The 40,546-nt window shown below is 42.6% G+C and carries 46 protein-coding genes and 1 tRNA gene; 31 read left to right on the plus strand and 16 right to left on the minus strand.

Annotated elements, in window-relative coordinates:
- The coding region (locus KDK67_RS06200) for a DUF6444 domain-containing protein (protein WP_250867943.1) at positions 1-359 on the minus strand (359 nt) is incomplete at its 3' end.
- Between the two features lie 184 nt (positions 360-543).
- Between KDK67_RS06200 and KDK67_RS06205 the strand changes: the two genes are divergently transcribed.
- The gene (locus tag KDK67_RS06205; RefSeq protein WP_250867944.1) at positions 544-831 is read left to right on the plus strand and encodes a hypothetical protein; all 288 of its coding nucleotides are present in this window, start codon (positions 544-546) and stop codon (positions 829-831) included.
- A 247-nt stretch (positions 832-1,078) separates the two neighbouring features.
- On the opposite strand, the gene KDK67_RS06210 is transcribed toward KDK67_RS06205, so the two are convergent.
- The 4 genes from KDK67_RS06210 to KDK67_RS06225 form a co-directional block, all read right to left on the minus strand.
- Positions 1,079-2,140: a DUF7544 domain-containing protein gene (locus tag KDK67_RS06210; protein WP_250867945.1), complete on the minus strand. Its 1,062-nt coding sequence runs from the start codon at positions 2,138-2,140 to the stop codon at positions 1,079-1,081.
- A 147-nt stretch (positions 2,141-2,287) separates the two neighbouring features.
- Positions 2,288-2,479 carry a hypothetical protein gene (locus KDK67_RS06215; RefSeq protein ID WP_250867946.1) on the minus strand — a complete coding sequence of 64 codons (192 nt, stop codon included), beginning with the start codon at positions 2,477-2,479 and terminating at the stop codon, positions 2,288-2,290.
- 338 nt (positions 2,480-2,817) lie between these two features.
- Positions 2,818-2,903 (minus strand) — tRNA-Ser (locus tag KDK67_RS06220).
- A gap of 89 nt (positions 2,904-2,992) precedes the next feature.
- Positions 2,993-3,715, minus strand: coding sequence for a peptidylprolyl isomerase (locus KDK67_RS06225; protein ID WP_250867947.1), 723 nt, complete (start codon positions 3,713-3,715; stop codon positions 2,993-2,995).
- A gap of 402 nt (positions 3,716-4,117) precedes the next feature.
- On the opposite strand from KDK67_RS06225, the gene KDK67_RS06230 reads away from it, so the two are divergent.
- Genes KDK67_RS06230 through KDK67_RS06240 form a run of 3 tightly spaced genes read left to right on the plus strand, consistent with a single transcriptional unit; the run spans position 4,118 to position 6,732 of the window.
- Complete coding sequence (locus KDK67_RS06230; RefSeq protein ID WP_250867948.1) at positions 4,118-5,620, plus strand: homocysteine biosynthesis protein; 1,503 nt, start codon at positions 4,118-4,120, stop codon at positions 5,618-5,620.
- Between the two features lie 2 nt (positions 5,621-5,622).
- A complete protein-coding gene (locus KDK67_RS06235; RefSeq protein WP_250867949.1) occupies positions 5,623-6,009 on the plus strand; it encodes a 4Fe-4S binding protein in 387 nt (128 codons plus the stop codon).
- Between the two features lie 9 nt (positions 6,010-6,018).
- Complete coding sequence (locus tag KDK67_RS06240) at positions 6,019-6,732, plus strand: UPF0280 family protein (protein ID WP_250867950.1); 714 nt, start codon at positions 6,019-6,021, stop codon at positions 6,730-6,732.
- Positions 6,733-6,799: 67 nt separating this feature from the next.
- On the opposite strand, the gene KDK67_RS06245 is transcribed toward KDK67_RS06240, so the two are convergent.
- Positions 6,800-7,495 (minus strand): AIM24 family protein, encoded by a 696-nt coding sequence (locus KDK67_RS06245; protein ID WP_250867951.1) that lies wholly within the window; start codon positions 7,493-7,495, stop codon positions 6,800-6,802.
- 535 nt (positions 7,496-8,030) lie between these two features.
- Between KDK67_RS06245 and ftsZ the strand changes: the two genes are divergently transcribed.
- The 7 genes from ftsZ to KDK67_RS06280 all read left to right on the plus strand — a co-directional run bounded on the left by ftsZ (position 8,031) and on the right by KDK67_RS06280 (position 14,049).
- The gene (ftsZ, locus tag KDK67_RS06250) at positions 8,031-9,215 is read left to right on the plus strand and encodes a cell division protein FtsZ (protein ID WP_250867952.1); all 1,185 of its coding nucleotides are present in this window, start codon (positions 8,031-8,033) and stop codon (positions 9,213-9,215) included.
- A 105-nt stretch (positions 9,216-9,320) separates the two neighbouring features.
- A complete protein-coding gene (locus KDK67_RS06255; protein WP_250867953.1) occupies positions 9,321-10,787 on the plus strand; it encodes a dihydropteroate synthase-like protein in 1,467 nt (488 codons plus the stop codon).
- A gap of 15 nt (positions 10,788-10,802) precedes the next feature.
- Positions 10,803-11,261 (plus strand): hypothetical protein, encoded by a 459-nt coding sequence (locus KDK67_RS06260; RefSeq protein WP_250867954.1) that lies wholly within the window; start codon positions 10,803-10,805, stop codon positions 11,259-11,261.
- Positions 11,262-11,472: 211 nt separating this feature from the next.
- Positions 11,473-11,667 carry a TRAM domain-containing RNA chaperone gene (locus KDK67_RS06265; RefSeq protein ID WP_048063138.1) on the plus strand — a complete coding sequence of 65 codons (195 nt, stop codon included), beginning with the start codon at positions 11,473-11,475 and terminating at the stop codon, positions 11,665-11,667.
- Positions 11,668-11,876: 209 nt separating this feature from the next.
- Complete coding sequence (locus tag KDK67_RS06270; RefSeq protein ID WP_250867955.1) at positions 11,877-13,067, plus strand: geranylgeranyl reductase family protein; 1,191 nt, start codon at positions 11,877-11,879, stop codon at positions 13,065-13,067.
- Complete coding sequence (locus tag KDK67_RS06275; RefSeq protein ID WP_250867956.1) at positions 13,064-13,432, plus strand: gamma-glutamylcyclotransferase family protein; 369 nt, start codon at positions 13,064-13,066, stop codon at positions 13,430-13,432. The genes KDK67_RS06270 and KDK67_RS06275 overlap by 4 nt, the downstream gene beginning before the upstream one ends.
- Positions 13,429-14,049: a TatD family nuclease-associated radical SAM protein gene (locus tag KDK67_RS06280; protein WP_250867957.1), complete on the plus strand. Its 621-nt coding sequence runs from the start codon at positions 13,429-13,431 to the stop codon at positions 14,047-14,049. Before KDK67_RS06275 ends, KDK67_RS06280 begins: the two co-directional genes overlap by 4 nt.
- A gap of 15 nt (positions 14,050-14,064) precedes the next feature.
- Here KDK67_RS06280 and engB read toward each other — a convergent pair whose 3' ends face one another.
- The 4 genes from engB to KDK67_RS06300 all read right to left on the minus strand — a co-directional run bounded on the left by engB (position 14,065) and on the right by KDK67_RS06300 (position 17,441).
- A complete protein-coding gene (gene engB, locus KDK67_RS06285; RefSeq protein WP_250867958.1) occupies positions 14,065-14,688 on the minus strand; it encodes a GTP-binding protein EngB in 624 nt (207 codons plus the stop codon).
- A gap of 68 nt (positions 14,689-14,756) precedes the next feature.
- The gene (locus KDK67_RS06290; RefSeq protein ID WP_250867959.1) at positions 14,757-15,011 is read right to left on the minus strand and encodes a hypothetical protein; all 255 of its coding nucleotides are present in this window, start codon (positions 15,009-15,011) and stop codon (positions 14,757-14,759) included.
- Between the two features lie 143 nt (positions 15,012-15,154).
- Entirely contained in the window at positions 15,155-16,789 is a 1,635-nt protein-coding gene (locus KDK67_RS06295) for a BatD family protein (protein WP_250867960.1), read from the minus strand.
- A gap of 292 nt (positions 16,790-17,081) precedes the next feature.
- Entirely contained in the window at positions 17,082-17,441 is a 360-nt protein-coding gene (locus KDK67_RS06300) for a hypothetical protein (protein ID WP_250867961.1), read from the minus strand.
- Between the two features lie 1,021 nt (positions 17,442-18,462).
- Here KDK67_RS06300 and KDK67_RS06305 point away from each other — a divergent pair.
- Together KDK67_RS06305 and KDK67_RS06310 are read left to right on the plus strand one after the other, a co-directional pair.
- Complete coding sequence (locus KDK67_RS06305; RefSeq protein ID WP_250867962.1) at positions 18,463-18,945, plus strand: hypothetical protein; 483 nt, start codon at positions 18,463-18,465, stop codon at positions 18,943-18,945.
- A 323-nt stretch (positions 18,946-19,268) separates the two neighbouring features.
- Positions 19,269-19,970, plus strand: a complete 702-nt coding sequence (locus tag KDK67_RS06310) for a GNAT family N-acetyltransferase (protein WP_338101237.1) — start codon at positions 19,269-19,271, stop codon at positions 19,968-19,970.
- Positions 19,971-19,985: 15 nt separating this feature from the next.
- On the opposite strand, the gene KDK67_RS06315 is transcribed toward KDK67_RS06310, so the two are convergent.
- Complete coding sequence (locus KDK67_RS06315) at positions 19,986-20,168, minus strand: hypothetical protein (RefSeq protein WP_250867963.1); 183 nt, start codon at positions 20,166-20,168, stop codon at positions 19,986-19,988.
- A gap of 102 nt (positions 20,169-20,270) precedes the next feature.
- On the opposite strand from KDK67_RS06315, the gene KDK67_RS06320 reads away from it, so the two are divergent.
- The 13 genes from KDK67_RS06320 (at position 20,271) to fdhD (ending at position 31,803) form a co-directional block, all read left to right on the plus strand.
- Positions 20,271-20,702: a DUF61 family protein gene (locus KDK67_RS06320; RefSeq protein WP_250867964.1), complete on the plus strand. Its 432-nt coding sequence runs from the start codon at positions 20,271-20,273 to the stop codon at positions 20,700-20,702.
- A gap of 298 nt (positions 20,703-21,000) precedes the next feature.
- Complete coding sequence (locus KDK67_RS06325; RefSeq protein WP_420846923.1) at positions 21,001-21,324, plus strand: transcriptional regulator; 324 nt, start codon at positions 21,001-21,003, stop codon at positions 21,322-21,324.
- Positions 21,325-21,627: 303 nt separating this feature from the next.
- On the plus strand, positions 21,628-22,419 hold the full coding sequence (locus KDK67_RS06330) for a sulfide-dependent adenosine diphosphate thiazole synthase (RefSeq protein ID WP_250867966.1): 792 nt from the start codon (positions 21,628-21,630) through the stop codon (positions 22,417-22,419).
- Between the two features lie 193 nt (positions 22,420-22,612).
- The gene (locus tag KDK67_RS06335; protein ID WP_250867967.1) at positions 22,613-23,782 is read left to right on the plus strand and encodes a cysteine desulfurase family protein; all 1,170 of its coding nucleotides are present in this window, start codon (positions 22,613-22,615) and stop codon (positions 23,780-23,782) included.
- A gap of 31 nt (positions 23,783-23,813) precedes the next feature.
- Complete coding sequence (locus KDK67_RS06340) at positions 23,814-24,449, plus strand: iron-sulfur cluster assembly scaffold protein (RefSeq protein ID WP_250867968.1); 636 nt, start codon at positions 23,814-23,816, stop codon at positions 24,447-24,449.
- 50 nt (positions 24,450-24,499) lie between these two features.
- The gene (locus KDK67_RS06345) at positions 24,500-24,787 is read left to right on the plus strand and encodes a hypothetical protein (RefSeq protein WP_250867969.1); all 288 of its coding nucleotides are present in this window, start codon (positions 24,500-24,502) and stop codon (positions 24,785-24,787) included.
- 259 nt (positions 24,788-25,046) lie between these two features.
- The gene (locus KDK67_RS06350; RefSeq protein ID WP_250867970.1) at positions 25,047-25,637 is read left to right on the plus strand and encodes an FmdE family protein; all 591 of its coding nucleotides are present in this window, start codon (positions 25,047-25,049) and stop codon (positions 25,635-25,637) included.
- 16 nt (positions 25,638-25,653) lie between these two features.
- Entirely contained in the window at positions 25,654-26,676 is a 1,023-nt protein-coding gene (locus tag KDK67_RS06355) for a 4Fe-4S binding protein (protein WP_250867986.1), read from the plus strand.
- Positions 26,676-28,430: a formylmethanofuran dehydrogenase subunit A gene (locus tag KDK67_RS06360; protein WP_250867971.1), complete on the plus strand. Its 1,755-nt coding sequence runs from the start codon at positions 26,676-26,678 to the stop codon at positions 28,428-28,430. The genes KDK67_RS06355 and KDK67_RS06360 overlap by 1 nt, the downstream gene beginning before the upstream one ends.
- 4 nt (positions 28,431-28,434) lie before the next feature.
- Positions 28,435-29,244, plus strand: coding sequence for a formylmethanofuran dehydrogenase subunit C (locus KDK67_RS06365; protein ID WP_250867972.1), 810 nt, complete (start codon positions 28,435-28,437; stop codon positions 29,242-29,244).
- 9 nt (positions 29,245-29,253) lie between these two features.
- Entirely contained in the window at positions 29,254-29,643 is a 390-nt protein-coding gene (locus tag KDK67_RS06370; protein ID WP_250867973.1) for a molybdopterin dinucleotide binding domain-containing protein, read from the plus strand.
- 1 nt (position 29,644) lies between these two features.
- Positions 29,645-30,952 (plus strand): formylmethanofuran dehydrogenase subunit B, encoded by a 1,308-nt coding sequence (locus KDK67_RS06375; RefSeq protein ID WP_250867974.1) that lies wholly within the window; start codon positions 29,645-29,647, stop codon positions 30,950-30,952.
- A gap of 2 nt (positions 30,953-30,954) precedes the next feature.
- Positions 30,955-31,803, plus strand: coding sequence for a formate dehydrogenase accessory sulfurtransferase FdhD (fdhD, locus tag KDK67_RS06380; protein ID WP_250867975.1), 849 nt, complete (start codon positions 30,955-30,957; stop codon positions 31,801-31,803).
- An 83-nt stretch (positions 31,804-31,886) separates the two neighbouring features.
- Here the strand turns inward: fdhD and KDK67_RS14440 are convergent, their stop codons facing one another.
- A complete protein-coding gene (locus KDK67_RS14440; protein ID WP_338101238.1) occupies positions 31,887-32,627 on the minus strand; it encodes a PDDEXK family nuclease in 741 nt (246 codons plus the stop codon).
- Between the two features lie 375 nt (positions 32,628-33,002).
- On the opposite strand from KDK67_RS14440, the gene KDK67_RS06395 reads away from it, so the two are divergent.
- The 3 genes from KDK67_RS06395 (at position 33,003) to KDK67_RS06405 (ending at position 34,799) form a co-directional block, all read left to right on the plus strand.
- Complete coding sequence (locus KDK67_RS06395) at positions 33,003-33,236, plus strand: thioredoxin family protein (protein WP_250867976.1); 234 nt, start codon at positions 33,003-33,005, stop codon at positions 33,234-33,236.
- Between the two features lie 78 nt (positions 33,237-33,314).
- Positions 33,315-33,683: a putative zinc-binding protein gene (locus KDK67_RS06400; RefSeq protein ID WP_250867977.1), complete on the plus strand. Its 369-nt coding sequence runs from the start codon at positions 33,315-33,317 to the stop codon at positions 33,681-33,683.
- A gap of 150 nt (positions 33,684-33,833) precedes the next feature.
- Positions 33,834-34,799, plus strand: a complete 966-nt coding sequence (locus tag KDK67_RS06405; protein WP_250867978.1) for a permease — start codon at positions 33,834-33,836, stop codon at positions 34,797-34,799.
- Positions 34,800-34,912: 113 nt separating this feature from the next.
- Here KDK67_RS06405 and KDK67_RS06410 read toward each other — a convergent pair whose 3' ends face one another.
- From KDK67_RS06410 to KDK67_RS06425, 4 genes are all read right to left on the minus strand, one after another.
- Complete coding sequence (locus KDK67_RS06410; RefSeq protein WP_250867979.1) at positions 34,913-35,512, minus strand: CBS domain-containing protein; 600 nt, start codon at positions 35,510-35,512, stop codon at positions 34,913-34,915.
- A gap of 419 nt (positions 35,513-35,931) precedes the next feature.
- Positions 35,932-37,503, minus strand: coding sequence for a GAF domain-containing protein (locus KDK67_RS06415; protein ID WP_250867980.1), 1,572 nt, complete (start codon positions 37,501-37,503; stop codon positions 35,932-35,934).
- 222 nt (positions 37,504-37,725) lie between these two features.
- Positions 37,726-38,088 carry a carboxymuconolactone decarboxylase family protein gene (locus tag KDK67_RS06420; RefSeq protein ID WP_250867981.1) on the minus strand — a complete coding sequence of 121 codons (363 nt, stop codon included), beginning with the start codon at positions 38,086-38,088 and terminating at the stop codon, positions 37,726-37,728.
- Between the two features lie 248 nt (positions 38,089-38,336).
- Positions 38,337-39,128: a beta/alpha barrel domain-containing protein gene (locus KDK67_RS06425; RefSeq protein WP_250867982.1), complete on the minus strand. Its 792-nt coding sequence runs from the start codon at positions 39,126-39,128 to the stop codon at positions 38,337-38,339.
- A gap of 365 nt (positions 39,129-39,493) precedes the next feature.
- Here KDK67_RS06425 and KDK67_RS06430 point away from each other — a divergent pair, with 365 nt between their 5' ends.
- Positions 39,494-40,234: a Nif3-like dinuclear metal center hexameric protein gene (locus KDK67_RS06430; RefSeq protein ID WP_250867983.1), complete on the plus strand. Its 741-nt coding sequence runs from the start codon at positions 39,494-39,496 to the stop codon at positions 40,232-40,234.
- Positions 40,234-40,479 (plus strand): hypothetical protein, encoded by a 246-nt coding sequence (locus KDK67_RS06435; RefSeq protein WP_250867984.1) that lies wholly within the window; start codon positions 40,234-40,236, stop codon positions 40,477-40,479. The genes KDK67_RS06430 and KDK67_RS06435 overlap by 1 nt, the downstream gene beginning before the upstream one ends.
- Positions 40,480-40,546: the final 67 nt, after the last annotated feature.

Genomic DNA, 40,546 nt, shown 5'->3' on the forward strand with positions numbered 1-40,546 from the left:
CTACATTTGTGCACTTCATGAAGTACAATTTCATCAGGATCATCTACCATTCTGAGCGTGGTTCCAGGATGGCCTTTCTGACCACCTTGTTTCTTTCCACTCTTTTTTCGTCTGCTTTGTGGGTTTGGTTTCTCATGAACAAAAACATCAGTCGAAGGTGGTTTACTACTATTACGACTGTTTTTCTTGAGTTGGTCTTCCAATTTTTTAACTCGTTCTTCGAGTTCTGTTATTCTAGCAGCCTGTAACTCGATGATCTTTTGTTGTTCAGCAATTATGTCGTATAACGTGGTGACAAGAGTAACAACTGCTTCTGGACCTTGTTCATAAACTGCCAGGATTTCTTTGCGTTTCGTAATCAATCACCTCGTGCCTGGTAAAACCAGGTTGAATTTCAGGGAGTGACTAAAATAGAGGCATAGTATATTGTTTTTTGGTAAAATCAATATCAAGCACTGATGGAATTGTGTTGAGTATTCTAAGTTTATATCAAAAACGTGAGGATGGCTGAATAGTTACATTTCTTTTACAACACTTAAAGTAATGATTGATGAAAACTGCCTAAGAATAAAATTTGGTTATGGGATATTTTGGAAGAGGTTTCCGCTTAATGAAATCGTTTCAGCAAGAACTGTAAAAAATCATTGGTATTATGGCTGGGGGATAAGGTTATGGCTATGGCCTAAAATGTTGATTTTCAATGTTTCTGGTCTTGATGCAGTTGAGATCAAGATGAAAAACGGTAAAATATACAGGATAGGTACTGATGAACCCAAACAACTGGAACGTGCAATCTTACAAGCAATTAAATTAAAAATAGTGGAATTCTGAACTCAAGCTTATACAAAATACAAATGCTGCTTATCCGGACAATGCATATCCAATTCAATTTTCATTCTTTGAATTAGGTCACAACAATAAACAGCAACTACACCAAAGTATTCCTTCAGCACCCGACACAGCCCGCATGTCGTGATGCCGTCGTAAATGCGTCCATGTAGTTCCTGTATTGCAGATAATGCTATCTCTTTTTCTGAGTTGTCTCATCCATGTCGATGTTCTCAATCAGATCATCAATTCAATAAAGTTCCTCATTGATCTGTTGCATGTCAAACACAGGAATTTCCACATCAGTATACCATTGTTGCAGGAATGTGAGCATGTGATATTTCATGAAAACACTTGCAGGCAGGGCGATAAATGCAAGCAAAAGAATGAAAAGGATCGTCTGGATCAAAATTAACGGTACAAGGATCATCCATATAATGGCATCTGATCCGGTTAGAAGTGCTGAAAGGGCGAGATAAAGAAGCATGTCTACGAACAAGATGAATAGACCCACTGCAACCATTACTATCAACAAAATAATAGCTACTGCAATTCCAACTACAAGACCAAGCAGGATCCTGCCAAACCAATAAACAACGATTTGCTTCCAGTCTTTCCTGAATTGTCTGAATACATTGGAAAATGCGCGGAAAATACCTGATTCTGTATAAATGGCGACAGGTATTGACAGGTTGATAAATGAACTAATGACCCCGCCAATTATTGCTGTTACCAGAATTATGCCAATTAAAAGAAATATTAAGGAAATAATATTACTCGCTATAACGTCTGCATAATTTTCACCTGAAGCGCCTATCAACGGTAGCACAAAGGGAAGGGCCATAATCGCAATGACGGCAAGCAAAAAAATACCTGTCAATATCCTGAATAAAAACAGTCCCAATCCTTTCCTCAGGTATCTGCGGGAGTATTCCCAGAACCTAACATCATTGCTTACGAGGGATTCAACAAATACAAATTCCATGACACTGGAAACGTAGGAGAAAAACAAGATCAGAATAAATATGAGAACTATTATCCCAATTATCAGTCCCATGCCCGGGTCAGTAGGGATCTGATCAATAAAACCTCTGAAGGTATCGGTGAAGCTGTCAGTTGCACCTGACTCAGGAAGGTTGTAACCATCGGATGAATAATTATTTCCGCCACCATTGAAATTGCTTCCAGCGCCGCCGATAAGCATAACGATGATGACAAGTTTCATCCATTTCCAGAAATCAAAAGGCTCAAAAAGGCATTTTTTTGTTCGTCCAAATGCCTTGTCTAGGGCGTCTACTACATACCATGTCATATAAATAAATAGAGACTGTTATAATAAATAATTTATGATGTATTATTCTACAAAATACAATTGCTATCTGTCGGAACAATACATACCCAGTTCAATTTTCATTTACTCTACATTGTTCTCTTCAAGAATCTGTTTCATTCGACTATGTCACTCATGGTAAAGGGTATGGTCACGAGCTACTGCAATAGGTTGATTCTGGACTAGTCGAACTTGCACGATCTCGTCAGATAATTCAACTTCCGAAGCTGTACCAGTGTCTGCACTGGATACTTCGTTTACTGGCGCATCGGCTGCAACGTCTGTGCATCCAATTGCAGTCATGGATGCTAATATTAGCAAAAGTGCAATTATTTTATAAATTATTTTCATGTTGTACCCCTTTTATTATGATCCGTAATTTGATATGTGGAATGATATACTATAAAATAGAATTGTAACTATATATAAAAATTCGGTTTTGAAATTGTAGTTTAATGATGGAAGATTAGAATGGATGATTTTCTATATTCAATAATCTGCTTCACAGACTGACTAAATACAAGTGTTCACAATCAGGACAGTAAATATCCAATTCTACTTTCATACTTTGGATAAGATTACACCATAGTACATGAAATAGTAAAAGAAATTATTATTTCAGAAAATGTAGTGAAAAAACAATTATAGAAAAGTGTGGACGCTGAGGAAGAGATTCGAACTCTTGCAGCGCGTTAGCACTACCGGTTTTCAAGACCGGCGCCGTAGTCCACTTGGCTACCTCAGCAAATGAATGGTTCCTAAATAGTCTTTTCAGCTATAAGGCTTTTGCTTTGAAATGAATAAAAAAGTTTTAAAGAAAGGATGTGAAGAGGATTACTCTTCACTTTCTGTAACTTCTTCTTCGGTTGCTGTCTCTACAACAGGTTCCGGCATCTGAACTGGGTATGATTCTACATAGCTTACTTTTTCAAGACCAAGGTGCTCTATAAGTTCGCTTGCTACTCTTCCCTTTGCCATTAACCAGCGCTGGTTGAATGAAAGCATTGCAGGGACCTCAATGGATACTTTGTTGTCCTCGATAGCAACCTCTAGGTCAGGAACGCCTGTATAGAGTGCAAGGAGTCCTTTTACTTTCTCTATGGGCTCTTCGATCTTCTCGTCAATGGAGTATTCGTAGTTGATATCCTTTCCTGCGAGAGGGTGGTTGAAATCGACGCGTACTCTGCGGCCGATGACTTTTACAACAGTACCTCTTTTGTTGTCGAGTTCAACGTTCATGCCAGGGTATGCCTTATGGTCCTTGAACTTTGTCAGGGAAATGTTCTCCACAAGTTTTGGGTCATGGTCGCCAAAACCTTTCTCAGGTGTAACAATAACTGTGCCTGAGTAGCCGACCTCTTTACCTGCAAAGTCTTCATCAAGACCTGCAATGGTGTGTCCTGCGCCTACGATAACAACATCTCCACCGTACATGCCGCGTGGGTTGTAGATCTCGTTTGTCTTTGCAAGCTCTTCGTCGGTCGTATCAAAGATCTGGTCTTCACCGAACTTTCCGGTGTATGATACTTTAATGATATCTCCTTTTTCTATTGCCAAGATGATCAACTCGATTGGATTTTATTAATTCAATTAATATCTATAGAGAATTCCTTCTCGGTATACTCTTTTGCCTTTAATAAGGTTTTGGGACAAATAGATCATTATTGGACACTCGGCGTTTTAGCTCGTTAGGCTCCCGTGTTCTCTGTATCAAATAAAAGAAAATCATCTATATATGTCATTAAATTAAACTTTTATTAACATTCAATTTTAATTATCTCTTCTATTTCCACTCTCCTTTCTTTACTCTTTTTTCACTTTCCTATTACTTTTCTTCCTTTCGTCTTTCCTTTTCTTTTTTTGTAAGCTATCATTTTAGCCTTTAATAAAGATCTGAAATAACCGGAAGTAATATATGCACAGTTGATTATTACTCGTTACCAGGCAGAGGTAGTAGATATGGTCAAAAAAACAATACATGAGATCAATGGCAGGATTCGCGACGGTAGTGTCAATGTAGTGACTGCCGAAGAAATGGTGGATATCGTTGGCGAGCTCGGTGCAGAAGGCGCTGCAAAGGAAGTCGATGTCGTAACTACCGGTACTTTCGGAGCCATGTGTTCTTCCGGCGTATGGCTGAATTTTGGTCACTCGGAACCTCCTATCCGAATAAACAAGCTCTGGCTCAACGATGTTGAGGCTTATTCAGGTGTTGCCGCGGTCGATGCATACATAGGGGCCACTCAGGCATCCCGTTCCAAAGGTCTGGAATACGGCGGTGCTCATGTCATAGAAGATCTAATTCGTGGCAGGTCTATCGATGTTCATGGGACTTCCTCTGGAACCGACTGTTACCCACGAAAGGTGATCGATACCACCATTAACATCTATGATCTGAATCAGGCCATCATGCTGAATCCTCGTAATGCATACCAGAAATACAACGCTGCTACTAACAGTACTAATCATACTCTGAACACCTATATGGGTACTCTACTACCGAATCATGGCAATGTGACCTACTCTGGTGCAGGTGTGCTCTCTCCAATGCACAATGATCCGAACTATGAGACCATAGGCACAGGCACGCGTATCTTCCTTGGTGGTGCCCAGGGCTATATCGTAGGCGAAGGCACACAACACTCTCCTGCAGCAGGTTTTGGAACACTCATGCTTAAAGGTGATCTAAAGGAGATGAGCTCGGAATACATTCGTGCTGCCAGTTTTGAAGGATATGGAACTTCCCTTTATGTTGGAATGGGTATTCCAATACCGGTGCTCAATGAGGATATTGCAAAAGCCACTGCTGTAACAGATGACGATATCGTTACAAACCTCCTTGATTATGGTATTCCCAGCAGCAAACGTCCTGCTATCAGGTCTGTCACTTATGGTGAATTGCGTTCCGGTTCGATAGATATCAATGGTAAGGAAGTAACGACCTCATCTCTCTCAAGTTTCAAGAAGTCCCGCCAGATCGCCAATGAACTTAAAGATTGGATAAAAGGCGGTGAGTTCTTTGTCAGCATGCCGGTGGAACGTCTTCCAAGGGTCACTGCATGCAACTCGATGAAACTATCCAGTGTAAATCCTCTTGTGGGGGATATCATGACTTCGGACGTTAGTATCATTCGGGCAGAAGCAAGCTTCAACGATGCTGCAAAAACCATCATGGATAGGCAGTTCAGCCATCTTCCTGTGGTCGATAAGGATAATTCCCTTGTGGGTATCGTGACTGCATGGGACATTTCCAAAGCTGTTGCAAAAGCGGAATATGATCTTGTTAAAGATATCATGACAAAAGATGTGGTGACCACAAGCCCTGATGAAGCAATAGACATTGCGGCTTTCAAACTTGACAGCAACAGTGTTTCTGCACTTCCTGTCATCGATGCAAAGAAACAAGTGGTTGGTATAATCACAAGTGATGATATCAGCAAACTGCTTGCAAGGAGGCAATAAAGATGAAGATAAAGATAAGCATTGAATCTGCCATTGTTACAAAACCGATATTAGCGGAGGCAATTATCGAAACAGGTGCTCTTCTGAACATTTCACAGGCACACTATGACACTACTCATGGTGAGGTTGTAGCTGATATTCCTTCTGAACAGTTCAGGCATATAAGGGATTCTCTTGTGGAGAAAGGTGCCGAAGTCGTAGTTCTTGACACTCCCATCAGCAGGGACGAGGAAGAATGTGTGGAATGCGGTGCATGTGTATCTGTTTGTCCTGTGGGGGTATTTTCCCTTGCTGACGACTGGAGTCTGGAGGTCGATCCTGACAAGTGCATCCAGTGTGGTACCTGTCTGACCATGTGTCCGCACAATGCTCTGGTTCTCGGGCAGTGATAGTTGAACATGAAAGAACATTTCCAGTTAAAGGAAACTATCGTAACGATAGTTGCAGATGATCAGTCCTATATCGAGGTGGCGAAGGATGCCATAGCCGTACACCGGCTGGAGCTTGAGGACTACATCCGCTCTGATCCTTATTTTAAAGTAACTCTTGAACCCTACGAATGTTCAAGTGATGCACCTGAAGTTGTCAAAAGACTCGTTGCTGCCGGCAATTCCGTGGGCATCGGTCCCATGTCCGCAGTTGCGGGTACGATAGCGGCACTTGCAGTTGTATCAATGGTCGATGCCGGTGCGACTTCTGCAATTGTCGATAATGGGGGGGATATTGCGGTTATCAACGACACACCTATAGTTATAGGGATATATGCCGGTCAGTCCTCTATAAGGAACATTGGGTTCACACTCGAGCCTTCTGACCACATTCGTGGTATATGCACATCATCCGGCACAGTTGGTCCCTCTATTAACTTCGGATGTGCAGATGCTGCCGTGGTCTTTTCAGATGATGTCTCTCTGGCGGATTCAGCAGCTACCGAACTGTCCAATGCAACAGGCATAGGGCATGATGGCGTGGAAAGGGCGTTCGATGCTATAAGTTCTATTCCTGGTATCGATGGTGCGGTTGTTATACAGGGTGATCACATGGGTATGTGGGGTACAATTCCGCAGATCACACGTGCTGATGTGCAGTATGAGTGTATCACAAAAGGCTGAATCTAAATAAGATTTTTGAAAAATGTTTGGCAGTACCTTTTGGCCTGCCATTTTAAAAATAATATGTTTAAGCTACTGGGTGCTGGAAAGGTATCTCTTCATAAGGCTGGATCACAACGAATCCTTCTCCTTTGAAAGCCATCTGTATACTTTCACCACTTGAACGTCCGATAAATGATTTTAGTGATATATCTGTTTTGAGGTCAGGGTTAAGGTTGCCAGACCATGCAACTGTGGCGTTAGGATCGGTAAATACCGGTGTGTCCTTTGTAACTCTGAGTGTGACAGGGTCGTAATGTGTGGTTATGGCAACCATTCCGGTACCTTCGAGCTTTACATTAAAAAGTCCGCCTGCCATTATGCCGGTTACCTTTTTCATAAGCTTGATGTCCCATCCTATGCCTTCCTCGAATGCCAGAAGATCGTTACCGTTAACGAATATTGCTTCATTATCAAGGTTAATTATGGATATCTTCTTTCCTGCATCTGCAAGATATACTTTACCTTGTCCTTCTGCTTTTGTGAGGCTGATGCCTTCTCCTGTAACAGCTTTCTTCAAAAGTTTGCCGACCCCGTGTTCCAGTACGCCTTCTCTTGTGAATTTCACATTACCAAGGTATGCTACCATTGAACCCCTTTTGGTCCAGACGCGGCCATTAAGGTTTAGTTCGAGCATCCTGTCGCGCTCAAGTTCGAATAAACCTTCTCCTTTGTCCTTCTGTCCGGTTTCACTTATGAATTCTTCTATTGAATATCTTGGCATTTTATCATGTCCTCTAAAATATAAATTTTAGTTAATTTCTAGTATTCTTCTCTATGTTTAATAAAGTTTCTTGGTACGTATTTACTGATTAATATTATTATATTTCAAGGGCTTATATATCGACAATCCCAGAACTTGAATATGGGGTAATTTGGAAAATCGATTGCAGTACTGTCCAAGTGCTTTGCGACAATTGTCGATAAGCTTATATATTACGATCTATGAATACTATATCTGAAGATAATCTAATGGGGGCAGTTCGGGCGGACGTAGGTCTGTCAGATCTATTTCTATATTGGATGAGATCTGAAAACAAGGGAAGGCGATGATCGATAGAATAATACCGGTTGATCCGGTAGTGTTTGAGGTGTTCGATTCAATTCCAGCCTGATCTAACCATCTGCTTACAACACGGATGGTGCCAGGGAAACCTGGCAAGAGAGTATAAAAATCAATTCATATTAATGTAATTAGGTCAATGCGTAGTAGAGCGCATAATTTGCACTAGAATGCAAATCCAAGAGAGGGGATGAACATGCAGTCTATAGTACAGGAAGCACTAAAACACACAGAGAAAGAGAGGGAGTACAGGCAGTCAGTTACAGAAGACGACAAATTCGAAGGCTTCGGTATGCCTAGGATCACCATCGTTGGTTGCGGTGGTGCAGGGAACAACACTATCAATCGCTTATACAATATCGGCATTGAAGGTGCAGAGACTATTGCTATCAATACTGACAAGCAACATCTGGACCATATTCGTGCTGACAAGAAGATCCTCGTCGGTAAGACTCTCACAAGGGGTCTTGGAGCAGGTGGCTATCCTGAGGTTGGCGCCAAGGCTGCAGAACTCGCACGTGGAACTCTTGAAGAGATATTCAAAGAGAGCGATCTTGTTTTCATCACTGCTGGAATGGGTGGAGGGACCGGTACTGGTGTTGCACCAGTTGTTGCAGAGATCGCAAAGGAGCAGGGAGCTATCGTTGTTGGTATGGTATCCAGTCCTTTCAGGGTAGAGCGTGCACGTACCGTCAAGGCTGAAGAAGGTCTCGATGCATTCCGCAGTGCAGCTGACACAGTGATCGTTCTTGATAATAACAGGCTTCTGGACTATGTTCCAAACCTTCCTATAGAGCAGGCATTCTCTGTAATGGACCAGCTTATCGCTGAGACCGTTAAGGGTATTACTGAAACTATCACTCAGCCATCCCTCATCAATCTTGATTACGCTGATATCAGGGCTATCATGGGCTGTGGCGGCGTTGCGGTCATGCTCGTTGGTGACAGCAAGAACCAGGACAAGAGCACTGATGTTGTTCGCACAGCACTTAACCACCCACTTCTCGATGTTGATTACAGAGGCGCTACAGGAAGTCTTGTGCACATCACAGGTGGTCCTGACCTCAGCCTGAAGGAAGCAGAAGAGATCGCAGCATCCCTTACATATGAACTTTCACCAGATGCAAACGTTATCTGGGGAGCACGTATAAGGGACGACTATGAAGGAAAGGTGCGTGTCATGGCTATTATGACAGGTGTTCAGTCCCCACAGGTGCTAGGTTCACAGTCCCAGGGCGGTATGGTCGAGAACGTTGTCATGAACACAAGTTCACACTCAAAGCCAAACTTTACTCGTGCAGAGCGAGGTCGCCGCACAGTTGTCGAGCCTATGGGTTCAAAGGCATCCTTTGGCGGTTCAATTATAGATATAATACAGTAATGTCATGCGTTGGTCGGAATAGATATTTCCGATCAACATGTACTTTTTTAATCTTCAGTCAAGTTCTATGGATATTCTTTTTTACGATGCCGGGAATCTAAATCCATGAAAGTTCTGATCGCGACGGGCAGACTTGCGGAAAGGACCGTAAGGCATTCAGTAGGTGATAATGCTGATGTTCTAGTACTCGATGTTGACGTTGCCGCATTTATAACTCCTCATAGATTGCTGCCTGCTATTAAAGAGCAAAATGGGATATATGATGTTATATTAGTCCCCGGGCTTGCATCCGGTGATTTTTCCATGGTGGCAAAAGAGCTTGGATGCAAGGTATTTCTTGGTCCCAAACATGCTTATGATCTTGGTAGTGTGCTCAAGCTCGCTGATGGTATGGATCTCTCACTTGAGGTGCCTGCATGTGAACTTCTTTCTGATATCTGGAGGGAACTTGCTCTTGAAACACTTGTGGAACTGGAAAACAATGCAGATATGCTTGCAATGATCGGTGACGTGAAGCTTGGTGGCGGCTCTCGAATGAAGGTCATGGCAGAGATTGTTGATGCAACTGGGCTCGAGGAAGATGCTTTATCTTTAAAAGTTATTGAATTTATCAGAAAGGGTGCGGATATCATTGACCTGGGAGCTTCGCTGACGTCATCTGTCGAAGATGTCAGGAAAGCAGTCCGTGTAGCCCGTAAGGTCTCAACGGTTCCTGTTAGCATTGATACTTTGGAATCCGGTCTACTAAAAGCTGCGATGGACGAGGGTGTCGACCTGGTGCTTAGTCTTAATTCCAGCAATATCGATATTGTAGGGAAGGATGTGGCGGAAGCAGGAGTCACTGCGGTGGTAATTCCTGATGCCGGAAACAGCTTTGAAAGCCTTGTGCATAACATCCAGGCAGCAAGGGATGCTGGCATTGAGAGTATAATTGCCGACCCCGTGCTTGATCCCATCGGACATGGGTTCGTCGATTCGATCGTCAGGTATGCACGTTTTCATGAGGAGTATCCGGAGATTCCTGTCTTCTTCGGTGCGGGCAATGTGACCGAACTCATAGATGCCGATTCTGTTGGTGTGAATGCCACTCTTTGCGGACTTGCAGCAGATGTTGGTTCCTGCATCTTGTTCACACCGGAGTTTAGTGAGAAGACGAGAGGTTCTATTGCTGAGCTTAATACGGGTGCCAGGATGATGGCACTTGCTTTGACGAGGAACAGTTCTCCGAAGGACCTTGGGCTTGACCTTTTGGTGCTTAAGGAGAAAAGGCGGCGGCCGGATGTTGCTATTCCTGAGGACTCTCTTCCTGCTAAAAGGTTTGCAGGTTGGGAACTTGATCCGCTCGGGCCGTTCCGTATTGGGACAGTTTCCGATGAGTGCGGCGGTATGATCGTTGCACAGCATGAGGATGCGTCCATCACGGGCAGAACTGCAAAGGAAGTCATCGAGACGATAATTAAAATGGGTCTTATATCAAAGCTCGACCATGCGGGTTATCTTGGATGTGAAATTCAAAAGGCTGAAATAGCCTTACGCCTTGGTAGGAGTTATTCACAGGACGATGATTTTTGATCTTTAGGTGTTATGATGAAATTGCAAAATTATGATAAGGAACTGATCGTTGAGATTATGGCTGCAAGCTATTTTGCTCAACAGGGCTGGAAATGGATCAACCTGAAACGCGATGCTGGCAAGCTATACAAGATATATGATGAGCTTGTTGACCAGTACAATGCATATCCCTATATGAGCAAAGACTGGTATGTGGAGAACTCAGCTTCAAAAAGTATCCACATGTGCAGTAAATGGGAGGAGCTTAAAACGCTTGTGGATTTCCTCAAAGCTCATTCCGATGATCTTGATTTCCTTGTGAACAACAATAGTAAAAAGATGTTCTGCATAAAAACCACAGATGGCGATATCACTGATTCTCAGAGACGTGCCATTGCAGAGGCAAGGGATCTGAGATGTAATGTCTTTGTCTTCAAAGCTGAGGTTCCTGATGAGATGGACTTTGAAATATTGCAGGTAGGTGGCGGTTACTGATCTCACCTCCTTCTCCTATTTTCATTGGTAACCAAAATGTTTATATTCGAGTTATGCCTATTTAGATTTGCTTCAAAGTATAACTTTCTACTTCAAACGTAAGGCATTAAATAGTATTTACTCATGTATTTGCTGATTTTTTCCATTATGTTCCGGTTTAGTTAGTTCTTTTTAGCATCAATAAAAGGACGTGAAAAGTTTGTTTAATAACATGGAATCCACTGCACCAGTAGAAGCTGGCGAGACTTACGAAGTGACAATTGAAGATATCGCAAGGGAAGGAGACGGCATCGCAAGAGTAAGCGGTTTTGTAGTCTTTGTACCTAACACCTCCGTCGGTGACGAAGTTACCATCAAGGTAACAAAAGTAATGCGCAAGTTCGCATTCGGCGAAGTCGCTGAGTAATTTCTCAGTGTTCATATCTGGTGTGAAAGAAAGAGTGATCTTTCTTCATACCATTTACTGACATTCTTTTGATTCTCTTGTAGTTTTGTTCTAATTTTCTTCTTATATCATCTTGTTTCGTTGATCTTACGCTTATCTATTCTAATTGTTCCCTTATATTTCCTGCTGAAACACATTTATAATATATCGCTACTATAGAACACATTCTCATGATGCCTGAAGAATTATATGATATTATTGTTGTCGGGGCAGGACCTGCAGGTTCAACTGCTGCAGCTTATGCTGCACAGGTAGGTGCATCCGTACTCCTCATTGAAAAGAAAAAGGACCTGGGCGTACCACTTCAATGTGGAGGCTTCCTACCACATCTTGATACTTTGCAGGAGCTTGTGCCAAATGCACAACTTCCCTATATGCTTGAGGAGATTCCTGCGGAGTGCATTCACACTACAAGCAGTGTACAGCGTTTCATCGCTCCGAATGGATATTCCAAGGAATTTGAAGTGGATGCTGATGCCATCGACAGACGCAGGTTCGACAAATATCTTGCAAAAGAGGCAGGACGCTGCGGTGTGGATATGATGGTAGGCACAAATATTCTTGAGGTCAATGGTACTTCCGTTAATGTGGATGGTGTTTTTGGAGCACACACAATTGGTGCTAAAGTGCTTATTGGGGCAGACGGTCCAAATTCCATTGTCGGCAGGGCAAAGGGTCTGGTAAGGGATCCCGATCCCATGGGTACCGGTACTGCTTTCGAGTATGAGATCAGTGGTGTGGATATTGACCGCGAAGCCGTTGAGATGTATTTTGGAAAGGATTACGTGCCCGGTGGTTATGCGTGGATAATCTCCCAGGGTGGGGATACTGCGAATATCGGTGTCGGTATAAGGGAAGTATTGTTCAGGAACGGGTTGTCTGCAAGGGATTATCTTGAAAGGTTCATGTATGAGCATCCTATAGCAAGTCCGAAACTTGCCGGTGCTTCCATTGTTTCAGTCGTATCCGGTCTTGTGCCGGTAGGTGGTGCACCCAAAGTAACTGCCACGAAGGATGCTCTTGTGGCCGGGGATGCAGCAGGTCACATAATAGCCACCAACGGTGGCGGTATCTCCACTGCAATGGTCGGGGGTAAGATCGCAGGACAGACTGCAGCTGAATTCCTCGATGGTAAATGTGCTTTACAGGATTATGATGAGCGCTGGAGGCGGGAGATGGGGCTTGAGATAAAAACGGCGGTCTATGTGCGAAAGCTTATGGATAATCTCATGCGCTCTGATTCCATGATGTCGACTGCCATCAGGATGATCGCCCCTGAGCAGATGAAGGCATTGCAGTGTGGGCAGTTGCCGGATGCTGTGCGTAAAGGCCTCATCAAGATGAACTTTGGGATAAAATGAATTTCCTTTTTGCCTATGGCACTTTGAAAAAAGGACATAAGAGCCATCATCTTCTTGATGGAGCATCATTTGTTTCGGAAAATTGTACTGAAGATAAATTTCAGATGCTCGATATGGGTGATTTCCCCGCAGTCGTGAAAGAGAATCCTGTGTCGAGTATCGTTGGTGAGTTGTTCAGTGTCGATGATCGTACATTGTCCGCTATAGATGGATTTGAGGGGAACTGGTTTTGCAGGGGGGAAGTCCTCCTTAAAGACAGTTCTGTTGCATGGATGTATTTTCTATCGGACGATGTGTCCTATGGAGGACGTTCATCTATCGTTTCGGGAATATGGCTAAAGGATGAAGGAGATATTTACGAATGATCGAAGAAGAATTCAATGGGGATATTGCAGGTGTCGGAACTTTCTGTTACGAGGGGCATGACAATCTTTATCTTAACATTACTAACAGATGCAGTGCAAACTGTATCTTTTGTATTCGTGATATCTCTGATGGCATTTATGGATATGACCTTCGCCTTAAGAAAGAACCATCCATTGATGCGATCCTGGATAAGCTAGGCTCCATTGACCTTGAAAAATACCGTGAGGTCGTTTTCACTGGCTTTGGTGAACCTACTATAAGGTTCGATGTTGTGCTTGAAGTGACTAGCTGGTTAAAAGAACGTGGGATGAAGGTGCGGATCGATACCAACGGACATGCTCAATTGCTTCATCCTGAAAGAAATGTTATCTCTGAGCTTAAGGAAGCTGGTCTTGATGAAGTTTCAGTAAGCCTTAATGCCGAATCGAAAGAAAGATATGACGAACTATGCCAGCCTGCTTTTGAAAATGCCTATGAGGCAATGCTCGAGTTCACAAAAGAAGCAGTAAATGCCGGAATAGAGGCTCGTATGACCGTGGTGGGTTTCAACGATGTCGATATTCTGAAATGTGAAAAGATAGCACATGATATAGGTGCTGCTTTTCACGTAAGATGATATCTTAGTCCAATTTCAGATATACTTGAAAAGGTCATCCCTTTTTTCTTCGTGGAGACGTTTTCTAAGAAGGCCTTTAAGGCTTTTTATATCTCCCTTTTTAGCACTGGTGGGTGCAACGATATAGTTCCACTGTTTCCATGGTGCTGACAAACCGAACTTTTCAACGATTGCATCAAGCCTTTCATCATGCTCCACATCCTTTATACGATCCATCTTATTGACGGCTATGATGGTGTCGAATCCAAGCTCATTGAAAAAGTCGAATATCTCAATGTCGATAGGTATTTCATTCCGGCTTTCCCAGCGTTCAACTACATCGACGAATGAAACGGGATCAGCAACAATTACTGCGATCTTTATCCTGTCAGCATTTTTCTCTATGTAGCGGACGATCTGGTCTTTAACAATGTCCTGCTTCCTGTCCTTTACGCCGCTCATGAACCCAAAACCGGGCAGGTCTGTTATCAGCATATCGGAAAGAAGGACCTGTGTCGGTTTTAGTGTAACTCCAGGGCGTTTTCCCACCTTTACTTGCTTGCCGGTGAGCTCTCTTATTATGGAAGATTTACCAACGTTCGATCTTCCTGAGATGATTATCTCAAATTTGACTTTATCTAGATTCTGATCATATTTCATGTCATGCTCCCGCTGTCCAAACTCCTGAAAGGGCTATATAGGTTTCGTTCAGTGAATTCCAATATCTATCAGAAAGAAAGGGCTTCGTCGATTACTACCCCGGTGGGGGGCGGTATGTCATTACCGGTTACCAATTCCGGAGGAGGTATGTTCAACCTTCCATCAATTATCTTGTTGCTATGTATATCATTATTATTCATAGGGAGCAGAACATTCCATTCCTCTGAACTTTCTGAAAGGACTGTGGGCATAACATGGTCTGTATCAATATCAAATGGTTTTGCTTTTGAAAAATCATGTGCTGCTATCAATGATCCATTCACATCGATACTGTCGCCTCAGTAGAGCATATGGCCGACTGTCCTTCCCAGTTCCTATTTTCGTCTGCAGCTATGGATGTATTCGCGAAGGCCAAAATGAAGGTGGATATTATTATGCAGATGTAGTTTCTCATTATATGACCCTTTTAATTTCTCCTTCTTAGCAGGTATACGCCTGCAATTGCGACAATTGCGAACAGGGATCCGAATCCCGGTTGGACCTTCTCTTCATTTTCGTCGGCGGTCTGGGCATTTTCATTATTATTTCCGGAAGTTATTCCTGGAGTCTCAAGGCCGGATTCTGCGTCTGAGGTATCCTCATTATCCCCAGTTTCGGGAGGTATCTCTACTGTTATAACAGGCATGTTGGATATTTTCTCACCTTTGAAATCTTCCATATCAATAAATGATGCAGCGGCAGGAGGAAGCTTAAAAGTACCGGGTTCATCCATCCTCGATATGTATGTATAACTACTGGATTGGCCTGCAGTAAGGACTTCATCGAGAGATGTATCCCCACTGATGAATGTTGCACCTTCCGGGAACTGGGTCGAAGTGACCCTTGTACTGGCATCCCTGTTACCTTTGTTCTTCGCTGTAACCGTGACTTTCACTTCTTCCCCGGGTCGTATGTTTGATCTGTCCAATGTCTGTGCCAGTACAATCTCAGGACCGTTGATCGTTAACGTCGGCTGATCTGATTCGAAGGTGTATTCTTTATCATTGGAAGCTATAAATGATGCTGTTGATTCAGGAGCAGTAAAAGTACCTGCCTGAATTGGCTTTAATGAATATGCAAACATTTCTTTTGTTTCGCCCGGTGCGAGTGAAATTGTTTTTTCAAGGGTTACACTGTCCCTTAATTCAACACCTTCAACAATAGAATTTCTGATAGTGACTGAATTTATATCGCATATTCCCGAATTGCGGACCGATACAAGAACGTGTGCAGTTTCATCCATGTAGATCTCTTTTGTCATGGATTTGGTTAGTATGAGTTCGACCTTTGGTTCAATTGTAATGCTCTTCGATTCGCTGTTCTCATACAGATCGTTGTTGATGTCTTTGGCTTTAACTATAGCTTTCAGGTCCATCGTTGTTTCTTCCCAGGGCTGAGGTACTTTGAACCTGACGGTCATGGGTTCGGAAACCTCGCCCGATTTAAGAGTGTTAGTCTCAGATTTGAGCTTCCCGTCTGCTAATTCCATCCCGCCCGACTCGATAACAAGTTCAATATCCTTACCTTCAGCATCTCCAGTATTCGTAATGGAATACGTTGCAGTTATCTCCTGTGGTGAACTCATGGTCTTCGGGTCGTATTCCTCCTTATCCGTTGTTATTGTGATATCAAATGCTGGATGGCCCCTTCCGTAGATTTGTATTCCTGCTGTAGGTTTTTCCATATTGCCGGTCCATTCATCGATGTTCAATGTTACTGTATTCACATAGACCTTTATGTCTTGTCCATATTCCTCATCCCTGAATTCAAAGCTCTGGCCTACCCGCAAGAAACTGAAATCTTTAATTTCGTTGTTTCTTGTTAGTGAAATATGTACATATCCATCTTTGGTGAAATCTTCTGCTTTTATTATGTAGTTATTACTATCTCCTCCATAAGTCATTGTATCTCCCCAGTTTAATGTAGAAGAGGTCGTTGATTTCCATTCAACATCGTCTATTGTGTATGCAGATGCAGTAAATGGGAGCAAGCAAAGGAATATCAATAGTGCAGAGAGCATTAGTAAAGATATTGATTGTAGAGATACAGCTTTCCAGAGCATAGGACACCTTCATTGAATTGTTGATATTGATCAGGGTTTATTTATGATCTGATCATATGACCTCTGATCAACTTTTAAAATGATCGAATATATTTATGTATTTATTGATTGGTAATATATATTATTATATTTTATTTAACTTTATAGTTTAAAGTTATTATAAAACCATAACTTTATAATATAATCATTTTTAGGATGTAGATGTTTTTCCTCATTCGATTAAAACATGTTTCGTTACACTATAAAGGTCATAAAAGCAATAAGAAACATTTATTTGATAATCAAAAAAAAATTAATAATCTTCAGGTAGCATGATTGTGTATTTACCAAGCTCATTTAATGATATGAATATCTGCTGTTTCTTCCCACTGGGCAACTCGACCTTACCTGAATAAAAAGATTCAGCTTTATCCTTGAACCCATTAGATGCATTCCGTACAATACTATTAGCCTGATTCAATAGGTCTAACAGATTAGGCACATTAATCCCATCATCCTGCAAATATCCTTGAGCCATTAAGTTAGTTGTAATGAACCTAAAGATTCCTTTCTCCCATTCAGGATTGACTTGTAAGATATCGAAAAGAATACCATCTTCAACAGCTTGTTCCGACGTGTAAGTATAGACAACTTCACCAAAAATATCATCCATGCTATCACATCTCTCTATGGATTGCTACAACAAAGGTTGATCTGTCAGGTGCAATAACAACAAAGCCAGTATCATTAGAAATCGTTCCTGCAATGACGCCTATACGATTAGCATCAGACAGCACTCCTGCTTCTTCAAGTGTCAGTACTTCATAGGATTGGATTTCCCCTTCCCAATCATTTTCATCTTCCCATGTTCTATATTAGATTGAGTGGTCATAGTTCATAACGAAAACAATTTAATCGGCACATTCCTCATGCCATCATTGAAAAATTGATTACGCTGTTTTAGAAAAGAGATGTATGTAATGATATTGGTAGATGGGAGCACGATTGGTGTGTGGGGGTATGAGGGTTTTGAATCTTACCCCTCGCAGAACAAACTGGGATATAGGTAAGTCGTAAATACGGAACTCTTATAAATAATTGATAAGACTGAAATGTTTAAAGTTATTTTCGTTACAATTTAAAGATTGAGTGCTATTCAAAAAAAAGTGTTTTTCATCTTCATACCATTAATGACTTTAGAAGATGGAACTATAAGTTAATGTAATGTTTACAGCGGGAAATTAAAATTATTTTTGTATTTTTTGTAGCAATTGTAACATGTCGGTTTTATCTATGAAGATTCAGTTGGTTTACCACAAATATGGCAATATTTTTCTTTGTATATTCCTCAATCTATAAACCCATCGGTTAACTTATATACTAACTGTTAAGGTATGTTGGACCGTACTAAACAAAAGGGTCGAATCTCTCCCCCGCATAGAAAGTTGCTTAAAGCTGGTCTGAATCGGGCTAAGAGAAGCGGGAAGGATTTTGAGAAAGAAGGAAGCGATCCTCTATTTTTTATTGGGATGAAGGATCTAGGGATGTATTGGGGACGGCTGATGGAAGAAAGTGGAGACAAGAAAGGTGGTAAGAACTAGATGTGGGAGTCTGCAACGAGGCATGGCTGAATGAACGTGAATGTGGTTGATGATTGTTAAAATGAATATATGAATTTTGGAAAGGTGAAAAAGATGTCTGTTGAGAACGAATTTCGAGAATATAAAGAAGATGTAATGAAACTTTTGGACTATTTTGAATGTCCAGAGGGATGTGAGAAGTGTAAAAATATGAGAGAGAAGAACGGTGTCACGGTGGGCATGTTCCCATTCTGGATTCAGAATAAAGAGTATTCTGATAAAATAGCAATTGCTCCTTGTGATAAGGGTGTGGAAATTGCGAAGGCTCTTGCAGAACAGAAGAAATCATTGTTTGCTCATATTGTTGATGTTGGACAAATGGATGAGCAAGAGGCTGTGGAATTGTATGCGTCTTTCCTTGGCAATGTTGAATTGTTGGAGGAACAAAGTAAGACATTTACTGGAACAGAAGAAGGCTGTGGCAATTTGATAGTTGATATAAAGGATGTCTTTCTGCTTTTGTCATATATGAGTTATGATGAGGACAATCCAGAAGAATCCCATAAATATTTTAATAAGGGTTTAGGCTTGAACTAAGCCTCGCATAGAAAGTTGGGGATATAGGTAACTAGAAAAAACGGAATTGTATGTTTAAATTTTGAATGTATTTGTCAAATTTTAGGGAAATCGTAATAAATTTATTATCAAAATTGACAGGAAACTATTTTGTTAATCAATTTGTACGAGCTCGTACAATGTTCCCTCTACTTTTTGATAATTAAAGGGTCTAGTAGTCTTTCCACTGTTAACATTATTGCCATAAATTTTCTCAGAACAACCATAATTTATTATTAGTGAAAAATTATCAATTTCTGACAAACTTTCATTAGGCATTAATTTATGGAGAAAAGATTAAATATTTGAAAAAACTTTACATCTCTGTAAAACTTAATCTGATTCTAATAAATGTGATCATTGAATCATCGTATCCTAGAAAAGAGGGGATAATAATGGATATTTCAATCCGTCCGGAAAATGAGAATGACTTTAAAATTGTGGAAAATATGATAAGAGAAGCATTCTGGGATCTGTATAAACCAGGATGTGTAGAACACCTTATTGTTCACAATATGAGGGAATCATCTGATTTTGTAAGGGGATTGGATTATGTTGCATGTGATGGGAACCTGATTGTAGGCAATATTATCTATTCAAAAGCAAAAGTGATCAATGATAAGAACGAAGAATTTGAAGTTCTGTGTATGGGTCCACTCGGGGTATTGCCTTCATATCAAAAAAAAGGGATTGGATCCTTATTAATGAACTATTCTATCGAAAAAGCAAGGCAATCAGGATATAAGGCAATAATTATTTTTGGTGATTCGGAATACTACAAAAGGTTCGGTTTCATAAATAACAGCGAATATGACATTCAGACTTCTTCCGGTGAAAACTTCGATGCTTTCATGGCATTAGAACTCTACAACGGGAGTCTAAGACAGGTATCTGGTAAATTTTTCGCATCAGATTCTTTTGAGACCACTGAAGAAGAACTTGAGATTTTCGAAAAGGAGTTCCCTCATAAAGAAAAACATGTTACGGAAACTCAATTTGTTAATTGATGAACATTTCTTTCTTCAAACACTGTCCCATATCTCCAACCGTTCCTTTACATGAGCATTAAGAGTGAATGGCTTATCACTCTTGGCATTCTGCTTCATGTAATGCAAAGTACCTTTGGAGAATCCCATCTTCTTCCATTCGGTGTGGGACATGGCAATGATCTTCGTCCTCCTGTCAACAATTTCTTGTAGTGGCAATCACTAAAATTAATCTAAAGAACAGCATGTACATCTGATAGTGTTAAAGACGGACATTTGTAGATAATAACCGTTCTCAATAATAATATCGAAGTGAGCGATATGTCAGGAAGACTACCGGATTCGGATGACTCAGGTCTTATGAGGTGGATGAGGTCGGAGGTCGGCAAAATCAATAAGGAGATTGTTGCTGAGAGGAAACCCCTTTCTCAGTTGCTTGGGGAGGATATGCCATTTTCTAAGACAAAAAGCGGTAATGAGCACTTATTCGATAAAGGGATACTAAATGTGTTTGAAGAGGGTCTTCCGGAAGAACTCCATGGAAGGATCAGGCTTCCAATTTTGTTCTTCCTTGATCACCGTGTGGAGGATAGTTGTTTTCTCAATGATGAAAATGCTGTTAAAGCTCTCCAGATAATGGGGGAGATCAGCAGATCCCGCAGCCTTAATGAAGGCAAATTATGGGTAGGAAAAAGTATTGCTTATTCCATCATGAGAAAATATCCGACTGCAATACAGATAGTGATGGGATGAATCGTTCTTTCTTCATTTCCCTTATTTTTCCTCGTCCATAGAGCGATAGGTACAAGTGATCTATATGAGGTGCAGGATAGTACCTTAAGGTCAATACTGCACGTAATTGGAATGGGGTAAAAACTACAAATTATGCATCCGATCTAAAGATCTTCTCCTTTGTATTTTACGTAGGTCCAGTTCTCGACTCATATCATGCAAAGCTTTCAACTTTCAAAAATTTCACGATAGTGAATAGCTATATAAGATACGACAAACTATAAGTCATTGTGAAGTGTCCGAAGGTATTATCATGAAAATGGAAACTCCTTGTCAGGCAGTAGTATGGGATGTCCTTCCTGCGATACGTGCAGCGCTTGCGGTTGAGCTTGTGAACAATGGAATTGCTCAAAAGGAAGTTGCAAGGCTCTTTGGTATGGCGCCTTCCGCTGTTTCTCAGTACCTGACCAAAAAAAGAGGTTATCGTATCGAATTCGATGATGATATACAAGAGGAGATATCCCGTCTGGCGGTTGAGATCCAGGAAGGTAAGATCGATAACGTTTCTGCAAAGATATGTGATATATGCAGAAATTTGAGGACCGGGGAAGATGCCTGTCCTGTGGGACCTACTGAATTATAAATATCTCGCATTTTATGATATATTGTTGATCCAAGGCCAGCTTTTGCTTTAATCATTTTGTCCTACTATTTTACTTGGATTATATTCCTTTTTTATTGATCTTTTTGCTATCAAGCGCAATGGCTAAATAAGATATCAAGAGTTCACTATCGTGAAGTCACGATTGTGTATTTAATAATTTGGTTGGATTGCATGGTTGCCATGTGTTCGACTGCAGCTCGATGCACATTCTGGCCTTCGATCTGATAAGAACAAGAAAATTCCCTGTAAAATTTGCAGTTCATCCCTTAAAAGGTGTATATTATGAATCAATTCGCACAAGCAACTGAAAAAGATATTACGCGTTCGATAGTTGAAGAATTCCTTGGAGATTTCCTCAATCACATCGAAAGTGATGTGATCATTGTTGGCGGAGGACCAAGTGGTCTTGTGGCAGCAAGGGATCTTGCATCCAAAGGCATAAAGACCGTTGTGCTTGAGAGCAACAATTACTTTGGTGGCGGTTTCTGGTTAGGTGGTTACCTGATGAACAAGGTCACAGTAAGAGCACCTGCACAGAGGATCTTTGACCAGCTTGGAGTTCCTTACAAGGAAGTACCTCACATAAAGGAAGGTCTCTATGTAGCAGATGCACCTTCTGCATGTTCAAAACTTATTTCCGCTGCCTGTGATGCAGGCGCTTTCATGTTGAACATGAACAAGTTCGATGATGTGGTTCTCAGGGATGGTCGTGTATCAGGTGCTGTTACCAACTGGACACCTGTTTCAGCATTACCGCGTGCGATCACATGTGTTGACCCGGTGGCCATCGAGGCAAAATGCCTTATCGATGCAACAGGGCATGATGCGGTTGTAGCCAACTCCCTAGCGAGCCGTGGCCTGGTAGACCTTAAAGGTTTCTCCGGAATGGATGTTGATAATTCCGAAGATGCTGTGGTCAATAACACTTCTGAGATATTCCCTGGTCTTGTGGTTACTGGAATGGCCGCAGCTACATGTTTTGGTCTTTCCAGAATGGGTCCGACCTTTGGTGGTATGTTGGAGTCCGGTATAAAAGCTGCAAAGATCGCTGAAGCTATCGTAAAGTCCGTATGATCTTTGTTAAAACAGGTAGTTTATCTGCCTGTTCTTCTTTTAAGTTTATGGCAGATAGTTAACGATTTATACAGTTGCCGATATAACTTTGTATATTCGCCGATATCTGCCTTAAATTGCCTTTATCATTACATTTATTTTGGCAGATCGGTTCAATATCTTATTCCATTTAATTTAAAGGGTGTATTGCCAGATGTTTAATGAGACAATTTATCTTGATAATGCTGCAAGTACAAGGCTTGATGAAGAAGTACTTGAAGCGATGAAACCGTATTTCTTTGATGCTTATGCAGTTGCTACGTCTGAATTCGGTTATTCCATGGGTATTGATGCCAAGGAAGGACTTGAAAGGTCTCGTAAGGTCATTGCATCAAGACTTGGTGCGCAAGCTGGCGAGATCGTATTCACTTCAGGAAGCACTGAATCGAGCAATATGGCAATAAAAGGAGTGCTTTCAGCTCTGAAAGGAAAGAAGGATGACCATCTGATCGTATCCCGTCTGGAAGATTTCCCTGTGCTGAACACGGCAAAGAAACTTGATAAGCAGGGCTATAAGGTAGACTTCATAAATGTCGATGGGGAAGGTGTCCTCGACCTCGATATGTTCAGCGATGCCATCACTTCGCAAACAGCACTGGTATCCATTCAGCAGGCAAATCAGGAGATCGGCACTTTGCAGGACCTTAAAGCTATATCTGATATCTGTCATGATAAGAACGTTTTGTTGCATACTGATGCAACTCATAGTTTTACGAGGGTTCCTCTGGATGTGAGCAAACTTCCTGTGGACCTTGTGACAATGTCAGCCCATACGATACATGGCCCCAGAGGTATCGGTGCACTGTATATACGTGAAGGAACTCCGATCGACAAATGGATGGATGGAGGATTCCAGGAGTCCGATAGGCGTGCCGGTGTGGAGAACATTCCGGCTGCGGTGGGATTTGCAAAGGCTGTGGAACTTGTAACCCCTGAGGAGAATGAACGCCTTGCAGCGATGAGGGACCGAGTTATCGAAAGGGCAATGGCTGATATTCCTCATGTGACCCTTAATGGAAGTGCTACCAGCAGGTTGCCACAGAATTCCAATATGACGTTCCATTATGTGGAGGGCGAATCCATTACATTGCATCTTGATATGATGGGATTTGCGGTGAGCACAGGTTCTGCATGTTTTAGCCGTTCTCTTGAAGCAAGTCATGTGATACTCGGTATCGGTGGCGATCATGAGAGGGCACACGGTTCACTGCGTTTCAGTTTCGGACGCTTTAATACCATTGAGGATTCGGATGCTATTATCGATGCATTGAAGGATGTTGTTACGAATCTGCGGGCCATCAGCCCTCTGGCAGAGGATAATTGAGCTTATATCGAGAAAAATAAGAGGTGTTTCTATGACTTTCCCATACACAAAAGAGGTACTTGAGCATTTCAGAAATCCGCGGAATGTCGGAAAGATGGAGGACCCTGATGGCAAGGGTCTTGAAGGCAGTGCTGCATGTGGCGATATGGTCGCTGTTTACTTGAAAGTGAATCCTGATACTCTGGTCATCGAGGATATCTCTTTCGAGTCCTATGGCTGTGCATCCAATATCGCAACAGCATCTGTTATTACTGAGCTTGCAAAGGGCAAGACACTTGAAGAGGCTAAGAAGATCACGTGGAAGGAAGCGGCCAATGCTCTTGGAGGACTGCCCCATGTCAAGGCCCATTGCTCTGTGCTTGCGGTCGAGGGGCTTCGGTCTGCTATTCGTGATTATGAAGAGAAGCATGGCATGGTCGTGGAGAAAGAGGCCACTACGACAGAGGTTGTCAGTAAGCGTTTGAAGCATGTGATGAATCCGATGGCAGGCCTTGATATCATCAGGACCGAACTTGTGCTTAAGGTAGTGGTCGAGGAAGGAAATGTTCGTATAGTGCTTGATATACCTTCGACACATCAGTTTGCAGCTGCCATAAAGGAAGATATTGTCGATAAGTTGGAATCATTGTGGGATGTTGAGAGTGTCACGGTTGATTTCATCTCCTGATATTCCTCGATTTTCTTTTTGTATCTACATTTGATCAGGTTCTGGTAAATATGGAAATTCGTTCGATAGCTCCCTGTACAAGCAAGCCTTCTATTTTTCATGTGGAGGCACAGCTTGAAAATGAGATAGATATTCCAAAGGCATGTGAAGCTCTATCCGTCGAGGAAGGTGTGACCATCAAGTTCCTCAGGTGTTCTGAAGAGCTTGGTGCTATCCGTTTCACTTCAGGTGCTATGATGGTGCTTATCTATGAAAGTGGCAAGATCACTGTAAGACATGCTCCTGATGATGGTACTGCCAGAGAATTGCTCGAAAGGGTCGCTGAGCTGGTGGAATGAATCTGATGAGGTAAATGGATTTTCATTAGTTCATGCTTCAATATTGCCTTTCTTTTTTTATTTGCCGTCTTATATGTTCCTTATGTGAAAACAAAATCCAGTGGCTATTTAAACTTCCTGCTGATATCCGACCGGCAACGATAAACTATATATAATTTTCACTGGTATGTTCCTTAACATTAGAGGCAGCGCTATCAAGCAAAGCCTATAATGATCTGGCCAATTCGATGCGTTATTTCACAATTAAAGAGGTCTTCATATGGACGATATGGATACTATTATCAACAGGATAAAAGAGCAAGATCCAGAACTATTTCTACAGATCGAGAAGATCATTCCTTTCCACGGGTACTTGAGTTCGGGAGCAATGATAGGATTACAGATGCTCACGATGGCGAAGAGATTACTTGATGTTAAGGAAGGGGAACGCATCTATGTTACAGCGGAGACATCCAACTGTGTTCCGGATCCATTCCAGATACTCGAGGGTGCTACCACCGGGAACAAGGGAATGAAGATCAAGGACTACGGCAAGATGGCTGTTACCGTGAACAAACGTGGTGCACCGGGCGAGACCAAGCTGCCTGCTGTCAGGATATATCTTGACGCAGAAAAGACTGCGGCTTACCCGAGATTGCATGCATGGTTCATGAACCTTGAAAAAGTGCGTCATGAAGAGGTTGTGCCGATCTTACTCGAAGCAGGCGAGAACATTTATTCTTACACTTTTACAGAGATCGAAGTTCCGGTCAAGAAAAGCAAGCAAGTAAGGCTGTGCGAGAATTGTGGAGAGAGCTTCATTCAATATGAAGGAGAAGCGCTTTGTGAAGCATGCAGGCATGAGCAATAATTACGGAGTAGATGAGATGAACGAAATAGTAGTTCAGACAAAAGATAACAAGCAAGTGGTGTATTTACCAGAAAAGTGCATTGGTTGCGGGACCTGTACAATGGTCTGTCCTAAGGACACATTGATCATAGGTTCAGTAGGACCTGTTGCCAGGGGACTCATAAATAAGGAGTACCTGGATATCAGAGAGACATGTATCACATGTGGAATGTGTACTAAGATCTGTCCAACAGGTGCCCTTGAGATGAGAGAAGATGGAAAGCCTGTATGCGATGAGAACTTCCTGTGCAGCTCGCTCGCACCGACAACTGTGAACGATAATTGTGTACACTGCGGAGTATGTGAGCAGATCTGTCCACAGGGTGCTATCGAGACCAAGCAGTGGCTCGCAAACGATGGCAGTGCACGCATAGATGGTGAGACCATCATCGATCAGGAAACCTGCGTACACTGTGGATGGTGCAGCGAAGTATGTCCAACAGATGCTATTACTGTGCAGAAGCCTTTCGAAGGTACATGGACACGTGACGAGGATGTCTGTCAGGCATGCCGTACCTGTGTGGATGTATGTCCATGCAATGCACTGTTCAATCCGGAATGGGCTCCTGGAGAAAGAGTTGACAAGGTCGCTCAACGTCCTGATGCATGTCTCTATTGTGGTGCATGTGCTGTAGCTTGTCCTGTCAATGCTATCGATGTCCAGAAGACAGCGATCATTCCTGACATGGGCAAGAAAGCTCTGTTTGAGAAGAAACTTCTCAACAAACCATCAGCAACACCTGTATTGACCTCTGTCCTGGTGACAGATGAAGATGCATGTCTTGGATGTGGCAATTGTGTCATCATGTGTCCTGTCAATGCGAATTCCTCAAAGGATCTCGCTGCAGGTGCACTAAATGAGCTTGATGAGAAACCACTCCTTGAGGTAAGGAACGGTACTGTCAATGTAGTTGATCAGGAAGTATGCGGCTCATGTGGCGCATGTGCTCTTATCTGCCCGGTCTCTGCAATTTGGCTTGAGAAGAGGGAGGTTGAATAATGGCTGGAACTATTGTAATTAAGAACGGATATGTTTATGATCCGCTCAATGAAGTGAACGGTGAACAGCAGGACATCTTCATCAAGGACGGCGTGGTAGTTTCCGAACTTTCCGCAGCTGACATGAAGGATGCTAAGATAATTGATGCAACAGGCAAGACAGTAATGCCTGGTGGTGTCGATTCTCACACACACATTGCTGGTGCTAAGGTAAATGTCGGTAGGATGATGCGTCCTGAGGATGGTTACAAGGCAACACTGGCAAAGACCGATATTACCCACTCTGGATCAGGGGAGACCGTACCATCCGTCTATATGGAAGGTTACGAATATTCCAAGATGGGATACACTACTGCTTTTGAAGCAGCTGTTCCTCCAATGGAAGCACGTCACACACACGAAGAGATGCGTTCCATTCCAATGCTCGATATGGGTGGCTACCTTGTTCTCGGTAACAACTGGTTCATGATGCGCTACCTGAAGGAAGGCGACGTCGACAGGGCAGCAGCATATGTTGCATGGATGATGAGAACCCACAAGACATACGGTATCAAATGTGTCAATCCTGGTGGAGTTGAGAACTGGGGCTGGGGTAAGAACGTTTCTTCCCTTGATGAAGCCAATGTACACTTCGAGATCACTCCAAGAGAGATCATCGATGGGCTGACCGAAGTAAACGAAATGCTCGGTATGCCAATGTCAGTTCATCTTCACGCAAACAACCTTGGGCACCCTGGATGCTATGAGACCACCAAGGAATCCCTTAAGTTGTCCAGCAACGTGAAAGCAAAGCAGAACATGGCTGTTGACTGGGCTGAGACAAAGATCGATGCAAGCAGAGATCAGTCAGTCTACCTTACACACATGCAGTTCAATGCATTTGCCGGTACATCCTGGCGTGATTTCGAGTCTGGTGTCAAGCCGCTCGCAGATTACATCAACAAAGCTGACCATGTTGTAATTGACAGTGGTTGTGTACCTTTCGGTGAAGCTACATGTATGACCGGTGATGGTCCTGCCATTCACGATATCGCAGTACTTACCGGCGGTAAATGGTCTAACACCGATGTTGAGCTTGAATGTGGTTCAGGTGTCTGTCCATTCACATATCTTAAGAGCAACCCTATTCACAGTACTCAGTGGGCAATGGGTCTTGAGTGCCTGCTCCTTATCGATGATCCATGGAAGACCATCATGACAACCGACAGTCCAAATGGTGGACCGTTCACCAAGTATCCACTCGTTATGAGCTGGCTCATGTCCGAGAAGTTCAGGGAACAGACATTCAGTGAATGTCACAAATGGGCTAACGACAGAAGTACACTCGGTGGCGTTGACAGGGAAATGTCCCTTTATGACCTTGCGATCCTTACCCGTGCTAACACGGCAAAGACCATTGGTATGGCACACAGGAAGGGTAGCTTCGGTATCGGTGCAGATGGTGATGTTACAATTTACGACATCGACCCAACAAAGATCGACACCAGGGAATATTCTGACCTGATCAACAAGTTCAGCACTGCTGAATACACCATCAAGGGCGGAGAGGTTGTCTGCCACGATGGTGAGATCACTATGATCCCTGATAAGAGGACCTACTACACCGATGCGAGCGTCCCTGATGCTAACGAGAAAGAAATGCTTAAGGATGTTCAGGAATGGTTCAGATACTATTCACACGGTTTCAACCACTATCCAACACCTGAGAAATACCTTGTAAACCCAACAGCGATCAAGGCAAACATGGAGCAGTGAGATCATGGCAGAAGTCATTCTTACAGTTAATACTGAAATTGGATTAAAAGTAGAGGCAGATGTTATCACTCCTGATACATTTGCTGGCAAGAACAAGAGCGATATCGAGGCTCTGCTGGTTTGGCAGGGTCCAAAACAGTTCCCTATCTCCGCATTCTTTGATGTGGAGGGCGATGCTGGTGCTTCCGCAGAAGATACATCCATTGTCATCAAAGGCGATGCTTCAAGAGTAAAGCGCATCGGTGAAAAGATGACAGCTGGAAAGATCACTGTTGAAGGATCTGTCAGCATGCATGTAGGTTCCCAGATGGTCGGCGGCGAAATCCTTGTAAAAGGTGATGCTGATTCATGGGCAGGAATGGAAATGGTAGGCGGACTCCTCCACATCGAAGGTAATGCAAATGACCACGTAGGCTGTGCATACCGTGGTAAGTGGATAGGAATGTCCGGCGGACGCATCGTTATCGATGGTAATGCTAACAATAACCTTGGTGGCGGTATCAGCGGTGGAGAGATCCTCGTTGGTGGAAATGTCGGTCACTACACTGGCATTCGCCAGAACGGCGGTCTTATCGCTGTAAAAGGAAATGCTATTCGTGCAGTTGCTGCTGAAATGACAGCAGGTACAATGGTTGTTAACGGAACCATCGAAAGGTTCTCTCCTGGATTTGAATATGTGACAAACGAAAGCGACCTTAAGTTCGATGATATAGAATGCCCAGGTGAGTTCATGAAGTTCCTCGGTGACAATGCGATCACAAAGAGGCCAAAGGGCACACTCTATGTCAATCAGGACGCAAACATGAATCTGTGAGGTGTGATAATGAAAGTATTACTTAACACAGGAAGTACCATTGATGAGGGCAGACTTGCTAAAGGTGGTAACAAATATTCAGAGGAATATAGGCTCGAGTGCGCAGTATGCTGGCTCTCCCCCTCTAATTTTGAGTCCCTTGGATGCCCGGAAAAAGTAAAAGTAACAAGTAAGGACGAAAAACACTCCATCATAGTCTACACAAAATGTACAGATGTTATGATGGATGGCGATGTGTTCATGCCAAGGGCTATCTGGTCCAACGTGATCATTGACCCATATACATTCTCAACAGGTTCCCCTCTCTACAAAGGCAGTCCTGTGACTGTCGAAGCAGCAGAAGGTGATGTATTGAGCGCAGAGGATGTTGTCCTTAATCTCTATATGGGAGGTAAATGATATGGTTTTTAAGAACATTATGTGTCCTGTATGTGGAGCTTCATGTGACGATATCCAGGTAGAGCTTGGAGATAACGAGATCACTGTCAAGAACGCATGCAAGATGGGTAATGCAAAGTTCCAGGAAGTCGTAAGCACACACCGTCTTAAGGACCCACTTGTCAAAAAGAACGGTAAGCTTGAGAAAGCTGCATGGGACGAAGCACTTACAAAAGCTGCAGAGATGCTTGTGAACGCAAAGAGACCTCTTTTCTTCCTCGGAAGTGAGACTTCATGCGAAGCACAGGAAGTCGGTCTTCACATCGCTGAGTACCTTGGCGGTATAGCAGATTCCAACGCAACGATCTGCCACGGTCCTACTGTAATGGGTATCCAGGAAAGCGGATGTCCAGGTGCAACAGCAGGTCAGACCAAGAACAGAGCAGATGTGAACATCTACTGGGGAACCAACCCTCTGGCATCCATGCCAAGACACATGTCAAAGTATGCTGTCTTCCCAAGAGGATACTGGTCCAAGAGAGGAAGGTTCGACCGTAAGGTCATCACCGTTGACCCAAGAAGGACCGATACAGCAGTAGCATCAGATCTTCACATACAGCTTAAACCTAACTCTGACTATGAGCTGTTAAGTGCACTTTTGACCATCCTTAATGGAAAGCGTCCACATCCATCCGTGGAAGAGATCACAGGTGTACCTATCTCTGCAATGGATGAAATGGTCGAAGTAATGGTGAATGCAAACTTCGGTAGCATCTCAGTCGGTCTTGGCCTTGGTTCTTCAATGGGTAAGCACAGGAACGTTGAGCTTGGTCTCAACCTTGTGAAAGAGCTTAACAACAACCACGGTACAAAGTTCGTACTCGGTGCACTGAGAGGCCACTGTAATGTGGCAGGTTTCAACCAGATCGCATCATATCTGTACGGATATCCATTCGGTATCGACTTCTCAAGAGGCTATCCAAGGTACAACCCTGGAGAGACCACCACTGTCGATGTACTTAGGGATAAGGACGTAGATGCTGCATTCGTTATGTGTGCTGACCTTGTCAACCACATTCCTGCAGATGCTGCATCCTATCTTGCAGAGATCCCAATGACCTGCCTGGATATTGCTCCATGCCCAACAACAACAGCTTCAGATGTTGTTCTTCCTGGTGTCATCGATGCAATGGAGAATGACGGTACATTCTACAGGCTCGACAACGTGCCAATGTACTTCAAGCCGTTCACAACGTCTCCATTCGAGTTCACACAGAGCAATGAAGACACACTCAAGCAGTTGTTCGCAAAGATAAAGGAAATTGCTTGATCATGCCGTTGGATTGGCACGTTGAAAGAAAGAACGTTCAGAATAACTTCTGGCGTGATGAGGAGCGGGATTCTTCCGCTCCTTATCTTTCTTATAAGGGTGTCGAGCTTACGGAAGACAGCAGTAACGAAATAGATGTGGATGTCATCGTTGAGAAAGAATTCCATCTTTCTCTTAATGGCGTCCCTATTGCTTCTTTTTTTGCAACCCCTCAGGAGTTCGAAGAACTGGCTGTGGGTTTTTTAATATGTGAAGGTTTTATCGATCACGCCATTGACATCATATCGGTCGAGGTCAAAGATGACCGTCTGATATGTGAAGCAGACATCTGTCCGGACCGCATCGGAAAGACCAAACGTAACATAGATCCTGATTCAAGATTTGATTTTTGCAGTTGTGCCATTGGCTCCAGACCCTGCAAGAAAAAGGTTGGTAATATTTCTGATATAAGATTTGACCGCAAGGTCCTCTTCAATGCAGTGGAACACCTCAAGACCGATGCAAAGACATGGAGACGCACCGGTGGTACCCATTCGGTGATCATAATTGATAACGACAGCAACATCCTGGCATTCTGTGAAGATGTGAGCAGGGCTTCCGCTGTTGACAAAGCAGTTGGCAAAGCAGCCCTTGCAGGTGTGGATATGTCCAAATGTGCAATTGTCGCTACCGGCAGGCTCTCAGTCACAATGGTCTCAAAGGCCGTCAATGCAGGAGTTTCCGTACTCGCCAGCAAAGCAGGTCCTATCAATGAAGGTATCGACCTTGCAAGGGCGGTAGATCTGACACTGGTGGGTTTTGTTCGCCCGCCTCATATGTATGTGTATAACGGTATTGAGAGAATTATTTGAAGAAGTTTTATTGTTTTCTAACTGCATGAAAAATGCGTAATTAGAATTACAATTCAATTTTTAATTTCACACCCAACATATTTTCATTCAAGCTTTTCCAGACAAAGCCTGAAAACTTCAATACCTGCACCACGACATGCCGTCATTCTGCTACTATCAATATCTGCACAGACGATGCCCAGTCGTATATCTTCGACATCCACTCCGTACTTTTCAGCATAAGGTAGCTTGAACCTCTGTACCTGTCCGATGGCATTGTCTCTTGCATTAATCTCTATCTCTATCAGGAAATGCTTGTCCTGTGAGTCAGTAAAAACAGCATCTATCCTGCCACCTTCGACCTCCACCTCGACTTCGTGGAACGTCAGTCCGGGTTCGATAAGTTCAGGGATGCTGGATATCATCCTTGATATATCATCTTCGGAAATATGTTTGGACTCAAGGGCATCCTCTACATTTGGTGACCTCATTATCAGATTCAGGTATTGAATAGCAGTCGTCATCTTGTTGTTCTTCACATTAGGATAGACTGCAATGTCCTTTCCATCTCTGGAATGAACGAGTATTCCCACATTGCTGAGATTCTTCTTGCGTGAGATCGGAAGAGAACCTCTGCCCTTGCTAACAACACCGACAGTATTCCTCCGGCTCAATATTCGGATGTTCTCCAGAACATCTTCCTGTTCGTTCTCTGAAAGGTCCTCTATCTTAATGATCGTATAATCACAATCGTGTTCTTCCTTGATGGCCTGAAGGGTCCTCAAAACCGATTCTGCTACTTCCACCGGAGTGTCATCTCTTACATAATACCTGAAATTATCCATACTATCACACTTACAACCTCTCTATATAATAATGAGAACTATTTACATAGGGGTGTTTTATAATTCTAAAATGACTTTCAAAAATTTAATTGCTCAATCTACCTTTCTGTACATTTAAGGATGCTTGTACTCTTCTTTAAATGCAAAGTTTTTTAAGTACATAATATACAATTATTACAACTATTCTAAATATTACTCCTGTTGGGGAAGTTTATTGATCATTTCTATAATAGTTTTTCCAGTATAGTTGCTATAATCTATTTCAACTTAATTTGAAACCGCCATCTATAAATATGTATTTCAATATTATTTGAAATGCCTTGAAGCTGCTCAAGTGACGAAGATCGTTGTATGATAAAGACAGGATGTGATCGTATGAAAATAGAAATACTCGGTACAGGATGTGCAAAGTGCGTCAAGACAAAAGAGGTAGTTGAAAAAGCTCTTCAGGAAAGTGGGCTCCAAGCGGATGTTGTCAAGGTTGAAGATTATGAGACCATTCTTTCCTATGGAGTAATGATAACTCCCGGGCTTGTCATTGACGGCGAGGTAATGATCGCCGGCAAAGCTCCCAGTGTGGACAATGTTAAAAAATGGATCTCTGGATAATGATACAGTCCCATGTCCATGATACGGTATTAAAATCATAAAATTAGAAAAGGTGTTAAAAATGACTGAAAATATGAAATGTGGCGTGAATGTGAGTGTGAGTCAGAGATCGTTGGTATCTATCCATGTTCAGGCTCAGCGAATGTAGGTATCATCTCTAACCAGCTGGCAATAGGACTGACTAAAGCTGGAAAAGGCAAGATGCTGTGTACTGCCGGAATCGGTGCTAAGATCCCCGGTCAGTTGAGGTCTGCAGAGGGTTGTGACAGGGTGGTTGTGATAGATGGCTGTCCAATGAACTGTGCCTCTAAAATTTTCGAGAACGCCGGGATAGCAGTGGATGAACATATATTTGTCACTGAACTTGGCGTGAAGAAGACAAGGGATATGGATATCGAAGATTCGGTGATCTCAGAGAGTCTGGTGAAGTGTGTCAAGCTTTTCTGATCGCTCCCTGTGAGCTTTGTGAAAACGAAGAGGATGCTAAAATATAATGCATCATCTGAACAGTGATGCTATAAAATACATGACAGGTGCAAGCCAGCCGTATAATTCTAAGATGCTGGTCCCTGTTTATTTACTCTGGAGGAAATGATAATGGTTGACGTGTTCTATCCCATGCAGTGGGTAGCAGATAAGGTCACCTACGATCTACTTGGGATCGAAGCCACTACAGGTCTTGCAAAAAGCCTGAATTTTATTATCTATGATGTACTGAAGATATTTGCACTTCTTTCTGTAATGATCTTCCTTATAGCTTATATGAGGTCCTATATTACTCCTGAGAAATCCAGAAGAATACTTGGAGGCAAAAAAGGACCGATGTATAATGTAGCAGCATCACTTGTGGGTACTGTCACCCCGTTTTGTTCATGTTCATCCGTTCCGATCTTCATCGGTTTCATTGAAGCAGGTGTACCCCTTGGTGTGACTTTTTCATTCCTCATCACCTCTCCCCTTGTTAATGAAGCAGCCATTGCCGTGCTCTGGGCCACACTGGGATTCAAGGCTACTGCACTCTATGTTGTTTCAGGTGTTGTTATCGGTGTTGTCGGAGGGTCTGTAATGGGCCTGCTCAAGCTGGAGAAACACGTTGCAGGTTTTGTCTATGATGTGCACTCACTGCCTTTTAAGGAAGCTGAGATGAGCTCCAGACAGAGGCTCGATTACGCTTTTGATGAGGTCAAAAGCATTGTAGGTAAGATCTGGATATATGTCATTATAGGTGTAAGTCTTGGAGGTATATTCCACGGTTTTGCTCCAGAAGGAATACTTGCACAGTATGCAGGAAAAGATAATCTCTTTGCTATCCCTGTTGCAGTACTGATAGGCGTACCACTCTATTCCAATGTCATGGGCCTAATCCCTGTGGTCGAAAGTCTCATTGGAAAAGGGCTACCCATCGGTACTTCCCTGGCATTCCTGATGTCTGTCACTGCAGTATCACTGCCTGAGATGATCATATTGAAAAAGGTCCTGAGCAATGAACTGATCGCCCTGTTCGTGGCGATCGTGGCAGTAGCTGTGATATTCACAGGCTATATGTTCAATGCGGTTCTGTAAAAAAGGATACTTGATGAGCAAGATATTGGATTTTGCTCTTCTTGTTCTTTCCAAAAAAGTAATAGGGACTTTCCACTCCAATACTTTCGTTGTGCAGTTCAGTTATCTTCTCTTTAATCTTCTTCATCTCTGCAGCTCTCGCACAATATTCTCCCATTTACCGTTGCAAGATCAACTAAATAGTAACCACATCTCTGACATATTCCCCCCGCATATTCTTCTTCCGCCATAACATTTTGTTCGTGGTTCATTTCTATGAGATCTGCCAGTATCGTAGTCAATCCGGGTGCTATCGTAAGTAGATCCCTGGCTGTGATGATGCCCACAATCTTCCCATTCTGCATTACAGCAAGCCTGCGAATATTGGCCTTAGACATTATTTTAGAAGCATCTATGACATTCGTGGATGGTTTGATCATTATCAAAGGAGAAGACATGAGCATGGAAGCAGAGACATTTTCAGGTTTCTTGTTCTTTGCTACTATCTTTTTTATCATGTCTCTTTCAGTTATGATCCCCACTGCCTTATCTTTCTTTGTTACGATTATGCTGCCCACATTGTGCTCTATCATCTCCTTTCCTACTTTTAGAGCACTTTCCTCGATATCTGTGGTAATCACTTTTACTGTCATTACTTCCTTGACCGAGATATATTTCTCAATCTCTTTGATAGAGTCGTTTGTCTCCTGATTGTTTGTAGTATCCATAACCATAGCTACCCCCATTCCTATTTTTAACAATGAAATGTTAATCCCACTGTACTATTAATTTCCCACTATTCAGAAAGTTTGTTTTTGATTCTATATATGTGCTTGTGTGCAATTTTACTCCTTAATGTAGTCAGGGGGATAATTAGGAATTATACTCGAGATGAGCCAATCACAATGAGAATATTCGAAATTGATCTCTATCTGTATGAGTCGTTTACTTTGAATGCTAGTGTGAAGGAGGGTTGGGGAAATGGGCCTGAATGTCTTTGGGTCCAGGAAGAGTGTTTTTTCGCAGTAGCTGCACATGGTCTTAAGTTCGGTCACTAACTTATGTGTTATGAATTGAGGATCTCTGCAAAGTTCCCATCTTCCTCTCTGCAGGCCGAAGAAAGTTCTTTGTGTTTTATCCGAAAAAATGAGCCTCAGGCTTTCTTTACCGTTACCCAGAAAACACTGCCTTTTGCAGCAGGATTGTTCTCGACCCCAATGTGTCCTCCGTGCAGCTCGGTTATCTTCTTTGCTATGGCAAGCCCGAGCCCTGTGCCCTTGACACCGCTTTTATCCACTCGCTTGAAACGCTCGAACAACTTAAGCTTATCCTCGTCTGCAATACCGGGGCCAAAGTCTGTGACAGTTACTTTCCACTCGTCACCGGAATCCAGTATATCTATTATCACTCTTTCTTTTTCGGGACTGTATTTTATGGCATTTGATAGAAGATTGACAAACACCTCTTCTATCATGGGATTTACCTTTGCCATATATGCACTATCAGGCCTTACTTCAATGTCCATTCCCCTTTCATCGATCTGGAGTTTGAGACTTTCCAAGATCTTCTTTAGCATCAGGGCAATATCCATGTCCTTGAACTCTATATTCTCAATGGTGTCCAGTTTTGCAAAGCTGGCTGCACTTTTGATCATATCGATAAGTTTTTCGTTGTTCCTGTCGATGGTCTGCAGGATCTTCATCCTTTCCTCATCTTCCTCACTCTCAAGCAGGATGTCGGTATATCCTTTTACGATCCCTGCAGGATTGAGTAGATCATGGCGCAAAATATCTGTAAAGAGGTCTTTCATCTCATTAGACTTTTTTAACTGATCTGCATGGTTCCTGAGGTTTTCGATAGCTTCTCTACGTTGCATGAGATTCCATAATCCTTGCATCAGCAACGTTAGTTGTCGCACGTCTGATCTATCATAATCCCCATCCTTGTTGCCCACACCTGCGGTGGCAACTATTCTTTCCCCTTCAAACACAGGTATGGTCAGGTAGTTATACAGTTCCACATGACCGGGTGGAAATCCTTTCTTGAGAGGGTCGGGCGCAAGGTAATCATTGACTATAAAAGGCTTCCTTTGTCGTATGGGTTCTCCCCAGAGTCCGATATTTTTCACAGTATACACGAATTTCTTATCCGGGATAGTACATTCATGCATCACACTGTTAGACCATGTGTGCATTGTGAGGAGGCTCTCATCCTCGTTGAGGAATGCAATGTAACCTATAGTGCTCTGTGTAAGCCTGACAGCCTGTTCGTGCACAAAATCAGCTATCTGCTGCATTGGTGCTTCGGTCATCTGTTCAAGCTCCAGAAGTGCTTCAAGACGGTACTCGTCAAGCTTCAGGGCATTTTGCAGTTCTACCCTTGAAGTGACATCTTGCAGGATACAAACAGTGCCATGGGAGGTACCCTGGCCCGAGGTACCAGGACTGCAGTATAATTCTATCTCTATTGCATCATCCTTTCCAGGCGGGTGAAAATTAATCTGATGATGTATGGGCTTTCCGGAAAGAGCAGTTTCGATAACATTTTGCATGTCTTCATCTGTGAAAATATCGTTCATGTTCGAGCTGAAAATGTCCTTTTTCTGCATATTGAGAATACTGGTGAGTTTTTCGTTGCAGAAGGTGATCATCCCATTCTCATCGAAGTAAATGATACCCAATGGAGAACTTTCAAAGATCATGCGATACTCATTTTCAGATTCCAATAGTCACACCTCATTCCATAGTTTGTCTGGTCCACAAGTAAAGAATCATATAAGAAAATATCAATCAAGGGGTGTAGTGCATCCTCTGGTGGATATGCTACACCTTTAAAATGAAGAACTGCAAAAAAATACTTACAGTATTTATAGCAGGTCAATCTAATGTACCACTATGTGGTGGCATATTTTTCCCCAATTGATTTTTATCTAAAAATAATCCCGTCTTTATTTTAGTTGTTTCAAAGCTTCCCTGCAGGATGCGACAGCTGGAGCTCCAGATGTGATGTATATGACTTCCAGGGTTTCCATGATCTCTTCCTTGGTAGCACCGTTCTTGAGCGCACTTTGCATTTGCACAACAGTACACCTATCGCACTGTTTGGATGCAACCACTGCCAGAGCCATCAGTATTTTCATCTTTGCTGGCAGAGCACCATCGGACAACAGTTTATGGTTGCAACGGTTATATTTCTTTAAAAAATCCGGGTCAAGGTCCCCAACGGTTTCAAGGATGCGAGGAGTGAAACCAAGTTTATCGCTCATACTATCCAGTAACTCTTTGTGTTCAAGTTCTTCATGTTCAGACATTTAATGCCCCCAATTGTCTTACACTAATTTTGTGATTACTTATTATTTACTTATTTTGCTGGCAGAATGCATATGTGAAAATGGTAAGTACAATTATTATCAACAGTTTATGGGGTTTCAGGGTTCAACAGAGAAATCTAACTATTTCATTTTTCTATGAAAAATTGATATTCTTCAGGTCCTTTAATTGTTGAGGTCCTGCTATTCTTCTTGCTGACCGGCAATATTGGAATCTGGAAACCCGCCGTTCACAACCTCTCTATGTTAGTCGTAAGGTCAAAAGGGCTTGCATAAAATGGGGCTGTGGTCACGACAAAATCCACTGAAGCTGCATATTTCGGGATTTCCTCAAATGAAACACCGCCGACAGCAAGCTCGAGCTTTGGATTTATCTTTCTAAGTTTTGGTGCCACTTCTTTTAGCTCTTCAGGGCTGTAGTGGTCGAGTAGCAGGATATCTGCTATGGGGGCGTACTGGAAAACTTCTTCCTTTGTGCGTGGTTCTATCTCTATCTTCCTCATGGCCCTGAGCTTTTCAAAAGAACCGACCACATTGAAATGGTTCTGTGTTATCAGTATGGAATCACTAAGGGAATTTCGATGATGGTCACCGCCACCGACATGTACGGACCTTAATTCGTATTTGCGAAATCCGGGATGTGTCTTCCTGCTTGTGGCTATCATTATATCAGGATTCACTTCTCTTGCACTGTCCACCATTCTCTTTGTCTTTGTCGCAATGGCGCAGGTCATTGAAAGAAATGTCTGTGAGATCCTCCAGAACTTGAAAAGCTTACACAGGTCGCCTTCCGCTTCGAAAAGCACAGCATTCTCTACAAACTCTTTTCCGTTTTCGAGATGCATGTTCACTTTCAAGCCTTTCTTCTCATAGAATTCTGCCAGATCGTCTGCACAGGAGGCAATACCGGGGTCTCTTGACCTGATCGTCAGACTTCCTTCTCCTTCGATACCGAGCAGTTCTGTGGTCTCATCTCCGTAGGGGCAATCCTCAAGCAGATAATGTTCGAATTCTTCAATCATGGTTTCACCTATTGTTTCATAATTAGATTTAATATCATATTTGTTAAAAAATACGATCGTATGACCACTGTGGTCAATAAATGCTGCTGTTCTTACGGAGTAGATGAACGGACAAGTGGCATTACTAATGGAGAGCTTAGTGGAATTCAGCTATCCCAATATGCCGGTTTGCACTATTTAGCGGTCATACATTCGAATTTAACATAGTCTAAGCAAGCGTTATGTATGAATGAACATATCGGTTATAAATGTATCGATTTGATCAGGATCTTATTGTTTTATCATTTTAAAATTAACATGTTTTAACCTTACTTACTCTTGTTTTTCCGATAACTTGATATTTCCAAGAATTTTATTGATATAGCATGGAGTTATCAAAAGTAGTCGAAACACTTGAGGAGATCGCCTCTCCTGAACTTGCAGAGGATTTTGATATTGGGCGAATAGGTCTCACACTTGACCTCGACAACGATATCAAAAGAATAGCAGTTGCACTTGACCCTACCGAATATGTCCTGGAACGTGTAGCACAGATAGGCGCAGACCTGCTCATCACCCATCACACATTGATATTCCATTCTGTGAACCTTATCTCAAAAGAGCTTGCTGGCCTGCTAAAAATTGCACTTGAGCATGAAATATCCCTTTATTCGATGCATACGAACTATGACAGTGCAAAGGGTGGTGTGAACGATGTGCTCGCTCAACGTCTGGGTCTTAACGACGTATATGAGGTGGGCATGGGGCGTATAGGTACTATTGACGAATGTCCTCTGGATGTGTTCATCGACCATGTGGCAAAAAGTCTGAACACTCATCTTCAGTATGTTGGGGAAAAGGATACCATTAAAAAAGTAATGGTCTTTGGTGGCAGTGGTTTCAAGGACGACTATCTCGATATCGCAAGGGACAACGATGTGGATGCCTATGTTTCTGCTGAACTGAAACACGATGTTCTCCGCAGCTATGATGACCTGCTCCTTGTGGATGCTACCCATTATGCAACAGAGAACCCTGCAATGGAAACTCTCTGTGAACGTTTGAAGGACTTATTAAAGATCGATGTTGAATTCATTGCGAACGATCCTTTCCTCAAGGTGAGATGATGGCAGAAAAAGAACATGAAGAACTTTCAGACGAAGAACTGGATGAACTGATGATGGAGCAGTCAAAAGCACCTGGCTGCAAAAAACACCGTGGCTATGGGAAGTTCGATAAACCACCGGTCAATAGGGGAGTTGCGGTCGCTTCTTCTGAAGAAGATGACGATGAGTGCAATGAAAAAGTAAAGGTAACTATTCAGCCTACCTATCGTCAATCTTGTATGACTGACTATAATACAAAAAATTAATTTGCAACCCTAAAATCAAACAATCGTTGGAACAAATGGCTTTCCATCGATTGCATCTTGAATAGCT

The organism is Methanococcoides seepicolus (genome assembly GCF_023684405.1).
Classification (GTDB): Archaea; Halobacteriota; Methanosarcinia; order Methanosarcinales; family Methanosarcinaceae; genus Methanococcoides; species Methanococcoides seepicolus.

Excerpts from the sequence above, each read along its gene's own strand:
- KDK67_RS06280 (WP_250867957.1), top strand. The coding sequence starts at position 13,429 with ATGATCGAAGAAGAATTCAATGGGGATATTGCAGGTGTCGGAACTTTC.
- KDK67_RS06350 (WP_250867970.1), top strand. The coding sequence starts at position 25,047 with ATGGACGATATGGATACTATTATCAACAGGATAAAAGAGCAAGATCCA.
- KDK67_RS06410 (WP_250867979.1), bottom strand. The coding sequence starts at position 35,512 with ATGGTTATGGATACTACAAACAATCAGGAGACAAACGACTCTATCAAA.
- ftsZ (WP_250867952.1), top strand. The coding sequence starts at position 8,031 with ATGCAGTCTATAGTACAGGAAGCACTAAAACACACAGAGAAAGAGAGG.
- engB (WP_250867958.1), bottom strand. The coding sequence starts at position 14,688 with ATGAAATATGATCAGAATCTAGATAAAGTCAAATTTGAGATAATCATC.
- KDK67_RS06300 (WP_250867961.1), bottom strand. The coding sequence starts at position 17,441 with ATGGATGATATTTTTGGTGAAGTTGTCTATACTTACACGTCGGAACAA.
- fdhD (WP_250867975.1), top strand. The coding sequence starts at position 30,955 with ATGCCGTTGGATTGGCACGTTGAAAGAAAGAACGTTCAGAATAACTTC.
- KDK67_RS06305 (WP_250867962.1), top strand. The coding sequence starts at position 18,463 with ATGTCTGTTGAGAACGAATTTCGAGAATATAAAGAAGATGTAATGAAA.
- KDK67_RS06425 (WP_250867982.1), bottom strand. The coding sequence starts at position 39,128 with ATGATTGAAGAATTCGAACATTATCTGCTTGAGGATTGCCCCTACGGA.
- KDK67_RS06275 (WP_250867956.1), top strand. The coding sequence starts at position 13,064 with ATGAATTTCCTTTTTGCCTATGGCACTTTGAAAAAAGGACATAAGAGC.
- KDK67_RS06320 (WP_250867964.1), top strand. The coding sequence starts at position 20,271 with ATGTCAGGAAGACTACCGGATTCGGATGACTCAGGTCTTATGAGGTGG.
- KDK67_RS06330 (WP_250867966.1), top strand. The coding sequence starts at position 21,628 with ATGAATCAATTCGCACAAGCAACTGAAAAAGATATTACGCGTTCGATA.
- KDK67_RS06420 (WP_250867981.1), bottom strand. The coding sequence starts at position 38,088 with ATGTCTGAACATGAAGAACTTGAACACAAAGAGTTACTGGATAGTATG.
- KDK67_RS06375 (WP_250867974.1), top strand. The coding sequence starts at position 29,645 with ATGGTTTTTAAGAACATTATGTGTCCTGTATGTGGAGCTTCATGTGAC.
- KDK67_RS06235 (WP_250867949.1), top strand. The coding sequence starts at position 5,623 with ATGAAGATAAAGATAAGCATTGAATCTGCCATTGTTACAAAACCGATA.
- KDK67_RS06405 (WP_250867978.1), top strand. The coding sequence starts at position 33,834 with ATGGTTGACGTGTTCTATCCCATGCAGTGGGTAGCAGATAAGGTCACC.
- KDK67_RS06255 (WP_250867953.1), top strand. The coding sequence starts at position 9,321 with ATGAAAGTTCTGATCGCGACGGGCAGACTTGCGGAAAGGACCGTAAGG.
- KDK67_RS06345 (WP_250867969.1), top strand. The coding sequence starts at position 24,500 with ATGGAAATTCGTTCGATAGCTCCCTGTACAAGCAAGCCTTCTATTTTT.
- KDK67_RS06230 (WP_250867948.1), top strand. The coding sequence starts at position 4,118 with ATGGTCAAAAAAACAATACATGAGATCAATGGCAGGATTCGCGACGGT.
- KDK67_RS06365 (WP_250867972.1), top strand. The coding sequence starts at position 28,435 with ATGGCAGAAGTCATTCTTACAGTTAATACTGAAATTGGATTAAAAGTA.
- KDK67_RS06240 (WP_250867950.1), top strand. The coding sequence starts at position 6,019 with ATGAAAGAACATTTCCAGTTAAAGGAAACTATCGTAACGATAGTTGCA.
- KDK67_RS06355 (WP_250867986.1), top strand. The coding sequence starts at position 25,654 with ATGAACGAAATAGTAGTTCAGACAAAAGATAACAAGCAAGTGGTGTAT.
- KDK67_RS06400 (WP_250867977.1), top strand. The coding sequence starts at position 33,315 with ATGTGGCGTGAATGTGAGTGTGAGTCAGAGATCGTTGGTATCTATCCA.
- KDK67_RS06360 (WP_250867971.1), top strand. The coding sequence starts at position 26,676 with ATGGCTGGAACTATTGTAATTAAGAACGGATATGTTTATGATCCGCTC.
- KDK67_RS06325 (WP_420846923.1), top strand. The coding sequence starts at position 21,001 with ATGGAAACTCCTTGTCAGGCAGTAGTATGGGATGTCCTTCCTGCGATA.
- KDK67_RS14440 (WP_338101238.1), bottom strand. The coding sequence starts at position 32,627 with ATGGATAATTTCAGGTATTATGTAAGAGATGACACTCCGGTGGAAGTA.
- KDK67_RS06430 (WP_250867983.1), top strand. The coding sequence starts at position 39,494 with ATGGAGTTATCAAAAGTAGTCGAAACACTTGAGGAGATCGCCTCTCCT.
- KDK67_RS06265 (WP_048063138.1), top strand. The coding sequence starts at position 11,473 with ATGGAATCCACTGCACCAGTAGAAGCTGGCGAGACTTACGAAGTGACA.
- KDK67_RS06335 (WP_250867967.1), top strand. The coding sequence starts at position 22,613 with ATGTTTAATGAGACAATTTATCTTGATAATGCTGCAAGTACAAGGCTT.
- KDK67_RS06245 (WP_250867951.1), bottom strand. The coding sequence starts at position 7,495 with ATGCCAAGATATTCAATAGAAGAATTCATAAGTGAAACCGGACAGAAG.
- KDK67_RS06210 (WP_250867945.1), bottom strand. The coding sequence starts at position 2,140 with ATGACATGGTATGTAGTAGACGCCCTAGACAAGGCATTTGGACGAACA.
- KDK67_RS06340 (WP_250867968.1), top strand. The coding sequence starts at position 23,814 with ATGACTTTCCCATACACAAAAGAGGTACTTGAGCATTTCAGAAATCCG.
- KDK67_RS06260 (WP_250867954.1), top strand. The coding sequence starts at position 10,803 with ATGAAATTGCAAAATTATGATAAGGAACTGATCGTTGAGATTATGGCT.
- KDK67_RS06435 (WP_250867984.1), top strand. The coding sequence starts at position 40,234 with ATGGCAGAAAAAGAACATGAAGAACTTTCAGACGAAGAACTGGATGAA.
- KDK67_RS06295 (WP_250867960.1), bottom strand. The coding sequence starts at position 16,789 with ATGCTCTGGAAAGCTGTATCTCTACAATCAATATCTTTACTAATGCTC.
- KDK67_RS06395 (WP_250867976.1), top strand. The coding sequence starts at position 33,003 with ATGAAAATAGAAATACTCGGTACAGGATGTGCAAAGTGCGTCAAGACA.
- KDK67_RS06270 (WP_250867955.1), top strand. The coding sequence starts at position 11,877 with ATGATGCCTGAAGAATTATATGATATTATTGTTGTCGGGGCAGGACCT.
- KDK67_RS06370 (WP_250867973.1), top strand. The coding sequence starts at position 29,254 with ATGAAAGTATTACTTAACACAGGAAGTACCATTGATGAGGGCAGACTT.
- KDK67_RS06205 (WP_250867944.1), top strand. The coding sequence starts at position 544 with ATGATTGATGAAAACTGCCTAAGAATAAAATTTGGTTATGGGATATTT.